Annotated in this window: 55 protein-coding genes, 1 tRNA gene and 3 pseudogenes (2 of these 59 running past the window's edge); 43 read left to right on the forward strand and 16 right to left on the reverse strand. The window is 66.5% G+C overall.

Going from position 1 to position 56,039, the window contains the following annotated elements:
• On the reverse strand, positions 1-108 hold the beginning of the coding sequence (locus AB0C34_RS25440) for a winged helix DNA-binding domain-containing protein (protein ID WP_357077830.1). Its footprint begins 1,071 nt before the window's first position; the window shows 108 of its 1,179 coding nt (coding positions 1-108); the start codon lies at positions 106-108; its stop codon lies off the left edge, out of view.
• Positions 109-234: 126 nt separating this feature from the next.
• Between AB0C34_RS25440 and AB0C34_RS25445 the strand changes: the two genes are divergently transcribed.
• From AB0C34_RS25445 to hisH, 8 genes are all read left to right on the forward strand, one after another.
• Complete coding sequence (locus AB0C34_RS25445) at positions 235-1,236, forward strand: prolyl oligopeptidase family serine peptidase (RefSeq protein ID WP_357077832.1); 1,002 nt, start codon at positions 235-237, stop codon at positions 1,234-1,236.
• Between the two features lie 65 nt (positions 1,237-1,301).
• Positions 1,302-2,168 (forward strand): arylamine N-acetyltransferase, encoded by an 867-nt coding sequence (locus tag AB0C34_RS25450; protein WP_357077835.1) that lies wholly within the window; start codon positions 1,302-1,304, stop codon positions 2,166-2,168.
• Between the two features lie 54 nt (positions 2,169-2,222).
• Positions 2,223-3,974 carry a penicillin-binding transpeptidase domain-containing protein gene (locus AB0C34_RS25455; RefSeq protein WP_357077837.1) on the forward strand — a complete coding sequence of 584 codons (1,752 nt, stop codon included), beginning with the start codon at positions 2,223-2,225 and terminating at the stop codon, positions 3,972-3,974.
• A 99-nt stretch (positions 3,975-4,073) separates the two neighbouring features.
• A complete protein-coding gene (locus tag AB0C34_RS25460) occupies positions 4,074-5,711 on the forward strand; it encodes a serine/threonine-protein kinase (protein ID WP_357077840.1) in 1,638 nt (545 codons plus the stop codon).
• Between the two features lie 263 nt (positions 5,712-5,974).
• Positions 5,975-7,312, forward strand: a complete 1,338-nt coding sequence (hisD, locus tag AB0C34_RS25465; protein WP_357077843.1) for a histidinol dehydrogenase — start codon at positions 5,975-5,977, stop codon at positions 7,310-7,312.
• Positions 7,309-8,442: a histidinol-phosphate transaminase gene (locus AB0C34_RS25470; RefSeq protein WP_357077846.1), complete on the forward strand. Its 1,134-nt coding sequence runs from the start codon at positions 7,309-7,311 to the stop codon at positions 8,440-8,442. Before hisD ends, AB0C34_RS25470 begins: the two co-directional genes overlap by 4 nt.
• A 45-nt stretch (positions 8,443-8,487) precedes the next feature.
• Entirely contained in the window at positions 8,488-9,102 is a 615-nt protein-coding gene (hisB, locus tag AB0C34_RS25475) for an imidazoleglycerol-phosphate dehydratase HisB (protein ID WP_357077849.1), read from the forward strand.
• Between the two features lie 67 nt (positions 9,103-9,169).
• The gene (gene hisH, locus AB0C34_RS25480) at positions 9,170-9,805 is read left to right on the forward strand and encodes an imidazole glycerol phosphate synthase subunit HisH (RefSeq protein ID WP_357077852.1); all 636 of its coding nucleotides are present in this window, start codon (positions 9,170-9,172) and stop codon (positions 9,803-9,805) included.
• A gap of 44 nt (positions 9,806-9,849) precedes the next feature.
• On the opposite strand, the gene AB0C34_RS25485 is transcribed toward hisH, so the two are convergent.
• Positions 9,850-10,311: a hypothetical protein gene (locus AB0C34_RS25485; RefSeq protein WP_357077855.1), complete on the reverse strand. Its 462-nt coding sequence runs from the start codon at positions 10,309-10,311 to the stop codon at positions 9,850-9,852.
• Between the two features lie 140 nt (positions 10,312-10,451).
• Here AB0C34_RS25485 and AB0C34_RS25490 point away from each other — a divergent pair, with 140 nt between their 5' ends.
• The 5 genes from AB0C34_RS25490 (at position 10,452) to hisI (ending at position 13,557) form a co-directional block, all read left to right on the forward strand.
• Complete coding sequence (locus AB0C34_RS25490; protein WP_357078001.1) at positions 10,452-10,733, forward strand: MarR family winged helix-turn-helix transcriptional regulator; 282 nt, start codon at positions 10,452-10,454, stop codon at positions 10,731-10,733.
• A gap of 63 nt (positions 10,734-10,796) precedes the next feature.
• On the forward strand, positions 10,797-11,528 hold the full coding sequence (gene priA, locus AB0C34_RS25495; protein WP_357077857.1) for a bifunctional 1-(5-phosphoribosyl)-5-((5-phosphoribosylamino)methylideneamino)imidazole-4-carboxamide isomerase/phosphoribosylanthranilate isomerase PriA: 732 nt from the start codon (positions 10,797-10,799) through the stop codon (positions 11,526-11,528).
• Positions 11,525-12,340, forward strand: coding sequence for an inositol monophosphatase (locus tag AB0C34_RS25500; protein WP_357077860.1), 816 nt, complete (start codon positions 11,525-11,527; stop codon positions 12,338-12,340). Before priA ends, AB0C34_RS25500 begins: the two co-directional genes overlap by 4 nt.
• Positions 12,341-12,344: 4 nt before the next feature.
• Positions 12,345-13,118, forward strand: a complete 774-nt coding sequence (gene hisF, locus AB0C34_RS25505; protein ID WP_357077863.1) for an imidazole glycerol phosphate synthase subunit HisF — start codon at positions 12,345-12,347, stop codon at positions 13,116-13,118.
• Positions 13,119-13,197: 79 nt separating this feature from the next.
• A complete protein-coding gene (hisI, locus tag AB0C34_RS25510) occupies positions 13,198-13,557 on the forward strand; it encodes a phosphoribosyl-AMP cyclohydrolase (RefSeq protein ID WP_357077866.1) in 360 nt (119 codons plus the stop codon).
• Here hisI and AB0C34_RS25515 read toward each other — a convergent pair.
• The 4 genes from AB0C34_RS25515 to AB0C34_RS25530 form a co-directional block, all read right to left on the reverse strand.
• Complete coding sequence (locus AB0C34_RS25515) at positions 13,552-14,067, reverse strand: MarR family transcriptional regulator (protein WP_357077869.1); 516 nt, start codon at positions 14,065-14,067, stop codon at positions 13,552-13,554. The genes hisI and AB0C34_RS25515 overlap by 6 nt on opposite strands.
• Positions 14,068-14,212: 145 nt before the next feature.
• Positions 14,213-14,791: a permease gene (locus tag AB0C34_RS25520; protein ID WP_357077872.1), complete on the reverse strand. Its 579-nt coding sequence runs from the start codon at positions 14,789-14,791 to the stop codon at positions 14,213-14,215.
• Positions 14,792-14,855: 64 nt separating this feature from the next.
• The gene (locus AB0C34_RS25525; protein ID WP_357077875.1) at positions 14,856-15,311 is read right to left on the reverse strand and encodes a peroxiredoxin; all 456 of its coding nucleotides are present in this window, start codon (positions 15,309-15,311) and stop codon (positions 14,856-14,858) included.
• A gap of 171 nt (positions 15,312-15,482) precedes the next feature.
• On the reverse strand, positions 15,483-15,716 hold the full coding sequence (locus AB0C34_RS25530) for a hypothetical protein (protein ID WP_357077878.1): 234 nt from the start codon (positions 15,714-15,716) through the stop codon (positions 15,483-15,485).
• A gap of 274 nt (positions 15,717-15,990) precedes the next feature.
• Here AB0C34_RS25530 and AB0C34_RS25535 point away from each other — a divergent pair, with 274 nt between their 5' ends.
• From AB0C34_RS25535 to AB0C34_RS25585, 11 genes are all read left to right on the forward strand, one after another.
• Positions 15,991-17,550 carry an anthranilate synthase component I gene (locus AB0C34_RS25535; protein WP_357077881.1) on the forward strand — a complete coding sequence of 520 codons (1,560 nt, stop codon included), beginning with the start codon at positions 15,991-15,993 and terminating at the stop codon, positions 17,548-17,550.
• Positions 17,547-18,362 (forward strand): TIGR02234 family membrane protein, encoded by an 816-nt coding sequence (locus tag AB0C34_RS25540; RefSeq protein WP_357077884.1) that lies wholly within the window; start codon positions 17,547-17,549, stop codon positions 18,360-18,362. Before AB0C34_RS25535 ends, AB0C34_RS25540 begins: the two co-directional genes overlap by 4 nt.
• A gap of 183 nt (positions 18,363-18,545) precedes the next feature.
• Entirely contained in the window at positions 18,546-19,364 is an 819-nt protein-coding gene (trpC, locus tag AB0C34_RS25545) for an indole-3-glycerol phosphate synthase TrpC (RefSeq protein WP_357077887.1), read from the forward strand.
• Positions 19,361-20,626 (forward strand): tryptophan synthase subunit beta, encoded by a 1,266-nt coding sequence (trpB, locus tag AB0C34_RS25550; protein WP_357078004.1) that lies wholly within the window; start codon positions 19,361-19,363, stop codon positions 20,624-20,626. The genes trpC and trpB overlap by 4 nt, the downstream gene beginning before the upstream one ends.
• Before the next feature lie 49 nt (positions 20,627-20,675).
• Positions 20,676-21,476 carry a tryptophan synthase subunit alpha gene (gene trpA, locus AB0C34_RS25555; protein WP_357077890.1) on the forward strand — a complete coding sequence of 267 codons (801 nt, stop codon included), beginning with the start codon at positions 20,676-20,678 and terminating at the stop codon, positions 21,474-21,476.
• Positions 21,477-21,732: 256 nt separating this feature from the next.
• Positions 21,733-23,025, forward strand: coding sequence for a prolipoprotein diacylglyceryl transferase (gene lgt / locus AB0C34_RS25560; RefSeq protein WP_357077891.1), 1,293 nt, complete (start codon positions 21,733-21,735; stop codon positions 23,023-23,025).
• 251 nt (positions 23,026-23,276) lie between these two features.
• Positions 23,277-23,879, forward strand: coding sequence for an NINE protein (locus AB0C34_RS25565; RefSeq protein ID WP_357077894.1), 603 nt, complete (start codon positions 23,277-23,279; stop codon positions 23,877-23,879).
• Between the two features lie 178 nt (positions 23,880-24,057).
• Positions 24,058-24,810 carry a transporter substrate-binding domain-containing protein gene (locus AB0C34_RS25570; RefSeq protein WP_357077897.1) on the forward strand — a complete coding sequence of 251 codons (753 nt, stop codon included), beginning with the start codon at positions 24,058-24,060 and terminating at the stop codon, positions 24,808-24,810.
• A gap of 11 nt (positions 24,811-24,821) precedes the next feature.
• Positions 24,822-25,490, forward strand: coding sequence for an amino acid ABC transporter permease (locus tag AB0C34_RS25575; protein ID WP_357077900.1), 669 nt, complete (start codon positions 24,822-24,824; stop codon positions 25,488-25,490).
• A gap of 104 nt (positions 25,491-25,594) precedes the next feature.
• A complete protein-coding gene (gene pyk / locus AB0C34_RS25580; RefSeq protein WP_357077903.1) occupies positions 25,595-27,013 on the forward strand; it encodes a pyruvate kinase in 1,419 nt (472 codons plus the stop codon).
• Positions 27,014-27,108: 95 nt separating this feature from the next.
• The gene (locus AB0C34_RS25585; protein ID WP_357078007.1) at positions 27,109-27,918 is read left to right on the forward strand and encodes an acyl-CoA thioesterase II; all 810 of its coding nucleotides are present in this window, start codon (positions 27,109-27,111) and stop codon (positions 27,916-27,918) included.
• A gap of 23 nt (positions 27,919-27,941) precedes the next feature.
• Here the strand turns inward: AB0C34_RS25585 and AB0C34_RS25590 are convergent, their stop codons facing one another.
• From AB0C34_RS25590 to AB0C34_RS25600, 3 genes are all read right to left on the reverse strand, one after another.
• Positions 27,942-28,361, reverse strand: a complete 420-nt coding sequence (locus AB0C34_RS25590; RefSeq protein WP_357077906.1) for a hypothetical protein — start codon at positions 28,359-28,361, stop codon at positions 27,942-27,944.
• 138 nt (positions 28,362-28,499) lie between these two features.
• Entirely contained in the window at positions 28,500-29,123 is a 624-nt protein-coding gene (locus AB0C34_RS25595) for a low molecular weight phosphatase family protein (RefSeq protein ID WP_357077909.1), read from the reverse strand.
• 184 nt (positions 29,124-29,307) lie between these two features.
• A complete protein-coding gene (locus AB0C34_RS25600; RefSeq protein ID WP_357077910.1) occupies positions 29,308-29,841 on the reverse strand; it encodes a DUF4188 domain-containing protein in 534 nt (177 codons plus the stop codon).
• A gap of 515 nt (positions 29,842-30,356) precedes the next feature.
• Here AB0C34_RS25600 and AB0C34_RS25605 point away from each other — a divergent pair.
• Positions 30,357-30,752 carry a VOC family protein gene (locus tag AB0C34_RS25605; RefSeq protein ID WP_357077913.1) on the forward strand — a complete coding sequence of 132 codons (396 nt, stop codon included), beginning with the start codon at positions 30,357-30,359 and terminating at the stop codon, positions 30,750-30,752.
• A gap of 311 nt (positions 30,753-31,063) precedes the next feature.
• Here the strand turns inward: AB0C34_RS25605 and AB0C34_RS25610 are convergent.
• Positions 31,064-31,150: transfer RNA gene (locus tag AB0C34_RS25610), tRNA-Leu, on the reverse strand.
• Positions 31,151-31,364: 214 nt separating this feature from the next.
• On the opposite strand from AB0C34_RS25610, the gene AB0C34_RS25615 reads away from it, so the two are divergent.
• The 9 genes and pseudogenes from AB0C34_RS25615 to AB0C34_RS25655 all read left to right on the forward strand — a co-directional run.
• Positions 31,365-31,982 (forward strand): ANTAR domain-containing response regulator, encoded by a 618-nt coding sequence (locus tag AB0C34_RS25615; protein WP_357077916.1) that lies wholly within the window; start codon positions 31,365-31,367, stop codon positions 31,980-31,982.
• A gap of 215 nt (positions 31,983-32,197) precedes the next feature.
• The gene (locus AB0C34_RS25620; RefSeq protein ID WP_357077919.1) at positions 32,198-33,409 is read left to right on the forward strand and encodes a branched-chain amino acid ABC transporter substrate-binding protein; all 1,212 of its coding nucleotides are present in this window, start codon (positions 32,198-32,200) and stop codon (positions 33,407-33,409) included.
• A 93-nt stretch (positions 33,410-33,502) separates the two neighbouring features.
• Positions 33,503-34,531: a branched-chain amino acid ABC transporter permease gene (locus tag AB0C34_RS25625; protein ID WP_357077921.1), complete on the forward strand. Its 1,029-nt coding sequence runs from the start codon at positions 33,503-33,505 to the stop codon at positions 34,529-34,531.
• Positions 34,528-35,946: a branched-chain amino acid ABC transporter permease gene (locus tag AB0C34_RS25630; RefSeq protein ID WP_357077924.1), complete on the forward strand. Its 1,419-nt coding sequence runs from the start codon at positions 34,528-34,530 to the stop codon at positions 35,944-35,946. The genes AB0C34_RS25625 and AB0C34_RS25630 overlap by 4 nt, the downstream gene beginning before the upstream one ends.
• Positions 35,943-36,887: pseudogene (locus tag AB0C34_RS25635) on the forward strand (ABC transporter ATP-binding protein); the annotation flags it as partial. The gene AB0C34_RS25630 and the pseudogene AB0C34_RS25635, both read left to right, overlap by 4 nt.
• 204 nt (positions 36,888-37,091) lie before the next feature.
• Entirely contained in the window at positions 37,092-37,787 is a 696-nt protein-coding gene (locus AB0C34_RS25640; RefSeq protein WP_357078010.1) for an ABC transporter ATP-binding protein, read from the forward strand.
• Positions 37,788-37,837: 50 nt separating this feature from the next.
• Positions 37,838-39,514, forward strand: a complete 1,677-nt coding sequence (locus AB0C34_RS25645; RefSeq protein ID WP_357077927.1) for a DUF885 domain-containing protein — start codon at positions 37,838-37,840, stop codon at positions 39,512-39,514.
• A 155-nt stretch (positions 39,515-39,669) separates the two neighbouring features.
• Positions 39,670-42,378 carry a DNA polymerase I gene (polA, locus tag AB0C34_RS25650; RefSeq protein WP_357078013.1) on the forward strand — a complete coding sequence of 903 codons (2,709 nt, stop codon included), beginning with the start codon at positions 39,670-39,672 and terminating at the stop codon, positions 42,376-42,378.
• A 212-nt stretch (positions 42,379-42,590) separates the two neighbouring features.
• Positions 42,591-42,776, forward strand: a pseudogene (locus AB0C34_RS25655) (carbonic anhydrase); the annotation flags it as partial.
• Between the two features lie 230 nt (positions 42,777-43,006).
• On the opposite strand, the gene AB0C34_RS25660 reads toward AB0C34_RS25655, so the two are convergent.
• Positions 43,007-43,369, reverse strand: coding sequence for an Imm8 family immunity protein (locus AB0C34_RS25660; RefSeq protein ID WP_357077930.1), 363 nt, complete (start codon positions 43,367-43,369; stop codon positions 43,007-43,009).
• Positions 43,366-43,806 (reverse strand): hypothetical protein, encoded by a 441-nt coding sequence (locus tag AB0C34_RS25665; RefSeq protein WP_357077933.1) that lies wholly within the window; start codon positions 43,804-43,806, stop codon positions 43,366-43,368. The genes AB0C34_RS25660 and AB0C34_RS25665 overlap by 4 nt, the downstream gene beginning before the upstream one ends.
• 1,093 nt (positions 43,807-44,899) lie before the next feature.
• Here AB0C34_RS25665 and AB0C34_RS25670 point away from each other — a divergent pair.
• Together AB0C34_RS25670 and AB0C34_RS25675 are read left to right on the forward strand one after the other, a co-directional pair.
• Positions 44,900-45,031, forward strand: a complete 132-nt coding sequence (locus tag AB0C34_RS25670) for a hypothetical protein (protein WP_357077936.1) — start codon at positions 44,900-44,902, stop codon at positions 45,029-45,031.
• 529 nt (positions 45,032-45,560) lie between these two features.
• The gene (locus tag AB0C34_RS25675; RefSeq protein ID WP_357077939.1) at positions 45,561-45,971 is read left to right on the forward strand and encodes an alpha-isopropylmalate synthase regulatory domain-containing protein; all 411 of its coding nucleotides are present in this window, start codon (positions 45,561-45,563) and stop codon (positions 45,969-45,971) included.
• A gap of 163 nt (positions 45,972-46,134) precedes the next feature.
• Here the strand turns inward: AB0C34_RS25675 and trxA are convergent, their stop codons facing one another.
• Positions 46,135-46,515, reverse strand: a complete 381-nt coding sequence (gene trxA / locus AB0C34_RS25680; RefSeq protein WP_357077942.1) for a thioredoxin — start codon at positions 46,513-46,515, stop codon at positions 46,135-46,137.
• Positions 46,516-46,563: 48 nt separating this feature from the next.
• Complete coding sequence (locus tag AB0C34_RS25685) at positions 46,564-47,094, reverse strand: 2'-5' RNA ligase family protein (protein WP_357077945.1); 531 nt, start codon at positions 47,092-47,094, stop codon at positions 46,564-46,566.
• A gap of 80 nt (positions 47,095-47,174) precedes the next feature.
• Here AB0C34_RS25685 and AB0C34_RS25690 point away from each other — a divergent pair.
• The 6 genes and pseudogenes from AB0C34_RS25690 (at position 47,175) to AB0C34_RS25715 (ending at position 51,840) form a co-directional block, all read left to right on the forward strand.
• A pseudogene (locus tag AB0C34_RS25690) lies at positions 47,175-47,814 on the forward strand (isocitrate/isopropylmalate family dehydrogenase).
• 139 nt (positions 47,815-47,953) lie between these two features.
• Entirely contained in the window at positions 47,954-48,874 is a 921-nt protein-coding gene (locus tag AB0C34_RS25695) for an ABC transporter substrate-binding protein (protein ID WP_357077948.1), read from the forward strand.
• Between the two features lie 3 nt (positions 48,875-48,877).
• Positions 48,878-49,837 carry an amino acid ABC transporter permease gene (locus tag AB0C34_RS25700; protein WP_357077951.1) on the forward strand — a complete coding sequence of 320 codons (960 nt, stop codon included), beginning with the start codon at positions 48,878-48,880 and terminating at the stop codon, positions 49,835-49,837.
• Between the two features lie 32 nt (positions 49,838-49,869).
• Positions 49,870-50,622, forward strand: a complete 753-nt coding sequence (locus AB0C34_RS25705) for an amino acid ABC transporter ATP-binding protein (protein ID WP_357078016.1) — start codon at positions 49,870-49,872, stop codon at positions 50,620-50,622.
• A 163-nt stretch (positions 50,623-50,785) separates the two neighbouring features.
• Positions 50,786-51,670: an SPFH domain-containing protein gene (locus AB0C34_RS25710; protein WP_357077954.1), complete on the forward strand. Its 885-nt coding sequence runs from the start codon at positions 50,786-50,788 to the stop codon at positions 51,668-51,670.
• Between the two features lie 11 nt (positions 51,671-51,681).
• Positions 51,682-51,840, forward strand: coding sequence for a hypothetical protein (locus AB0C34_RS25715; protein ID WP_357077957.1), 159 nt, complete (start codon positions 51,682-51,684; stop codon positions 51,838-51,840).
• 54 nt (positions 51,841-51,894) lie between these two features.
• Here AB0C34_RS25715 and AB0C34_RS25720 read toward each other — a convergent pair whose 3' ends face one another.
• On the reverse strand, positions 51,895-53,565 hold the full coding sequence (locus AB0C34_RS25720; protein ID WP_357077960.1) for a hypothetical protein: 1,671 nt from the start codon (positions 53,563-53,565) through the stop codon (positions 51,895-51,897).
• 271 nt (positions 53,566-53,836) lie between these two features.
• On the reverse strand, positions 53,837-54,682 hold the full coding sequence (locus AB0C34_RS25725; RefSeq protein WP_357077963.1) for a class I SAM-dependent methyltransferase: 846 nt from the start codon (positions 54,680-54,682) through the stop codon (positions 53,837-53,839).
• A 240-nt stretch (positions 54,683-54,922) separates the two neighbouring features.
• Between AB0C34_RS25725 and rpsA the strand changes: the two genes are divergently transcribed.
• Positions 54,923-56,039, forward strand: the 5' portion of a protein-coding gene (rpsA, locus tag AB0C34_RS25730) for a 30S ribosomal protein S1 (protein WP_357077966.1). It continues 353 nt past the right edge of the window; only the first 1,117 of its 1,470 coding nucleotides appear in the window; it begins with the start codon at positions 54,923-54,925; its stop codon lies beyond the right edge, outside the window.

A 56,039-nucleotide genomic window follows, 5' to 3' on the forward strand; every position in this document is an offset into this window, starting at 1 on the left:
CACCAGCGAGCCAGCTATCTCGGCGACCCGACCGGACCGCTCCGTCGGGGACAGCCGGTGCCGCACTGCCAGCCGAGCGCGGCGCTGGGCGGCGTCGATCGAACGCATAGGCGAATCCTATGCCTTGCCCTCGATGATCCGGATCCCGGCCAGGTCCTGGGTCGGTGACCAACCGCTGAAACGCCATGCCGAACGGCGGCCGCTCCAGACCGCCGCCCATGACATCATGCGCGCATGAGAAGCGGATATCCGGTACTCGCTGCGTGCTGTGCTGTTGTGTTCCTCGTCTTATCGATAAGCGTTGTCGCGCCGATGGTTTCGGCGCGGCAGGAGTGCGCGGTCCGGGTGGTGGTGCGCCCGGTGACGGTGCGAGTCGACGGCGAGGACGCGACCGGCCGGGTCTATGAGCCCTACCGCTGCGCCGAGGGCGACCTGACTCCGCAGGCGCTGGTGGTCGCCGTGCACGGGCACGACGGCTCGTCCGCGGATTTCGCCGACTACCTCACATCGATCTCGCGGCGGACCGGAACTGCGATCCTGGCGATGGACTTGCGTTCGACGACCAGTGTCTGGCGTACCGGCGAGTGGAACCTGACCGCGGGCTCGCGCGACGTCGTCGCGGCGACGCGGTGGTACAAGGACACCCACCGCGGCATCGCTCGCACGGTGTTGTGGGGCTGGAGCCAGGGCGGGATCACCAGCGGCCTCGCCGCGGCGCACGGCCCACGTGGCCTGTTCGACTATTGGGTCGACACCTACGGTCCCGCGGACGATTTCACGATGTGGCTGGGTGCCTCGATGGTCGATCCTGTGTTGCCCGGCCAGATCGAGCGCGACGCGGGTGGCTGCCCGCCCGCTGTCTGTCCGCAGGCTTACGCGGAACGCTCCCCGGTGCTGGTGGCGAACCGGATCGACGTGCGTCGCACCGTCCTCGTGCACGGCACCGGCGACGACGTGGTGCCGTATGCGACCAGCGTGCAGATGCGCGCCGGACTGGCCGCCGCGGGCAAGCCCACCTCGATGTACACCATTGTCACCGGTCGCGACCTGGACGGGCGTGTGGTTCCGGGCGATCACGGCATCGGCCCGGTCTTCTTCGAAGGCGGCTGCGTTGTCGAGCGTCTACTGCTCGGTACGGAACCGGTCGAGGGTCCGGACCGCGACTATGTCGTGGATGTCGCACATGGCGTGCTCACTGCTCCGTCCGCGCCACCCGAAGCCAAGTGCGCGGCCTGAACGGGAACATGACCGCGTCGTGACGCGGTTGCTCGAAGAGGGACCGGCAACGAAGTGAGGGGACGATGAGCAAGCCGACAGATCCGGCGTACCACTGGAACGGCACGGATCTCGACCTGGACGACTACCTGGCTCGGATCGGATTCGACGGCGACCGGGTACCCACCGTGGTTACCCTGCGGGCGTTGGTGCGTGCGCACACCACCTCGATCCCGTTCGAGAATCTGGAGATCATTCTCGGCCGGTCGATCGACCTGGACTTGGCGACGTTGCAGGACAAAATGGTTCGGCGCCGCCGTGGCGGCTACTGCTATGAGCACGTCGGACTGTTCGCGGCGGCGCTGGAGCGGCTCGGTTTCGGCGTCACCGGTCTCAGCGGCCGGGTGAGCATGGGCGCGGGCGCCGGGCTGCGTCCCGCCACGCACGCTTTGCTCCGGGTGACGACCGCCGCCGACGACCGGGTCTGGCTGTGCGACGTGGGGTTCGGCGCCGGCCCGTTGGAGCCGTACGAACTGTCCGCGACGACCGGCGAGTTCGCGGCCGGTGCGTGGAAGTTCCGATTGGACAACACGCTTGGCGAACTGGACACCGACCTGTGGGTGCTGCACCAGTTCGGTAGCGCGGGCTGGATCGACCGCTACACCTTCACCCTGAACCCGCAGTACCGCATCGACTACGCCGTCGGCAACCACTTCGTGTCCACGTCGCCGCGCTCACCGTTCACGACACGTCCCTACGCGCAGCGTTTCCGCCCGGATGTCCACTATGTGCTGGATGGCACCACACTCACCTCCGAACACCCGGACGGCACCACCGATTCACGCGAACTGGACCTGGCCGACCTGCCCCAGATCCTCACCGATGTTTTCGACATCGAAATCGCCCCGCCGGACGCGGCAGCATTGGTGGCGACGCCCTGGCCGCGGACCTGACACCGTGGCGCGACCTAACCGGGTCGGTCGTCGCGGCCGGATAGGGTCGACGGTGTGCGTACCTACCGGAAGTACCTCGTCCTGTTCGCCGCACCAACGCTCGTCCTGGCCGCCTGCTCGTCCCGACCGGAGCAGCCGGACACCGTGGCCGGGGAGTTCGTCGACGCGTTGAACCGCGACGATATCGCCGCGGCCGCCCAGCTCACCGACAATCCGCCCATGGCTGCCGAGACGCTCGGCAAGCTCTACGACGGGCTCGGCAAGGCTGTGCGTTTCGAGGTGAGTTCGGTCGACGAGCACGGTTTCGCACTGGCCGCGACCTGGAAATTGGGTACCAACGGCTGGTCGGAGTGGGCCTACACCACCCACGGCGCCGCCAGCGACACCAGCGCGGGGTGGAAGGTGAAATGGGATCCCGCCACCGTCGCCCCCGGGCTGGCCACGGGGGCGTTGAGCTACAGCCCGAATTATCCGAAACCGGCCCGTGTTCTCGATTCCGGCGGTGGTGAGTTGATGACCGAGCAGGTCGTCACACTGGTGAACGTCGCACCCGATGCGGACCTTGTCGCGGTGGTGAAGTTGCTCGGCCCGCTCGCCCCGGACATCACCGCGCGATCGGTGCAAGCGGAGTTGGCTGCCGCGCAGGGGCAGCCGATCACCGCGATCACCCTGCGCGACACCGACATCGCGCCGATCCGGGACCGGCTCGCCGCGGTACCCGGCGTCACTCTCGCCGCGCAGACCCGGCTGCTGGTCACGGACAAGGCGCTCACCTCGCCGACCCTGTCCGGGCTGGCCGAACTATGGCAGAAGTCCGCCGAGGCGAACGCGGGCTGGGCGGTGCGGGCCCAGACGCCGGAAGGCACTCAGCGCGTCGCGGGTATCGATCCCACGCCGACAGCCGACATCGCGACCACCCTCGACGTCGGCCTGCAACGCGCGGCGGAGGCCGCGCTCGCGCCGATCGCCCAGCCCGCCGCGATCGTTGCCCTGCGGCCGTCCACCGGTGGCGTGGTCGCGGTGGCGCAGAACACTGCCGCCGACGCGCAGGGCCCAATCGCGCTGACCGGCCTGTACCCGCCGGGATCGACCTTCAAAACGGTCACCGTTTCGGCCGCACTACAGGCGGACACGGTCACCCCCGATACCGTGCTGCCTTGTCCGGGGACCGCGAATATCGAGGGCCGCCGTATTCCCAACGACAACAATTTCGATCTGGGCGAGGTGCCCCTGCATACCGCCTTCGCCCGCTCCTGCAACACCACGATGGGCGCGCTCGCGGTGCGACTGCCCGCCGACGCGCTGACGAAAGCGGCGGCGCAGCTCGGGCTCGGGATCGACTACGTCACACCGGGCCTGACCACCGTCACTGGGAAGGTTCCGCCCGCCGACACGTCCGCCCTGCGGGTGGAATCCGCGATCGGTCAAGGGCAGGTGACAGCATCTCCGTTCGGGATGGCGTTGGTCGCCGCGGCCATCGCCCATGGTGCGGTGCCAGCGCCCACCCTCGTCACCGGTCAGCCCGGTACCCCGGACCGGACTCCGGCCGTGCTCCCGCCCACCGTCGCCGATCGGCTGAAATCCATGATGCGCGAGACGATTACGGGCGGCACCGCCACACAGTTGAGCGATATTCCCGGTCTGCTCGGCAAAACCGGAACCGCGGAATACATCGATGACACCCACGCGCACGGCTGGTTCGTCGGCATCGACGGTGACCTGGCATTTGCCGTGTTCGTCAGCGATGCGAGCGGTTCGGGTCCCGCGGTGGACGCGGCGGGCCAGATGCTGCGGGCCGCGCGATAGGTCCGTTCTGGGCGGATTCGTGCGCGGAACAAGCCCGGCTGGCGCGTGCGGTATTCCAGAGCCCGCTACACTCATTCCCGGACCGCGTGAGTAATCAATATGCGGGATGTCACGATTTCGAGAAGGTTCGGAGTAGGCGCCATCGATACCGGTCAGTTGATCGCGGAGCATTACCGCCTGGTCGAGCGGATTGGTAGCGGCGGCACGGGCGTGGTTTGGCGTGCCGTCGACGAACGCCTCCAACGCTCCGTTGCCGTCAAGCAGATCCATATCCAGCCGAGCCTGCCGGAGGCCGAGCGGGACGTGGTGCGCCAGCGCGCGATCCGGGAGGCACGCAACGCCGCCCGCTTCCAGCATCCGAACGCGATCGTCGTGTTCGACATCACCGAGCACGAAGGCGACCCGTGCCTGGTGATGGAGTACTTGAAGTCCAAGAGCCTCGCGGCGGTGATCGCGGCGCAGGGCACCCTGTCGTTGACTCAGGTGGCGCGCATCGGCGAGCAGGTCGCCTCGGCGCTGATCGTCGCGCACCAGGCCGGCATCGTGCACCGCGACGTGAAGCCGGGCAACATTCTGCTCGACGACCACGGCACCGTGAAGATCACCGACTTCGGCATCTCCCGCGCGACCGGCGACGTCACGCTCACCGAGACCGGACTGATCTGCGGCACCGCCGCCTATCTCGCCCCGGAGATGGCCCGTGGTTCCGATCCCAGCCCCGCGTCCGATGTGTTCGCGCTGGGCGCCACGCTGTTCCACGCGCTCGAGGGCGAACCGCCCTACGGCGCAGGGTCCAATCCGCTCGCCGTGCTCTACGCCGCCGCCAACGGTCAGTTGAGCGAGCCGCGCAATGCCGGTCCCGCAACGGATTTCCTGCTCGACCTCCTGAGTCCCGAGCCGTCCGAGCGCCCGAGCATGCGGGTGGCGCGTGAGCAGCTCGCCGCGTTCGCCGATGCCGGCCCGGCACCGGTGGCCGCCGGGTTCGTACCGGCCAGCGAAGCCTTCGCCCGGCCGAGGGCGGGTGAACCCGAATCGGCGACGCGCGCCCTGCGACCATCGGCGATGGCCTCAGCGGCGTATAACCCGACCGAGCGACAGCAGCGTCCGCGTCCGCGTCCCGCACCGGCCAGACCCGTCGCCCAGTCCGACACCGAGACGCATCCGCGCACCATGGCACATCCGCGCCCGGTGCCCGAGCACCGGTCGAGCGGTATGCGGCGTGGGGTGCTGATCGGTGTGCTGGTCGGCGCGGTCGCGGTGGGTGGGGTCATCGTGGTGGACATGATGAGTTCCTCCGGCTCGAGCAGCAATGCATCCCAGGGTGGTTCCTCGTCGGTGACCGCATCGGCGCACCCTGGCGGCAACACGCCGTCATCGGTCCCCTCGGCGGGGGAGACAAAGAGCGTGGGCCAGGCCGACCAGCGCCAGTCCATTGATCAAGTGGTGGACTTCTACAACAACCTCACCTATCTGAGACTCGTCTCCGCATGGAAACAGCTGACCCCGGCGGCACAGCAGGTCTATGGCAGCCAGCAAGCCTTCCAGGACTACTGGACGCAGAATCAGGTCACGGGCTTCAACACCGTCGATGCCTCCAGTGGGCCCACGGGCAACGCGGACGGTTCGGTGGACATCAACGTGGCCAGCGTGACTTCGGCGAACCAGAACAAGTCGGTGACGCTTCGGTTGATCAACCCCGGCAGCGGGTCTCCGCTGATCGACAGCGACACCCGTTGACACGAGTTCCGAAGCGACACTGCGTGCGTGACCGGGCGCGTATCCGAACACGGTCACCGCGATGGCCGATAGCCCGCTGTGAGCCGTACCGCACACTCTGCGCGACGTCGGAGCATAAATTCGTCCGATAACGTCTGACGTCAGCCGGCTCACCTGCGCTCGGTCGGCGCCGGCGGTGAAAGGACCGGGTCCGGCAGCGTCCATTAGGCTGGTAGCGGCAACTTTCCTGTTGCGGATCTTCTGGAGACAAGGATCGAATCCACATGACAACCCGCATCGAGCTCGCCCGCGTCGATCTGCGCGGTCGCACTCCCTCTGTTGCCGAGCTGCGCGCCGCGCTGCCGCGCGGGGGAGTCGATGTCGACTCGGTGCTGCATCAGGTGCGGCCGGTGGTCGAGGCGATCCGCGATCGAGGCGTGTCCGCGGCATTGGAGTTCAGCGAACGCTTCGACGGCGTGATCCCCGCGACTGTGCGGGTGCCCGCCGCCGAGTTGGCGACAGCGCTGGACCAGCTGGACCCCGCGGTTCGCGCGGCACTGGAGGAGTCCATCGCCAGGGCACGCACGGTGCACGCTGATCAGCGGCGCCCCGACAAGACTACGCAGGTGGTGCCGGGCGGGATCGTCACCGAACGGTGGCTGCCCGTCGAGCGGGTCGGCCTGTATGTGCCCGGCGGCAATGCCGTCTACCCGTCCAGCGTCGTGATGAACGTGGTGCCCGCGCAAACCGCGGGCGTCGGCTCATTGGTGGTGGCCTCGCCGCCGCAGGCGCAGTTCGGCGGACTGCCGCACCCCACCGTTCTCGCCGCGGCGCAACTGCTCGGCGTCGAGGAGGTGTGGGCGGTGGGCGGCGCCCAAGCTGTCGCGCTGCTGTCCTATGGCGGCCTCGACACCGATGGCGCCACGTTGGAACCGGTCGACCTGATCACCGGACCCGGCAACATCTTCGTCACCGCGGCCAAGCGGCTGTGCCGCGGCCTGGTCGGTATCGACGCCGAGGCGGGCCCGACCGAAATCGCGATTCTCGCCGACGCCACCGCGGACCCGGCGCACGTCGCCGCCGATCTGATCAGCCAAGCCGAGCACGACGTGCTGGCCGCCAGCGTCCTGGTCACCGACAGCGCGCAGTTGGCCGACGCGGTGGACGCAGCGCTCAATGCCCAGCTCACCGTGGTCAAGCACGCGCACCGGGTGAGTGAGGCGCTGCATGGCAAGCAGTCCGGGACGGTCCTCGTCGACGACATCGACCAGGGTCTGCGCGTCGTGAACGCGTACGCCGCCGAGCACCTGGAGATCCAGACCTCCGACGCGTCCGCCGTCGCCGCCCGCGTCCGCAGTGCGGGGGCGGTGTTCGTCGGCGCGTACGCGCCGGTCAGCCTCGGCGACTACTGTGCGGGCTCCAATCACGTCCTGCCCACGGCAGGCTGCGCACGCCACTCGTCGGGCCTGAGCGTGCAAACCTTCCTGCGCGGCATTCACGTGGTGGAATACACCGAGGCGGCATTGAAGGATGTCGCCGGTCACGTGGTCACGCTGGCGAACGCCGAGGACCTGCCCGCGCATGGTCAGGCCGTACGGGCGCGTTTCGAGGCGTTGTCATGACCCGTGCGGTGAGCGCACCCGGCGCGAACGTGAGCCTGGACGATTTACCGCTGCGGGAGAGTCTGCGCGGCAAGAAGCCTTATGGCGCACCACAATTGACTGTCCCCGTGCAGCTCAACACGAATGAGAACCCGCACCCGCCGAGCGCGGCGCTGATCGACGACGTGGCCGAGTCGATCCGCGTCGCGGCCGCCGATCTGCACCGCTACCCGGACCGGGACGCGGTGGGTCTGCGTTCGGACCTGGCCGAGTATCTGACCGGACAGACCGGCGTCGCGGTGGCCGCCGACAACGTCTGGGCGGCAAACGGATCCAACGAGATCCTGCAGCAGCTACTCCAGGCGTTCGGGGGAACCGGCCGCAGTGCACTGGGTTTCGTGCCCTCGTACTCGATGCACCCGATCATCTCGACGAGCATCGACACCGAGTGGATCGAAGCCCTGCGCAACGACGACTTCTCCCTCGATATCGACTACGCGCTGGCCGTGATCGCCGAACGTTCCCCGGACGTGGTGTTCGTCACCAGCCCGAACAATCCCACCGGGCACAGCATTCCGCAGGGGGACTTGGCCCGCGTCCTCGCCGCCGCACCCGGCATCGTGGTGGTCGACGAGGCGTACGGCGAGTTCTCGGCGGAACCGAGTGCCATCGGGCTGATCGACCGGTTCCCGACCAAGCTCGTTGTGACCAGAACGATGAGCAAGGCGTTCGCCTTCGCGGGCGGGCGCCTCGGCTACCTGGTCGCCGCGCCCGCGGTTATCGACGCGATGCTGCTGGTGCGGCTGCCCTACCATCTGTCGGTCGTCACCCAGGCCGCCGCGCGCGCGGCCTTGCGACACGCCGAGGAGACCCTCGGCAGCGTCGCCGAACTGGCCGCGCAGCGCGACCGGGTCGCGGCGGCGTTGCGGAACATGGGGTTCGACGTGATTCCCAGCACCGCCAACTTCCTGCTGTTCGGCCGCTTCGCCGACGCGGGCCGCACCTGGCAGCGGTATCTGGACCACGGCGTGCTGATCCGTGACGTCGGTATCCCCGGCTACCTGCGGACCACCATCGGCCTGGCCGCCGAGAACGATGAACTGCTGAAGGTCAGCGGCGCGTTGGTCGGCACCGACCTCGCGCCCCGATGACCCGGCTCCAGTACGCCTTCGGCGACAACGTGATTGGGAGTGAGCATGACTAGGACCGCACGGGTGGAGCGGGTCACCAAGGAATCCGGCATCGTCGTCGAGCTGGATCTGGACGGCACCGGCCGGACCGAGATCTCCACCGGCGTCCCGTTCTACGACCACATGCTGACGGCGCTCGGCGTGCACGCCGGCTTCGACCTGACCGTGCGCGCCGAGGGCGACATCGAGATCGAGGCGCACCACACGGTGGAGGACACCGCGATCGTATTCGGCCAGGCGCTGGGGCAGGCACTCGGCGACAAGGCGGGCATCCGCCGGTTCGGTGACGCGTACATCCCGATGGATGAGACGCTGGCGCACGCCGCGGTCGATCTGTCCGGTCGCCCGTACTGCGTGCACATCGGCGAGCCGGAGCATCTGCTGCATGCCGTGATCCCGGGGTCCGGACCCGGCGCACCATATTCCACCGTGTTGAACCGGCATGTGTTCGAGTCGATCGCACTGAACGCGCGCATCGCCCTGCATGTGCGCGTGCTCTACGGCCGCGACCAGCACCATGTCACCGAGGCCGAATTCAAGGCGGTCGCACGGGCATTGCGCGCCGCGGTGGAACTCGACGCGCGGGTCAGCGGAGTTCCGTCGACGAAGGGAACGCTGTGAACGAGCGAACCATCGACGCGGCCACCGGTGCGGTCGGGTCTGCGCGCAGCGTCGGAGAGGTGCGGGGATGAGTCCGAAATCCGTCGCCTTGCTCGACTACGGCTCCGGCAATCTGCACTCGGCCGAGCGGGCGCTGGCCCGTGCGGGCGCACGGGTCGAGGTGACGGCCGACCCGGAGGTCGCGCTGGCTGCCGACGGTCTGGTCGTGCCCGGCGTCGGCGCCTTCGCCGCCTGCATGGCAGGGCTGCGGGCGGTACGGGGCGAGCGCATGATCGGCCGACGACTGGCCGGTGGTCGTCCCGTGCTCGGTATCTGCGTCGGCATGCAGATCCTCTTCGAGCGCGGCGTCGAGTTCGGTGTGGAAACCGACGGGTGTGCCGAATGGCCGGGCACCGTCGAGCGCCTGTCCGCCCCGGTGCTGCCGCATATGGGCTGGAATACCGTCGCGGCCCCGGCCGACAGCGTCCTGTTCGCGGGCCTGGATATCGACACCCGTTTCTACTTCGTGCACTCCTACGCGGCCCAGACGTGGGAACTACCGCGCAGTGAGCATTTCGCTGCGCCGAAGCTGACCTGGGCCGAGCACGGTGTGCCGTTCCTCGCGGCGGTGGAGAACGGAGCGCTGTCGGCGACTCAGTTCCACCCGGAGAAGTCCGGCGATGCCGGCGCCCACCTGCTGCGCAACTGGGTGCGATCGCTGTAGCCCGGTGATCCCGCGCGCGTCCGGCGCGCGGGATCCCGGCGACCTCAGTGCGACTGCACCTTGCTGACCAGCCAGCGTCCGTCCACGTTGTCCACGGTGACGGTCATCGATACGCGGCCCGTCTCGGGCAGACCTTCGGTTTCGTCGCTCGTCACCGTCCGCACCACGTCGACGGTCACTTCGGCCCGGTTGTCGTCGCCGGACACGATGCGGCAGTCCGCCGAGTTCGCCTCGGCATGCGCGTGTGCGGCCTCGGCGCTTGTTTGGATATTGGTCCGGAAGTTCTGGAACTCGGCCCGGAAGTCGCCGGTGCTCAGCTCGAGCATTCTACGTGCGTGGTCATCGAACCGCGCGTAGTCGTATGTCGCTGCTGCGGTGCCGAATTCGCATCCGGCCAGGCGCGCCTCCTCGGGCGGAGCCGCGACGGCAGTCGGTGCGGTGGCGAGCGCTGCGGCGCAGGTTGCTGCCGAAATCATCAGTGTGGCAAAGAAAGTCGACCGTGACATGCACATCCTCAATGCGAGGTGGAGATGGCGACCGGGGGTGATCGCCGAGCCGAGACATTACCGGCCGGGCCACCCGCTGCGGTCGTGCATCCGCGATGCGGCATCCATCGGCCGGCGACGAATAGGACTGTCAGGCCGAGCTGGGCAGGCGCACCCACATCGACCGCAGCGATATCGTCGCCGCGGTGAACGACCTCGCCCACCGTGGTTTCGTCGAGCGCAGCCCCGACCCGGTCGACCGCCGCCGCAACATCGTCGCGCTCACTGCCGCGGGCACCCGCCATCTCGACGATCTGGACGCGCATCTGGCTGATGCCCAGGACGAGTTGCTGGCCGGATTCTCCAGCGCGGATCGCCGCACGCTGGTCACATTGCTGACCCGCATCATCGACACCCACAGCAGCGCACTGCCACACCCGTGATCGAGGTCCCATCAGCGGAAGCCCGAGGCTCGAACGCGGGTGGCCAACCACTAGGCTGCTCTCGTGAGTCTTGTGCTGCTACCGGCTGTCGATGTTGCCAATGGAGAGGCCGTGCGCCTCGTGCAAGGGGAGGCCGGTAGCGAAACCAGCTACGGCTCGCCCCGCGAGGCGGCGCTGGCCTGGCAGGAAGCAGGCGCCGAATGGGTGCATCTGGTCGATCTGGACGCGGCCTTCGGGCGCGGCTCGAATCGGGAACTGCTCGCCGACGTCGTGGGCGAGCTCGACGTCAAAGTGGAACTCTCCGGCGGTATCCGCGACGACGCGAGCCTGGCGGCGGCACTGGCCACCGGCTGTGCCCGGGTGAACCTCGGCACCGCCGCGCTGGAGGACCCGGTCTGGTGCGCCACGGCGATCGCACGCCACGGTGAGCGCATCGCCGTCGGCCTGGATGTCCGTGTGGTCGACGGCGAACACCGCTTGCGCGGTCGTGGCTGGGTCAGTGACGGCGGCGACCTGTGGGAGGTGCTCGAACGGCTCGAGCGGGACGGCTGCTCGCGCTACGTCGTCACCGACGTGACCAAGGACGGCACGCTCACCGGTCCCAATTTGGACTTGCTGCGCGAGGTCTGCGCGGTCACCGACGCCCCCGTGATCGCCTCCGGCGGCGTCTCCACCATCGACGACTTGGTCGCGATCGCCGGGTTGGTGCCGGAGGGTGTCGAGGGCTCGATCGTCGGCAAGGCGCTCTACGCGGGCAGGTTCACACTGCCCGAGGCGCTGGCCGCGGTGAGATGAGCCGCGATCTGTCGACACTGCTCGCCGTGGCGAGCGAGATCTTGGAATCGGTGAGCCCGCGATTCGTCGAGGGGGTCGGCGCGCCGAGCGCGGTCGTCAAGGGGCGCAACGACTTCGCTACCGAGTTCGACCTGGAGCTGGAGCGGACCGTATCCGGTGAACTGGAGCGACGCACCGGGATCGAGGTGCACGGCGAGGAGTTCGGCGGTCCGCAACTCGGCTCGGGCACCGCCTGGGTGCTCGACCCGATCGACGGCACGTTCAACTACTCGTCGGGACATCCGCTCTCGGGCATGTTGCTCGCGCTGGTACGCGACGGCGAGCCGGTGCTCGGCCTGACCTGGCTGCCGCTGCTCGGGCGCCGCTACGCCGCCATCGCCGGTGGCCCGGTGCTGGTGAACGGCGTGGCACAGCCACCGCTGCCCCGCGGCAAGCTAGCCGAGGCGATGATCGGTTTCGGTGCCTTCAACGTGGATTCGCACGGTCGCATCCCCGGGCAGTTCCGCTTCGATCTGCTCGGTCCGCTGAGCAGGTTGTCCTCGCGAGTGCGCATGCACGGCTCCACCGGTATCGATCTGGCGTTCACCGCCTCCGGCGTGCTCGGCGGTGCGATCGTCTTCGGGCACCATCCGTGGGACAACGCGGCCGGTGTCGCGTTGGTGCGCGCCGCGGGCGGCGTGGTCACCGACCTGGCGGGCGCGCCGTGGACCATCACCTCCGGGTCGGTGCTCGCGGCGGCGCCCGGAGTGCACGAAGAACTGCTCGACATGATCTGCACGGTCGCCGACCCGACGACCACGGAGGAAGGGTGAGGCAATGACGTTGGCGGTACGTGTGATTCCGTGTCTGGACGTCGACGCGGGCCGGGTGGTCAAGGGCGTGCAGTTCGACAACCTGCGTGACGCGGGTGATCCCGTCGAGCTGGCAGCTCGCTACGACGCGCAGGGCGCCGACGAGCTGACCTTCCTCGACGTCACCGCCTCCACCGGCGACCGCGGCACCATGATCGACGTGGTGACCCGCACCGCGGAACAGATATTCATTCCGCTCACCGTCGGCGGCGGTGTGCGGACCGTCGACGACGTGGACCGGTTGCTGCGCGCAGGCGCCGACAAGGTGTCGGTGAACACCGCCGCGATCGCGCGACCCGAGGTATTGCGCGAAATGTCCGAGCGATTCGGCTCCCAGTGCATCGTGCTGTCGGTGGACGCGCGTACCGTGCCGACCGGTCAGCCGAAGACTCCCTCCGGCTGGGAGGTGACCACGCACGGCGGCAAGCGCGGCACCGGGATCGATGCGGTCGAATGGGCAGTGCGCGGCGCCGAACTCGGCGTCGGCGAGATCCTGCTCAACTCGATGGACGCGGATGGCACCAAAGCTGGTTTCGACCTGCTGATGATCAGTGCGGTACGGGCGGTGGTCACGGTGCCGGTGATCGCCAGCGGGGGAGCGGGCGCGGTCGAGGACTTCGCTCCGGCCGTGCACGCCGGCGCCGATGCGGTGCTCGCTGCCAGCGTGTTCCATTTCGGCGACCTGACCATCGGTCAGGTCAAGGAGTCGATGCGGGCGGAGCAGATTGTGGTGCGGTAGCGGCGAGTTTCAGCGGTCTGACACGATCTGAGCGAGACTCTGCGTGGGTGCTGCGTCGCGTGCCTGTTATAACGGTCTCATGAGTCTCGACCCCGCCATCGCGTCCCGCCTGAAACGCAACGATGCCGGGTTGGTGTCCGCCGTCGCGCAGGAACGCGCCACCGGTGACGTCCTGATGGTCGCGTGGATGGACGACGAAGCGCTGGCACGGACGCTGCGAACGCGCAAGGCGACCTACTATTCGCGCTCGCGCCGGCAGTACTGGGTCAAAGGCGAGACCTCCGGTCACACTCAGCATGTGCACGAAGTGCGGCTCGACTGTGATGGCGACACGATCCTGCTCGTCGTCGATCAGCAGGGCGCTGCCTGCCACACCGGCACGCACACGTGCTTCGACGCGGATGTGCTGCTCGCCGCCCAGCCCGGAACGGGCCTATGAGCCGGGTGTGTGGTCGTCGGCTGGCGTCGACGCGGCGAACTCGCCGGATTCGGATCGGCTCAATGCGTCGGTGAGGTGCTCTGCCAGCCGTTCGCCGAGCTCGGCCAACTGGGCCTTTTGTCCGTCGTCCACGCCGTCGAACACGAACTGTCGAACCGTGTTCAGGTATCCCGGCGCGGCCTCGACCACTTTCCGGTAGCCGCTGTCGGTGAGCACGGCCTGGACGCCGCGTCGACCGGCGGTCGCCGACCGTTGCGCCCAGCCCATGCGTTCCAGCTTGGACACCACATGGGACAGCCGCGATAGCGATGCGTTTGCCTTGTGTGCGAGATCACTCATCTGCAGCCGGTGTCCCGGTTCTTCGGACAGCAGGGTCAGCACCCAGTACTCGAAGTGCGTCACTCCGGAATCGCGCTGCAGCTGGGTGTCCAGAGCTCCGGGTAGGCGGGTGATCAGCGCGACGATTGCGCGCCAAGCTCGCTGTTCGACGGGGTCGAGCCACTTCGTCACTGTGTGCCTTCTTTCAAGCCAAGTGACGCGTCGGTAGTGGGAAGCCTAGTGATTATTGAAAAGTATGTTCACAGTCACTCGCATCATCGAGTTTGCCATGTCTTCGCTCGGGTCGTCATAAAGATGGCGAGGGACGTGAGTTCGTTCACAGGCCGTCGGGGTGGATCGAGGTGGGGCTTGTCGCGGGACCCGGCTGATCGGCTGACTTCTTCGGGTGCGTGCGCCGCCACCTGCGCAGCATCATCAGGGCGGCGACCGCGGCGAAGGCCAGTATCGCCGCGATCGCGCCGACCAGGCAGGCGCCCCGGAACGCGGGCGCGTCGACGTCCAGGATCCGCTCGCCGGCGTGGGCGGCATTGCCGTTGCCCAGCACGATGGTCAAGGTCATCAGGTTGGGGATCGCGACAAGGATCGCGATGACAGCGGCGGCGCCCGCCAAGAATCTGCCCGCTCTGCGGCGCCAGACCAGCACGGCGAACAGCAGGAGGAAAAGCGGTACGGCGGTACACAACACGCCGTAGGTCAGCCCCAAACCGATGCCCTTGGCGAAGCTGCCGCCCACCATCTGGGCGATCCGCTGCGCCCACCAGCGCGGGATGAAGGCGGACAGGATGAAATAGGCGATGACGAGGACCGCGAGAACTGCTAGTCCAGCGATGATCCGCGTGCGCCATACGGCCACCGTGGATTTCTGTCCGCCCGGCTGAACCTCGGTCGAAGTCATGAACTCAGCGTAAGCCGGGTGACCGGCGCGACCTTGACTTCGTGAACGCGGCGAGTCGTACGGCCTACCTGGCGCGCAGGAACTTCAGGGCTTCGTCGGCGTGTACGGCGGCGCGCAGCTCGCCGCTGATGATCGTGCGGATCGTGCGGTCGGTGTCGATGACGAACGTCTTCCGCTTCACCGGCGCCAGTGTGCCGAGCAGTCCGCGTTTGACGCCGAACTGCGCCGCGACCGCGCCGTCGGCATCGGCGAGCAGTGGGTAGCCGAGCCGCTGCTTGCCGGCGAACCCGGCCTGGGTGTCGACGCTGTCGGTGCTGATGCCAACGCACGTGGCGCCGACAGCGGCGAATTCGGCGGCCAGGTCGCGGAAGTGGCACGCTTCGGCCGTGCACACGGGGCTATTGGCCGCTGGATAGAAGAACAGAACCAGTACGCCGTCGGCGAGCAGTGCGTCGAGCGAGCGGGTGGTGCCGGATTGATCGGGAAGCTCGAAGTCGGGTGCGAGCTGTCCTGGCTGCATGAAGGGGACATTACCGGGCAGGTGCGCATCGCGGTATTCGCCTCGGCCGCGCCGGTCTGGACCGTATCGATTCCTATTGCTCGTGCCCGCCGACCTGTCGCGTGCGATGCGATCGCCCGCGTCGGTGGCAGGGCACGAGCCGAGGGGTGCGCAGCGCGAGCGCTGCGGCGGCTATGCGCCGATCAGTGCGGCCACCTCGGGGTTCTTGATCGCCATCACGTCGAGGATGCCGTGCGCGCGCAGGAACGGCTTCAGTTGCTTGATGCGGTCGCTATACGTGGCGTACTCGTCCGGAAAACGGTTCTTGTCCAGGGACTCGAGTGCTTTGACATAGGTGACGAAGGACGCGAGGGCGTTGATCGAACCGGTGCCGTGCTGATGGCCGGTCGGATTCGGACGTGCCATCTGCCGAGCGTGGGTCGGCGGAGCGCCGTGACCCGGGACGTGCCGAGTGCCCCCGGGCGCTGCCGGTTGCGAGGGGTACATCAGTAGTTTCCTCTCGGGGGTGGATACCGCGTGCGACGTGGAACGCAGCGAGTGTAGTGACGGTGGCCACAGATCATGCAGCCGCGTAGGAACCGGTCGGTCGACTCGCTGATTTGTCGTGCGTACCAACCGTTCTGTCGCGGTCGCCGACACCGCCGGCCGACGTGTCGACCCGGCCTGGGATGATGAGGACATGCCAGGCGCGTCCACCCCCACCACCACGACCCGCGAACAGTTCCATCAGCTGGCCGCGGAGCACCGGGTAGTCCCGGTGACCCGAAAGGTACTGGCGGACTCCGAAACCCCGCTGTCGACCTACCGCAAGCTGGCCGACGACCGGGCCGGAACCTTCCTGTTCGAGTCCGCGGAGAACGGACGGTCCTGGTCGCGCTGGTCGTTCATCGGGGCGGGCAGTCCGTCGGCGCTGACCGTCGTCGACGGCGAGGCGGCCTGGCTCGGCGCCATCCCGGTCGACGCGCCCTCCGGTGGCGATCCACTGCTCGCGTTGCGCGAGACGCTGGAGCTGCTGCGGACCGAGCGGCTACCCGGACTGCCTCCGCTGACCGGCGGGATGGTCGGATACCTCGGCTACGACGCGGTGCGCCGGATGGAACGTCTGCCCAACCTGGCGGTGGACGACCTGCACCTACCGGAGATGGTGCTGCTGCTGGCCACCGACTTGGCCGCATTCGACCACCACGAGGGTGCCATCACGCTGATCGCCAACGCGGTGAACTGGAACGGCACCGCCGAGCGGGTCGACGAGGCCTACGACGACGCGGTGGCCCGGCTGGACCGGATGACGGCGGCGCTGGGCGCGCCGGCCGATTCCACGGTGTCGGTGTTCGACCAGCCCGAGCCGCAGTACCGGCGCCGACGGACCACCGAGGAGTTCGGCGCCGGGGTGCGTCGCCTGGTCAAGGAGATCGAGGCGGGCGAGGCGTTCCAGGTGGTGCTGTCGCAGCGCTTCGAGATGGACTACGACGGCGCGCCGGTGGACCTGTACCGGATGTTGCGCGCGTCGAACCCGAGCCCGTATATGTACCTGCTGCACGTCCCGGATGGTGACGGCGGCACCGCGTTCTCCATCGTCGGCTCCAGCCCGGAATCGCTGGTGACGGTGAAAGACGGTGTCGCGACGACCCATCCGATCGCGGGCACCCGCTGGCGCGGCGTCACCGAGGAGGACGACCTGCTGCTGGAGAAGGGGTTGCTCGCGGACGAGAAAGAAAACGCCGAGCATCTCATGCTGGTCGATCTCGGCCGCAACGATCTGGGCCGGGTATGCCGGCCGGGCACCGTGCGGGTCACCGAGTATCGGCACATCGAGCGCTACAGTCACGTGATGCACCTGGTGTCGACCGTATCGGGCGAGCTGGCACCCGGCCGGATCGCGTTGGACGCGGTGCGGGCCTGCTTTCCGGCGGGCACGCTATCCGGCGCGCCCAAGGTGCGGGCGATGGAACTGATCGAGGAGCTGGAACCGACTCGGCGCGGTGTCTACGGTGGTGTCGTCGGCTACCTGGACTTCGCCGGCGACGCGGATACCGCGATCGCCATCCGTACCGCGCTGCTGAAGGAAGGCACGGCCTACGTCCAGGCGGGCGCGGGCATCGTCGCTGATTCGGACCCGAACTACGAAGACGTCGAATCGCGGAACAAGGCGATGGCGGTGTTGAAAGCGATCGCGGCGGCCGAGACGGTCCGGGCCTACGGCGCAGAACCCCGTGCGGCGAACGGCGGATCTCGATGACAGCTGAATCCACCGACGAGTCGGGTCCGGTTCGGGCGCGGGCGACCGAGGCGATCGGCGAGGCCGGGCGGGCATCCGTCCAGTCGTCGGCGGACGATTCCCGAGCAGCAACGGTCGACCCGGGCGCACGCTCGCACCGTAAATACCCGGTCGGTCTCGTCGTATTGCTCGCCCTCTCGGCTGCCGCCCTCTGGGGTTCGGCTCGGATGACCTGGGTGACGGTCACCTCCTCCGACGGCCTCACCCAACCGCGCACCGACCACGTGACCGGCGGCGTGTGGTTCGGCGCGTTGACTCCGTTGGCGCTGGTGCTGCTTGCCTCGATCGCGGCCGTGCTGGCCAGCAAGGGGTGGCTACGCCGAGCGGTCGGCGTACTCATCGCCTTGGTCGCCGCGGTGGCCGCGGTGCCGGCGTTCGCGCTGCTGACCCACTCCGGCGCGATCGCAACCCGGGCCGCGAAACTCGCCGAACTCCCGGCCAGGGCACAGGTCGGTGCGGCGACCACGTCGGCGTTCCCGGCTGTCCTCGCGTTGCTCGGCGCGGTTGCCGCCTTCGCGGCGGGCGTGATGTCGGCGCGCATGCCCGCCGAAGCGGCGCGGCTGTCCGGCAAGTACGACAACCCGGTGTTCCGGCGCGCCGCCGCTACCGCGCAGGTCAGGCAGCGCCGTGCGCCGAGTGTGGGCGACGAGTCGTCACCACAGCTGTCCGAGCGTGTGCTGTGGGACGCGCTGGACGCGGGTACCGATCCGACCGAGGAGTCGGCGCGTCCGGGCGATCCGGATCGTGGTGAGGTCGGCCGATATGGCGGCTGAACGGTCCTCGCACGGCGGCTGTGGCGGGTATTACCTTGTGCCGGGTCGGTCCGCGTGGTCCAAGACAAACCCCGGCGCAAACGCGGCCGGTACGTCCATTTATTCTTTGACAGCATCGGTGAGACAGCGCCTGGGGGGATTCTCAGGTAGCAAGTCCGTCTCCCCAGAAAGGATTCGAGCCAGATGACGGTACTCGACTCGATTCTCGACGGGGTCCGCGCGGATGTGGCCGCTCGGGAAACCCTTCTCGACTTCCAGGCGGTCAAGGCCGCCGCCGCGGCGGCGGTCGCGCCGCTGGACGCCCGCGCCGCGCTCCTCGAAGACGGCATCGGCGTGATCGCCGAAGTCAAGCGGGCCAGTCCGTCCAAGGGCGATCTCGCGGACATCCCGGACCCGGCGAGCCTGGCCAAGGCCTACGAGGACGGCGGAGCCCGGATCATCAGTGTGCTCACCGAAGGCCGCCGCTTCAATGGATCGCTCGATGATCTGGACGCGGTCCGCGCGACGGTGAACATTCCGATCCTGCGCAAGGATTTCGTCGTCGGCCCGTACCAGATCCACGAGGCGCGTGCGCACGGCGCGGATGTCATCCTGTTGATCGTCGCGGCACTGGAGCAGGATGTGTTGTCCTCGCTGATCGACCGCACCGAGTCGCTGGGCATGACCGCGCTGGTCGAGGTGCACACCGAGGAGGAGGCCGATCGCGCGCTCGAGGCGGGTGCCTCGGTGATCGGCGTGAACGCCCGCAACCTCAAGACGCTCGAGGTCGACCGGGACGTGTTCGCTCGCATCGCGCCCGGGCTGCCCACCGAAGTCATCCGGATCGCGGAATCCGGCATTCGCGGCACCGCCGACCTGCTCGCTTACGCGGGTGCGGGTGCGGACGCTGTCCTCGTCGGCGAGGGCTTGGTGACCAGCGGCGATCCACGCGCGGCGGTATCCGAGCTGGTGACCGCGGGCACCCATCCTTCGTGCCCGAAACCGGCGCGGCGGGGCCGGTGAAGGCTGTGGCCACCCTTCCCCGAGCGAGCGAGGGCGTTGCTCAGCGCAGCGGCCATGAGCCGGATGCGGGCGGGCACTTCGGCGTCTACGGCGGCAGGCACGTCCCCGAGGCGCTGATGGCGGTGATCGAGGAGGTCACCGCCGAGTACGAGAAGTCCCGCCTCGACGACTCCTTCCTCAACGAACTCGACCGGCTGCAGCGCGACTACACCGGCCGTCCCTCGCCGGTGTTCGAGTGCCGACGCCTTGCCGAATACGCGGGTGGCGCGCGCATCCTGCTCAAGCGCGAGGACTTGAACCACACCGGTTCGCACAAGATCAACAATGTGCTCGGGCAAGCCCTGCTCGCCAAACGAATGCGTAAGACTCGGGTGATCGCCGAGACCGGTGCGGGCCAGCACGGCGTGGCCACGGCGACCGCCTGCGCGTTGCTGGGCTTGGACTGTGTCGTCTACATGGGCGCCGTCGACACCGCACGCCAGGCGCTGAACGTCGCGCGCATGCGGCTGCTCGGTGCCGAGGTGATCTCGGTGACCACCGGCTCGCAGACCCTCAAGGACGCCATCAACGAGGCATTGCGTGACTGGGTGACCAACGCCGACAACACCTACTACTGTTTCGGCACCGCCGCGGGTCCGCACCCGTTCCCCATGCTGGTGCGTGATTTCCAGCGGATCGTCGGCATGGAGGCCAGGGCCCAGGTGCTCGCATCGACCGGGCGGCTACCCGACGCGGTCACCGCCTGTGTCGGCGGCGGTTCCAACGCCATCGGTATCTTCCACGCCTTCCTCGACGACCCTCAGGTCCGTCTGATCGGCTACGAGGCCGCCGGTGACGGCGTCGACACCGGTCGGCACGCCGCCACCTTCACCGGTGGCACGCCGGGCGCGTTCCAGGGCGCGTACTCCTACCTGCTGCAGGACGAGGACGGCCAGACCATCGAGTCGCACTCGATCTCGGCGGGCCTGGACTACCCGGGTGTGGGCCCCGAGCACGCTTACCTCAAGGACATCGGCCGCGCCGAGTACCGGCCGATCACCGACACCGAGGCGATGGACGCGCTGCTGTTGCTCAGCCGCAGCGAGGGCATCATCCCGGCGATCGAATCGGCGCACGCGGTGGCTGGCGCGTTGCGGCTCGGCAAGGAACTCGGCCCCGGCGCGATCATCCTAGTGAACCTGTCCGGCCGAGGCGACAAGGACATGGACACAGCAGCACGATGGTTCGGGCTGTTCGAAGAAACCGAGCCGGAGGAAGCATAGTGAGCAAGCGAACCACGCTGACGGCGCCGAGCGCGGGCAAGGCCGAATCGTGAGTCAGCAGTCGCGTCTGGCCGACACCTTCGCGTCCTGCCGCGCCGACGGACGCGCCGCGCTGATCGGCTATCTGCCCGCGGGCTTCCCTGACCTGGCCGGCTCGATCGAGGTCGTGCGTGCGATGGTCGAATCCGGTTGCGACATCGTCGAAGTCGGCGTCGCCTACTCCGACCCCGTGATGGATGGCCCGACCATCCAGGCCGCCGCCGAGCAGGCATTGCGCGGTGGCGTCCGGGTACGCGACGTATTTTCCGTGGTCGAGGCCATCAACGGCGCCGGAGGCAAGGCCGTGGTGATGAGCTACTGGAACCCGGTGCTCCAGTACGGCGTGGATCGCTTCGCCCGGGATCTGGCTGCCGCGGGCGGCGCGGGAGTCATCACCCCGAACCTGATCCCGGAGGAGGCCGACGACTGGTTCGTCGCCTCGGCCACCCACAATCTGGACCGCATCTTCCTGGTCGCGCCGTCGTCCACGGAGGAACGACTGGTGAAGACGCTCGAAGCCAGCAGCGGCTTCGTGTACGCGGCTTCGACGATGGGTGTGACCGGTGCCCGCGACGCGGTGTCCTCGGCCGCGCCCGCCCTGTGCGCGCGTATCCGAGCCCACTCCGACATCCCGATCGGTGTCGGGCTCGGCGTGCGATCGGGGGCGCAGGCCGCCGAGATCGCTTCGTACGCGGATGGGGTCATCGTCGGTTCGGCGCTGGTGAGCGCCGTGGGCGAGGGGATGGAGGCGGTCCGCGCGCTCACTGCGGAATTGGCCCAGGGCGTGCGCTCGGCAACCGTCGCACCGTAGTCGGCGCGGGAGGCGATGAACCATATCGCCACCGCCGTCGTATGACCGGTTGTGCCTCGAGCAGCAGCATGAGAAGCTCCCGCCGCGACCGTCGTCCTATTCTTCGCCGTGGCGTCAGTGGTAGCCCTCGACACCAGCGATCAGCCGGTCGCCCCGGCCCTGCTCTGCGCGCTCGGTGTCGTAGTGCTGAGCCTTGCCTCGACAACCGTGGTGCGGTGGTCGCAGCGCGTTTGCGGATCTCCGCTACGGTGGCCCCGTGACCTTACGAGTCCTGGCAGACAGTGTCCTGGCCGACGGTAGCGTAAGCGGCGCCGTACTGGCCTACATCCCCAGCCCCTCGCAGGGTGTCTGGCATCTCGGGCCGTTCCCGTTGCGGGCCTACGCCCTCTGCATCATCGTCGGCATCATCATCGCGATCTGGTGGGGCGAGCGGCGCTGGCGTGAACGCGGCGGGAACCCTGGCGCGATCCTGGACGTCGCGATGTTCGCGGTGCCGTTCGGCCTTGTCGGCGGCCGGCTTTACCACGTGGCCACGGACTGGCAGAAGTACTTCGGCGCGACCGGGCATCCGATCGACGCGCTGAAGATCTATCAGGGTGGACTCGGCATCTGGGGCGCGGTGCTGCTCGGTGGCGTCGGCGCGTGGATCGGCTGTCGAATGTACCGAATCCCGTTGCCCGCGTTGGGCGATGCGGTCGCGCCGCCGATCCTGCTCGCCCAGGCCATCGGCAGGCTCGGCAACTACTTCAACCAGGAGTTGTACGGCCGCGAAACCGACCTGCCGTGGGGGCTGCAGATCTTCCGCAGGGTCGATGCCGACGGCCGACTCGACCTGATGAACGGCGTCTCGACCGGCGTAGTCGACAAGATCGTGCACCCCACCTTCCTCTACGAACTGGTCTGGAATCTGCTCGTGGTCGCGGCACTGGTGTTCGTGGACAAGCGCTTCCAGATCGGGCACGGCCGTCTGTTCGCGCTGTACGTCGCCGGCTACTGCTTCGGGCGCTTCTTCGTCGAGTTGATGCGTGACGACGAGGCGACCAAGATCGTCGGTATCCGGATCAATTCGTTCACCTCCGCGTTGGTGTTCCTGGCCGCCATCGCCTATTTCGTTTTCGCGACAAAGGGTCGGGAGACCGCCGAGCAGTTGCAGCCGAGCGTGGGCCCGCGCCCGTGGCCATGGCAGATCGGTGCGCTGCGGGTCGCCGGCGCCGAGGTCCCGTCGGAGCAGCCACCTTCGGGCGCCGGCGGCGCGGACGAGGACGTGGATGCCGCCGCGGGCGAGGACGAGAGCGAATCCGAGGCCGGGACTGCCACGGCCGAGTCGGGTGAGCAGACCGATGGCGCGTCGACGGCGAGCAAGCCTGCCGAGGCCGGGGCGGTCCGGTCCGGAGACGTCACCGACTCCGGGAAGTCCGTCGAATCCGTTGCAGGCAAGGCGGAGTCCGGAGCGGCCGAGTCCGGCAAGAGCGAGTTCGACAAAGCCGAGTCCGACCGAGACAAGTCCGGAAATGCGGAGTCCGGCAACGCGAATACCGGCAACGGCTGATCTCGTGCGGTGCGAGCCGCACTTCGGTGGGAAACCAGCTGACGCGTGGACTCGGCACCGCCGATGCCGAGATCTCGCCTGTGGCAACGAACCTGCGATCTGTCGCGATTACCCTTCGTGGCGGGTCGGCCGGGTGCGACAAACCGGTCGACCCGGCAACAATGACTCGTGATCCGTCGCGAGCAGCAATTCGGCGGTTCATCAAGACCGGGGGCCGAGAACAGGGTGCCCGCACTATGAGGAGGACATGAGTGACCGACCCTTACCAGCAGAACCCAGGAGCAGGTGGGCCACAATACGGCACACCCGGTACGGGTCCGGATCTGAGCAAACCGCAGGATACGCCGAGCCAGCCGCAGTACACACCGCCGTCCGGCCCTGATGGCCCGCCGCAGTACAGCCCTGCGCCGGGTGCCTACGACCAACCGCAGCACACTCCGCCGCCAAGCCCCTATGGCCAGCCGCAGTACGGTCCGCCGACCGGCCCTTACGGCCAGCCGCAATACGGCCAGCCCGCTGGCCCATACGGTCAGCAGCCGGGTGGCTACCCGCCGGCGCCGTACTACGGTGGTCCGCAAGGCTACAACCCGAACGACCCGGAAGCGCCATGGGGCCGCGATCCCTACGGTGTGCCACTGTCGGACAAGCAGAAGTTGATCGCGGGTCTGCTGCAAATCTTCCTCGGTGGTTTCGGCGTCGGCCGCTTCTACCTCGGCTACAACGGTCTCGGGGTCGCCCAGCTGTTGGTCACCATCGTGACCTGTGGTCTAGGCAGCATCTGGGGCCTGATCGACGGCATCATGATCCTCGTGGGCAAGGTGCCCGACAGCAACGGGCTACCGCTGCGCGACTGATCACGATGGCGGCGAGATGAACCGGAGGGCGGGCGCGCGATGCGCCCGCCCTTCCTGGTGCCAGCCGTGGGATGATCCTGTGCGCACGATGAGAACCCTGTCCACTCCAAAGATGCGGGCGTAGCATGAGCCGGATTTGCTTTGTGTGGAGTTCCACGCACCGAAGATAGGAATCGCTATGCGCCGCAAGCTGTTCGTCGTCGCAATGCTCGCCGTGGTCGCCGCCGGCGGACTCACCGCTTGCGCGGGTAGCGACCCGAACGTGCTCAAGGTCGGCACCGAGGGTGTATATGCACCCTTCACCTTCCAGGGCGCCGACGGCAAGCTCAGCGGCTACGACGTCGACGTGGCCCAGGCGGTCGGGGACCGGCTCGGCAAGAAGGTCGAGTTCGTGCAGACGCCGTGGGAAGCCATCTTCGCCGGTCTGGAGTCCAAGCGTTTCGACCTGGTCGCCAACCAGGTGACGGTGAACGAGGAGCGCGCGGCCAAGTACGCGCTGTCCATGCCGTACACCACTTCGACGGGCGTGATCGTCACTCGCGCCGACAACACCGCCATCTCCACCCTCGCCGATCTCAAAGGCAAAACCTGCGCGCAGGTGGCCGTCAGCAACTGGACGACGGTCTCCGCCGAAGCGGGCGCGAGGATCGAGGCCGTGGAGGGCTTCGTGCAGGCCATCCAGCTGCTCAAGGCCGGCCGCGTCGACGCCACCGTCAACGACAGTCTCGTCGTCGCCGAATACATGAAGAAGACCGGCGACACCAGCGTGCAGGTCGCGGGTAGGCCCGGAGCCGTGACCAGGCAGGCGTTCGTGGCTCGGAAGGGCGATGCGGTGGTCACCGAGGTGGACATGGCTTTGGACAAGTTGCGTGCCGACGGCACCCTGGCGAAGATCTCCGAGAAGTATTTCGGTACCGACGTCAGCCAGTAGCGGATACTGAGATGCACCCCGCCACCAGAGACCTCATCTGGGACAACCTCTGGCCGATGCTGCAGGCCACCATCACCAAGACGATTCCGCTGACGGCGATCAGTTTCGCCATCGGCGTGGCGATCGCGCTGTTCGTCGCGCTGGCCAGAATGTCCCCGGTGTGGCCGTTGTCGGCGGCTGCCCGGTTCTATATCTCGATCATTCGCGGCACGCCGCTGCTGGTCCAGCTGTTCATCGTGTTCTATGCGTTGCCGCAATTCCACATTGTGATCGACCCGTTCCCCGCGGCGGTGATCGCGTTCAGCCTCAATGTCGGCGGCTACGCCGCCGAGGTGGTGCGGGCCGCCATTCTCAGCGTCGCGCGCGGGCAATGGGAAGCGGCCAAGGCGCTCGGCATGTCGTATCCGATGATGATGCGGTTGATCATCCTGCCGCAGGCATCGCGGATCGCGGTGCCGCCGCTGTCCAACACGCTGATCTCTTTGGTGAAAGAGACCTCATTGGCCTCGACCATCTTGGTGACCGAGTTGTTGCGGGTCGCGCAGTTGGCGGCGGCGCCGACGTTCGATTTCTTCGCGCTCTACGGGGTCGCGGCGCTGTACTACTGGGTGATCTGCCTGATCCTCGGATTCGGACAGACCCGGCTGGAAACGCGCCTGGCGCGCCACGTCGCGCGTTGAGTGCCGGTTGCTGGCGTCTGCGCAGCGCTCGGTACATAGATTTCATCGAGGTTTCACCCAGGCCAGGGCAGGACCCGGGCACCGGGCGGGACTAGGCTCTACCCGTGATGCGACGGACGAAGATTGTGTGCACGCTCGGCCCGGCTACTGCCACCGAGGACCGTATCCGCGAACTCGTCGAGAGCGGCATGGACGTGGCTCGGCTGAACTTCAGCCACGGCGAACACGCGGATCACGCTGAAAACTACAAAAAGGTGCGGCAGGCCTCCGATCACCTCGGCAGAGCGGTCGGCATTCTGGCCGACCTTCAGGGTCCGAAGATCCGCCTCGGCCGCTTCCTGGAGGGCAAGACCGTCTGGGCGACGGGTGAAGAGGTCCGCATCACCGTCGACGACGTCGACGGGACCCACGACCGGGTGTCCACCACGTACAAGGAACTGGCCGCCGACGCCAAGTCCGGTGACCGCCTACTGGTCGACGACGGCAAGGTCGGGCTGACCGTGATCCGTGTCGACGGCAACGACGTCGTCTGCCGGGTGACCGAAGGCGGTCCGGTCTCCAACAACAAGGGCGTCTCGCTGCCCGGCATGGATGTGTCGGTGCCCGCGCTGTCGGAGAAGGACATCGAGGATTTGGAATTCGCGCTGAACCTCGGCGTCGATTTCATCGCGCTGTCATTCGTGCGGTCCCCGTCCGACGTCGAGTTGGTCCACGACGTGATGGACCGGCTGGGCCGCCGAGTGCCGGTCATCGGCAAGTTGGAGAAGCCGGAGGCGATCGACAACCTGGAGGCCATCGTGCTGGCCTTCGACGCGGTCATGGTCGCCCGTGGCGACCTCGGCGTCGAGCTGCCGCTGGAGCAGGTGCCGATCGTGCAGAAGCGCGCCATCCAAATGGCTCGGGAGAATGCCAAGCCGGTCATCGTGGCGACCCAGATGCTGGAGTCGATGATCGAGAACTCCCGCCCGACCCGCGCCGAGGCGTCGGACGTGGCGAACGCGGTGCTCGACGGCGCGGACGCGGTGATGCTGTCGGGAGAGACGTCGGTAGGCAAGTACCCGATCGAGACGGTGCGCACGATGGCGCGCATCGTGCACGCGGTGGAGACCGAGTCGACCAGGGTCCCGCCGCTGACCCATGTGCCGCGGACCAAGCGCGGCGTGATCTCCTACGCCGCCCGCGACATCGGGGAGCGGCTGAACGCCAAGGCCCTGGTAGCGTTCACCCAGTCCGGTGACACGGTGCGCCGTTTGGCGCGGTTGCACACCCCGCTGCCGCTGCTGGCGTTCACGCCGCTGCCGGATGTGCGCAGTCAGCTCGCCTTGACCTGGGGCACGGAGACCTTCATCGTGCCCACCGTGGACAGCACCGATGCGATGATCCACCAGGTCGATGTAGCACTTCTGTCGATGGAGCGATACCAGAAGGGTGACCTCGTGGTCATCGTGGCCGGGTCGCCGCCGGGTACCGTCGGCTCCACCAACCTGATCCACGTGCACCGAATCGGTGAGGAGGACCATTAGTGAGTGCTTCCCTGAGCAGTCCCGTCGGCATCCAGGAGCCGCCCGCACAGCGCTCCGACCTGGACGTGCTGCTCGGCTTGCTGGATCTGGAGCAGATGGACGAGGACGTGTTCGTCGGTCAGCACCCGGAGAAGGTGTGGAGCCGGACGTTCGGCGGTCAGCTCGTCTCGCAGGCGATCATCGCGGCGGGCCGGACGGTCGGTGACCGTCCGGTGCATGCGGTGAACGCGCATTTCGTCCGCGGCGGCGATGTGAAGAAGCCGATCGAGTACCGGGTGGACCGGCATCGGGACGGCCGCGCGTTCGCCAACCGCACGGTGACCGCCAGCCAGGACGGCCAGGAGCTGTTCGTGATGCTCGCCGCGTTCCAGGACTGGGGTAAGGGACTGGAGCACGCGCACGCGCGGCCCGAGGTGCCCGATCCGGAGTCGCTGCTGCGGGTGGAGGAGAGCTTCGAAGGCTTGGAGGACAAGCTGGAGATGTTTATCAAGGCGCCGCATCCGATCGACATGCGCTACACCAACGACCCGGCCTGGATTTTGAAGGGCACGGGGGAGCGGCTCAACCACAACCGGGTGTGGATGCGCGCGGATGGCAGGCTGCCCGACGATCCGCTGATTCACGTGGCGACGCTTGGCTATTCCTCCGACACCACCGTGCTGGACTCGATCATCACCACACACGGGCTTTCGTGGGGGCTGGATCGGATCGTGGCGGCGACGGTCAATCACTCGATTTGGTTCCACCGTCCCTTCCGCTTCGACGAGTGGGTGCTGTATGCCACCGAGTCCCCGGTGGCGGCTGGTTCCCGCGGCTTGGCCACCGGACGGTTCTACTCCCGCTGTGGCGAACTGCTCGCTACCACGGTGCAGGAGGGGCTGATCCGCCACTTCCCTTCGCGTTAGCGGAGTTCGGGGAGCGGGAGTCGCTACAGCAGTTCGAGATTGATGTCGAGGTCGACGTCGGTGCGTTGCGAGGCACGGATCGAGACCGGGATTTCCTGGCCCGGTTCGGTCTGTGCGACGGCGTAGATCCCTTGCAGCAGTTGCCGTTCCAGTGTGGCCATGTCGTCGTCGGTCAGCTGATCCGGTGCGCCGACCAGGCTGAGCGCGATCTCGTAGGTGACCCAGTTCTGTGCTGCTCGGCCGAGATGTTCTGTGCGCCAGCGGGTTTCGAGGGTGATGTGTGCCGGGTCGTCGGGGTCGACCGGCAGGGTGAAGCGCCAGGCGAACACGTCGCGGTCGGCGAGGTGTTCGTCCACCACCTCGCGCACCGTCTCGACGACGCGTTCGAGGGAATCCGGTCGCACATAAACATGGAGCGAAACATCCGAAATTCGTTTCGGCATGTCTGATTCCTGTCGTGTGTCGAAGCATCAACGGTGGAAGTTGCTGTCCGCGGGAGTGTAAACCCTTCGGACTCGAATTAAACACAATCTCGTGGTGACGTGGATGGCACCCGATGAATTCGACAATGTCGAAGCGGGTCAGTGCGTGCGTTGCGCGGCAAGGAAGACTGCCAGCGGCGCGGGTCCCGCGCCGGGGCGGATCGCCAGCCCGGCCCGGTCATCGTCCTCGTGCGTTCGCGGTTGCTCATGGGCGGCGAGCGCCAAGAGTAGTGGGATGAGCGCCTCGGCGATGCGGTCTCCGACCTCGCAGAACGCTGGGGCCGACAATCCGACGGGATCAGCGATATTCTCCCGCCCGACCAGCGTCAGATTGTTGCGCGCCCGGTGTAGTTCGCCGACCGTCCTGGCGTCGGTGACGTGTGCGATCCGGTGCGCTTCCACCAGCGTGAACGTGCGCCGCCGCGCATCGAAGCCCAGGTCGATCGTGTGGTCGCGGATCTTCTCGGTCATCGTGAGGATCAGGTCGGCATCGTCGATCATCGCGGGCGTCAGGCGGCGGGCTCGGAAATCACCGGGGTCGGCGCCGAGCCCGATGATGGCCTGCGCGGCGAGCGGCTCGACCGGGAAGCCCACCAGCGCGCGGGTGCCCGCGCTCTCGGCGGTGAGGTGGGGCAGACCGTGTTCGACCGCGAGGGCGCGCGTGAGACGCTCGGCAATCACCGAACGGCAGACGTTGCCGTTGCAGACGAACAGGACGTGCATACCGGACACGATAAACGGCGCGGACCATATCAGAACCTCTTGAAGCACCTGATCCCAGTAGTGGGAATGCATATTCATCTGCTGGTTGCCCGCCGTACACTAGCCGTCCTACTTTCGGCCCGCGGCCTGCGACGTCGGTCACTGTGGGATGTCGGTGTTCGAATGCCCAGATGGCGAATTCGTATTATTCCGCCTGGGTGGGCTCCGACTCGGATTCGATGCCGTACAACGCGGATTCGGCTACCACGGGTGCGAGGGTGGCCGGTTTGTTCTCGACGCGTCCCCGGGTGGAGAACATCCGCCCGCGGGAGCCGATTACGGGCGCGAACCTCGCGAGCCCGGTCGAGGCGTCCATGTCGTCGTACATGGCGTCGATTCCGCCGCGCGCGAAGTATGCCTCATGCCAGAATCCGGTGCCGCCGGAGTCGTGCAGGAACCGTTGCCACCAGTCCCGGTGCGGTGCGGAGCGGGTCCACGCCTCGAGGCTGTCGAGGTCGCGCCAATACTGACGCGCCCCCCAGTGCGGTGGGAGCAAAGCCCAGATGATGTCTTCGTGCAGGAGCAGCCCATCCGGTCGATCCTGGTGCGAGCGATAGAGTTTGGGTCCGAGCCCCAGCAACCGCAGCACACCCCGGGGCCGTCTGACTCGCATTCCCAGGTAGATGACAACCAGGTCTGGATAGCCGGACAAATCGACGGTAGTCCGGTTCACTCGCATCGTAAACCTCCGCTGAACGTGCATCTACCGCCCACTCTACGCAGGACAACGATCCAGCGGCCGAATTGGTTCGGTAGGAATAACTTTCGCTCGAACCCGACCCCCAGACCGACGTGTCCCGCACGCAAGCGCCCGGCCGAGCCTCGCCGGCCCGAACATGGCAGTTCCGCACGTGTCGTTCGGCTCGGCCTGGCCCGCTCCGAACTCGATAGTCACGCGCATTCATATTCAGCCGGACGCGCCAAACAAACATTTTCGCCGATCGTTGCCAGTACCACGTCGCGAGACGCTGGATATTCAACAGCGGCGCTAAGCCAACCTGACTCACCCGTACGTGATGAGGGTATGCCGAGATGAGGCGACAAGTTATCGGAAGAATTCCGCACCACGGACTGTTGATTCATCGAGAGGTCGCCGATGGCGAAGCCGTGACAAAGATCGATCATCAGCTGCCAGCTGATCGCATCCGGCCCGCGCGTGCGCGGCCGACGGAAATTCAAGGAGGTGTAGGACCGATGATTTTTCCGGGACTCAATCATGTAGCGGTCACGGTTCGCGATATCGACGTCAGTGGCCCCTGGTACCGCACTGTGCTGGGCTCCGAGCCCGCGGTGGACGAGCATACGGATGCCGGTTTCCGGCATCTCGTCTGGATGCTGGACAGTGGCACGATATTCGGCATCCACCAGCATGACCATCCTGCCCCCGACGAGAAGTTCAGCGAGTTCCGCGTCGGCCTCGACCATGTCGGCTTCGGCTGTGCGAACCGCGCCGATCTGGACAAGTGGGCCACGCGGCTCGATGAGCTGGGCATCGAGCACGAGGGCATCGTGGACGCGCGCTACGGCTCGGCGCTGAGCTTCCGCGACCCGGACGGCATCGCACTCGAGTTCTTCGCGCCGCCGCAGTGACGTCGGACGCGCCGAGAATCGCTGCGATCCGCAGACCGCTCAGGTACGTGACGCGGGACTCTCGTCAGCCCAAGATCAGAACACCGGCACCGCGGGGCCATACCACTGCGTCGCCGATGATCAATGCGGGGGCGAAACATCGAGGTCGTTCAGCGGCTGCCCGGACACAAGACCTCGACGTCGGACCTTTGCGGACATGTGTTCAGAAGCTTGCGACACCGTGGCCGACGCTATGAATGCCGGAGTCGTCGCAGCTGTGGACCACGTGACCGGATGAGTGGAGTGGCGATCGCGGAAGCTGCGTTTCACCGTGGTGCCGAGTGTGGGACTCGAACCCACACGTCCTTTCGGACAACGGTTTTTGAGACCGTCGCGTCTGCCAGTTCCGCCAACTCGGCGCACCGGTTGGAAACTATAGCGGGTACTGCGGGTCGGAAGCGAATGGGCTGTTCTTCGCGGCGTGAGCGCGCGGTTTGCGCAGGGTATATGCGGTCCATGCCCGAGTGAAAGGTACTCTTTACATCACTCGACAGCCCCGGACGGTTGGCCGTGCTGGCATCGCCGCCGCCTTACGGTGGGTCGGGACAGGCATCGAACCAGAGGGGTCTATCTATGAGCACAGCAGCCGGGGGCGCCGGCACGAAGCGAGACGCCGGTACGAAGCGGGTCGTCGTCGCCGAGGATGAAGCGCTCATCCGTATGGATCTGGTCGAGATGCTGACCGAAGAGGGTTATCAGGTGGTCGGCGAGGCGGGCGATGGCCAGCAGGCGGTCGATCTCGCGGTGGAGCACCGGCCGGATCTGGTCATCATGGATGTGAAGATGCCGCGCCGGGACGGTATCGACGCGGCGGCGGAGATCGCGTCGAAACGTGTTGCGCCTGTAGTCATTTTGACCGCGTTCAGTCAGCGTGATCTGGTGGAGCGGGCGCGTGACGCGGGGGCGATGGCTTATTTGGTGAAACCGTTCACGAAGTCGGATCTGGTGCCCGCCATCGAATTGGCGGCGAGCCGATTCCATGAGATCACCGCGTTGGAAAGCGAGGTGGCGAATCTTGCCGAGCGGCTGGAGACGCGCAAGCTGGTGGAGCGCGCCAAAGGTGTGCTGATGCAGACGCAGGGTTTGACGGAGCCACAGGCTTTCAAGTGGATTCAGCGCACGGCAATGGATCGGCGGACCACGATGAAAGCGGTCGCGGAGGTCGTGCTGGAGAACTTGGCTCCGCAGTGACATTGGCTTCGGCCGACCCGGATTTAACATCCACGAAACATGAACTTAAAGAAGAATTCGCCGTGATGTCACATCCATGATCCGGATGTGATGCGGAAATAACGCACCAACGCTATGTTCTGACCGGGCTGACGTGGTCGGCCTCCTCGGTGATCCCGGGGGAGCACAGAACGTAGAGGTGAAACGTGCGTAGTTCGACATGCCGGAGTCGTACGATGCGAGGTTTTCTGGTCGTCGGCGCTGCCGCCGCACTGGTGCTGACAGGTTGTAGTGACAAATCAACGAGCAGCGGTTCGGAGTCGTTGGGGACCAGCGGCGCGGGTGGTCTGTCCATCCAGCCGGTTTTGCAGGTCGACCAGCAGGGCCAGGGGGTGCCGAAGGCCGATGCGGCCAAGGCGGCAGATCCCGCCGGCGACGGCAAGGCGGCCTGCGCCCCTGGCGCCGCCATCGCCATGGCGGGTGCACTGACCGGCCCGGACGCCGCACTGGGCATCAACATCGTGAACGGTGTCAAGCTCGCGCTGGACCAGCACAACAAGGCCAACCCTGGCTGCAAGATCGAGCTCAGGCAGTTCGACACCGAGGGCGACCCGCAGAAGGCCACCCAGGTGATTCCGCAGATCGTGAACGACAAGTCGATCATCGGCCTGGTCGGCCCCGCGTTCTCTGGGGAGACGAAGGCGACCGGCAAGATCCTCAGCGACGCGGGTCTGGTGGCGGTGACCTCGTCGGCAACCAATGCGACGCTGACCCAGAACGGCTGGAACACTTTCTTCCGCGGTCTGGCCAATGACGACGTGCAGGGCCCGTCGGTGGCGAAGTACCTGGTCAACACGGCAGGCTACAAGAAGGTCTGCGTCATCCAGGACAACACCGATTACGGCACCGGTCTGGCGAAGTCGATCACCGACGGACTGGGTTCTGCCGCCGACCCGGCGTGCGCCGCCAGCATCAAGAAGGGTGACAAGGACTTCTCCGCGACGGTGACCAAGGTGGCGGCCGCGAATCCGGACGCTATCTTCTATTCCGGGTACTACTCCGAGGCAGCTCCGCTGGCCCAGCAGTTGAAGTCCGGCGGTGTGAAGGCGGTCTTCGTCTCCGCCGACGGCACCAACGACCCTCAGTTCGTCGCTCAGGCCGGTAGCGCCGCCAAGGGCGCGAAGCTGTCGTGCCCGTGTGGTCCGGCGCCGGAGAAATTCGCCAAGGATTACCAGGCGCTCAATGGTCAGGCGCCGGGCGTCTACTCGGTCGAGGCATACGACCTGGCCACGGTACTGGCCAAGGGCATCGACGGTGGCAACGCGACCCGCCCCGAGCTGCTCGAATTCGTGCGGACGTACGACGGTGCCGGCCTCGCGCGTCAGTACAAGTGGGACCCCAACGGCGAACTGTCGAACGCGCTGATCTGGGTGTACGAGGTCAAGTAGCCCGGATTCCGGACCGCAGCACGTACCGAGTGAATTCCGGTACGTGCTGCGGTCCGGTGGGCGATCGGATGAGGGCTGAACAAAATGAAAACAATGGCATCGGCCGGCGTGATACAACTCGCCGGCGGCTCGATCGACTTCAACTACCACGGGTTGATCGATAGTTTCTGGCGACTGACCGTCGACGGAGCGACCTATGGCGCGATCTATGCCTTGGTCGCCGTGGGTTATACCTTGGTCTACGGCGTATTGCGGCTGATCAATTTCGCCCATTCGGAGATATTCATGCTCGGCTTGTTCGGGCAACTGATCGGCTTGATGATCTTCGGATTCGTCGCGAGCCCCGATGTCTACACCCAGGGCGTCGTGTTGACGGTCGTCTATCTCGGGCTGGCGATGGTCGTGGGCATGGTGGTATCGGGTGGCGCGGCCGTCGGATTGGAACGGGTGGCCTATCGCCCGTTGCGCAGGCGTGGCGCCAAACCGCTGAGCTTTTTGATCACCGCGATCGGCATGTCGTTCGTGTTGCAGGAGCTTCTGCACTTCGTCTTGCCGAAGGTCCGCCCCGATCTCGGTGGCACCAACGCGCAGCAAGCGATTCGTCTGGTCGAGCCCACCGTGCAATTCAGCTTCGGCGGGGCGGACGTCACCAACATCATGCTGCTCATCGTGATCGCCGCGGTGGTGCTGGCGATCGTCACCGAGATCCTGATCAACCGGACCAAGTTCGGCCGCGGCATCCGTGCGGTGGCCCAGGACCCCGACACCGCGACGCTGATGGGCGTGTCGCGGGAGCGGGTCATCATGCTGACCTTCCTGATCGGCGGCGTGCTCGCGGGCGCGGCGGCGATGCTCTACACGCTCAAGATCCCGAACGGGATCATCTACTCCGGCGGGTTCATCCTCGGCATCAAGGCGTTCAGCGCCGCGGTGCTCGGCGGAATCGGCAACCTGCGGGGCGCACTGCTCGGTGGCTTGATACTCGGCGTCGTCGAGCAGTACGGCCAGATCCTGTTCGGCACCGAGTGGCGTGACGTGGTCGCGTTCGCGGTGCTCGTCCTGGTGCTGATGGTTCGCCCGACCGGCATCCTCGGCGAAAGTCTCGGAAGGGCACGCGCATGACCGCAACGACTACGAAGGCCTCCGCGCCGGAAACCGCGCGCCGCGGCCTCGGTGACGCGCTGCGCACCTGGTGGGAAGGCCTGAGCAGGCCCGCGCAGTGGGGCGTCGGCGTCCCGTTCCTGCTCCTGCTCGCGCTATTGCCGGTGTTCCCCCCACCGCTGTTGAACACCCCGTCCTACAACTTCGGCCTGGTGATGGCGCAGGTGGCGATGTACGCGCTGCTGGCCATCGGTCTCAATGTGGTGGTCGGGCAGGCAGGTTTGCTCGACCTCGGCTATGTCGGTTTCTACGCGGTCGGCGCCTACACCGTCGGCTTGCTCACCAGCCCCAACAGTCCGTGGAACCAGACCGACGGCGGCTGGCTGGATTCGAAGTGGGCCTGGCTGGCGTGCCTGCCGATCGCGGTGGTGGTAACCGCCGTTTCCGGTCTGGTCCTCGGTTCGCCAACGCTACGGCTGCGTGGGGACTATCTGGCGATCGTGACGCTCGGCTTCGGTGAGATCGTCCGATTGCTCGCCGAAAATCTCACCGACCTCACCAACGGCAGCCTCGGCTTGTCCGGCGTTGCCTATCCGCACATCGGCGCGTCGGAGAGCAGGCCGGAAGGTGTGTTCTCCGGTGGCAACAGCGGAAACCCGGACAGCGCGAACATTCTGGAGCGCGCCAGCTACGGCACGTACTGGTTCTGGTTCGGCATGGTGCTGGTGATCATCGTGCTGGTACTGGTCGGCAACCTGGAACGCAGCCGGGTCGGCCGCGCGTGGGTCGCCATCCGCGAGGACGAGGACGCGGCCGAGATCATGGGGGTGCCGACGTTCAAGTTCAAACTGTGGGCCTTCACGATCGGCGCAGCGGTCGGTGGCATGTCCGGTGCGATCTACGCGGGACAGGTGCAGTTCATCAATCCGACCGGCTTCAACATCATCAACTCGATGTTGTTCCTGTGCGCGGTGGTCATCGGCGGCCAGGGCAACAAACTCGGGGTAATTTTCGGCGCGTTCGTCGTCGCCTATCTGCCAGCGCGGTTGCAGTCGGTGAACCTGGTGAGTAACGAGTCGACCGGATACGTCCTGCTGGCGCTCGACGTCGTGCTGTTCGTCGTGCTGATCGTCGGATGGAAACTGTGTGGTGACCGGCTCGGCGGGTGGCCGCGACGCGGGGTGATCACCGGCATGGTGGTCACCGGTGTACTGGGGCTGCTGCTGCTCGGCAGTGTGCTGCTGTTCCGCAAGGGCGGCGCGCAAACGCTGGGCGACCTCAAGTACCTGTATTTCGGTATCGCGTTGGTGGTGATGATGATTCTGCGTCCACAGGGTCTGTTCCCGGTGCGGCAGAAGCTGCTCACCTATGGCAGGCAGGTATATCAGGCGGTGCGCAGACCGGCCGCGAGCGAGCCGATCGGAGCGGGACGATGACCGGGCCAGGCGCGGGTGACGCGCTTTTCGACAACGAGGACATGGCGGCGGGTTACGCGCCCGAGCCCGAGGTCCAGAGCGCGGGCACGGTCGACGTGACCGCGGTAATTCCAGACCTCGCCGATGCCGAGACGGTCGCGGAAGTCGTCGCACCGCATCGTGAGATCGACACGGCCGTAGGCTCTCCGCTACTGCGGACCGAGGGCCTCACCGTGAAGTTCGGCGGCCTCACCGCGCTCGACGACGTGAGTTTCGAGATCCGCCGCGGCGAGATCCTCGGCTTGATCGGTCCCAACGGCGCGGGAAAGACCACCTGCTTCAACGCGATCACCGGCGTCTACCAGCCAGCGGCGGGGCTGGTGTATTTCGACGGGAAGCCGCTGACCAAGACCAAGCGCAACGCGATCACCCGGCTCGGGATCGCGCGCACGTTCCAGAATGTGCGGCTCTTCGGCGAGATGACGGCGCTGGAGAACGTTGTGGTCGGCACCGACGCCAGGCACAAGACGTCGGTGCCCGGCGCGGTGTTGCGCACCCCGCGTCATCGCCGCGAGGAACGCGACGCGATCGAGCGGGGCATGGCGTTGCTGGAGTTCGTCGGCATCGCGCCGCGGGCGGTGGAGAAGGCGCGCAATCTGTCTTACGGCGACCAGCGCAGGCTGGAGATCGCTCGCGCACTGGCCACCGAGCCGAAGCTGCTGTGCCTCGACGAGCCGGCGGCGGGGTTCAACCCGAGCGAGAAGTCCGCGCTCATGGACCTGATCCGCAAGATCCGGGACGACGGGTTCACCGTGCTGCTGATCGAGCACGACATGCGGTTGGTCATGGGCGTGACCGATCGGATCGTGGTGCTGGAGTTCGGCCGAAAGATCGCCGACGGGTTGCCCGCGGACATTCGCGACGACCCGGCCGTGATCGCGGCCTACCTCGGTGTGCCGGATAGCGAGGCGACCGGATCCACAGGTGATTCGACCGCGCGCGAGGCGGCCGAGGACGGCGCGGGATCCGGTTCTGCCGAGCACCGGTCGCGGCGGAGTGCCTCCGCTCGGCCGGGGTCGGCGCAACCACGCTCGCGGGCCGATCGGCTACGCACACCGGATCAGCGCGCTGCCGGTGCGGCCGACGCGCTGCTCGAGGTTGAGGACATGGTCGTCAACTACGGCAGAATCCAGGCGCTGCACGGAATCTCGCTGCGGGTGGCGGAGGGCGAACTGGTGACGCTGCTCGGCGCCAACGGTGCGGGCAAGACCACGACCATGCGCGCGATGTCCGGGCTGCTGCCGCTGACCCGCGGGCGAATCCTGTTCGAGGGCCGCGATATCACCCAGATGAAAGCGCACGAACGCGTGACCCACGGATTGATCCAGGCGCCGGAGGGTCGCGGGGTCTTCCCCGGCATGACGGTCCAGGAGAACCTCGATATGGGGTGCTACGGAAGGGGCTTCAAGCAGAAGGCGGAGTACGACCGGACGTTGGAGTGGGTGTTCGAGCTGTTCCCCCGGCTGCTGGAGCGACGTAAACAGGTCGGCGGCACGCTCTCCGGAGGTGAGCAGCAGATGCTGGCCATCGGCCGCGCGTTGATGGCCCAGCCGCGGCTGCTGCTGCTCGACGAGCCGTCGATGGGTTTGGCGCCCATGGTGATCCAGCAGATCTTCCGGATCATCAGCGAGATCAACCAGCAGGGCACCACCGTGCTGCTGGTCGAGCAGAACGCCCAGCAGGCGCTCGCCCGCAGCCATCGTGCCTACATTATGGAGACCGGTGCGGTCACCAAATCCGGCGGCGGCGGCGAACTGCTCACCGATCCCGCGGTGAAATCGGCCTATCTCGGCGTCGGATAGGGCCGATGGTCGCGGTGCCGCGCGGCCGGGCTCGAGGCATGATCGTGATCATGAATGGTCACGACGAGCTGATGAGCCTGGCCGAGCGGTATTGGGACAGCGTGCTTGCCGCGGCGCCGAGCGAGGCGACCCTGCTCGGCGACCGCCGATTCGACGACCGGATCGAGGATCTGTCCGTCGACGCGGAGCAGCAACTGCTGTCGACTTGGCGCGATCTGCTGCGCGCGGTCGACGCGCTCGGCTCCGACCGGCTGAACCCGACCGACCGCGTCACCCGCAGTCTGCTGCGCACCGAGTTGAGCGACGCCGTCGAGCACCTGGAATGGCGGCCGGTGGAAATGGCCTCCGACCAGATGAACGGTGTGCATTCCGCGGTGCTGATGGTGGCGCCGCAGATCAACGCGCCGCAGCCGGAGAACGCGCTGGCGCTGGTGCGACGCTATCGGCAATTCGGCGACATGCTCGGCCAGGCGGTCGAACGGTTCCGGTCGGGTCTGGCGGCGGGACGCTCGCCCGCGCGGATCACCATCGAACGCTCGCTCAACCAGCTCGACGGCTACCTGGCCTCCGACCACACCGCCGACCCGTTCGTCACCTTCGCCGGACCGGACGGCTGGGATGGTGAGGCGGCCTGGCGCGTCGAATTGGCCGAAGTGGCACGGGATGTCATTCGGCCGGCGTTCCAGGTCTATCGGGACGTGCTGCGCGACGAACTGCTGCCGGTGAGCCGGTCCGACGACAAGCCCGGCCTGTGTTGGCTCGGCGCCGACGGCGAGGACATCTACCGCCGGCTACTGCGCCATCACACAACGCTGCCCGATCTCGGCGCCGAGGAGATCCACGAACTCGGCCTCAGCGAGCTGGCGAAGCTGCGCGAGGAGTACGCCACCGTGGGTGCGCGGCTGTTCGGTACCGAGGACCTCGCCGAGGTGTTCGGCAGGCTGCGCGACGATCCCACACTGCGCTACGACGACGCCGAGCAGATCATGTTCGACGCGCGCCGGGCGCTGTCGCTGGCCGAGGCCGAGATGGGGAACTGGTTCGGGCGGCTGCCGAAGGAATCCTGCGACATCGTGCCGGTCCCGGAGTTCCTCGCCGCGGATGCGCCCGCGGCGTACTATTTCTCGCCCGCCGCCGACGGGTCGCGGCCGGGCGCCTATTTCGTCAACCAGCATCATCCCACCGGTCGCGGTCGCTTCGAGACCGCTTCGGTGGCCTACCACGAGGCGATTCCCGGCCACCACCTACAGCTCACCATCGCCAACGAGCTCGACCACCTCCCCCGATTCCAGCGGCAGTCCTTCGCCAACACCGCGTTCGTCGAAGGCTGGGCGCTCTACACCGAGCGGTTGGCCGACGAGATGGGTTTGTACGAGGACGATCTCGGCCGCCTGGGCATGCTGGCGGGCGACTCTTGGCGCTCCTGCCGTCTGGTCGTCGACACCGGGGTGCACGCGAAGGGCTGGAGCAGGCAGCAGGCGGTGGACTTCATGGTGGCCAACGCGCCGGTCGGGCTGGCCGCGATCACGGTGGAGGTGGACCGTTACATCGCGATGCCGGGTCAGGCGGTCGGCTATAAGGTCGGCCAGCTGGAGATCCGGCGTCAGCGGGTGGCGGCGACCGAGCGGCTCGGTGCGGACTTCGACATCAAGGCCTTCCACGATGTGGTGCTCGGTTCGGGTTCGGTCAGCCTGCCGGTCCTGCGCGAGCTGGTAGCGACGCTGTGAGCGCGGTGGCGTGCTGATCGCTCGCGGCGCGCGAGGACGCGGCAGCGTCCGCGCCGCGAGCGTGGGCGTGCCGGGTGTGGCGTATCGCCTTGTCGGTGGCGGTCCCTAGACTCTGGGGCGTGAGCTCACCCACGACCTCCCCGCGTCCCGCCACCGTGTCCGGCTCCAGCGATCCCGAGTCGGGAGATCGGCCGACGCTGCTGTTGCTGGATGGGCATTCGATCGCCTACCGCGCGTTCTTCGCGCTACCCGCGGAGAACTTCAAAACGGTCACTGGGCAGACCACGAACGCGGTATACGGCTTCACCGCGATGCTGATCAACCTGCTGCGCGATGAGAAGCCGACACACGTCGCCGCGGCGTTCGACGTGTCCCGCCAGACTTTCCGCACCGAGGCATACCCCGAGTACAAGGCCAACCGCAGCGCCACGCCGGATGAGTTCCGCGGGCAGGTCGAGCTCACCAAGGATGTGCTCGGCGCACTGGGTATTCCGGTGATGTCGATCGACGGCTTCGAAGCCGACGACATCATCGCCACGCTCACCACCCGGGCGGTGGCCGAGGGTTTTCGCGTGCTGATCGTCACCGGTGATCGGGACTCCATTCAGCTGGTGAACGACAGCGTCACCGTGCTGTACCCGCGCAAGGGCGTTTCCGACCTGACCAGGTTCACCCCGGCGGAGGTACTGGCCAAATACGGCCTCACCCCGAGCCAGTATCCGGACTATGCGGCGCTGCGCGGCGACCCGAGCGACAACCTGCCCGGCATTCCCGGTGTGGGCGAGAAGACCGCCGCCAAGTGGATCCGCGAGTACGGCGACTTGAACACCCTGGTCGACAAGGTCGACGAGGTCAAGGGCAAGGTCGGCGACGCGCTGCGGGCCAATCTGAGCAGCGTGGTACTCAACCGGCAGCTCACCGAGATGGTGCGTGATGTGACGTTGCCCTACACGCCCGACCAGTTGGCGCAGGCGCCATGGGATCGCGACAAGATCCATCAGCTGTTCGACGATCTCGAGTTTCGCGTGCTGCGTGATCGTCTGTTCGAGACGCTGGCTCCGCCGGAGCCCGAAGCCGAGGCGGGCTTCGAGATCAGCGGTGGTGCGCTGGAGATCGGCGCGGTCACGGACTGGCTCGCCGAGCACGCGAAAGGCGGTGTTCGCCAAGGCCTTTCGGTCGTCGGTACGGGGACCCCAGCGCACGGCGACGTGCGGGCGCTGGCGATCGCGGCGGGGGATGGCGAGAGCGGCTACATCGATGTCACCGTGCTCACCCCGCAGGACGAGGCCGCGCTGGGCGCTTGGCTGGCCGACCCGGCCGTACCGAAGGCACTGCACGAAGCCAAGGCCGCCGTGCACGCGCTGCGCGGGCGCGGCTGGACCCTCGGCGGGATGAGTACCGACACGGCGTTGGCCGCCTACCTGGTACGGCCCGGACAGCGCACCTTCAACCTCGACGACCTTTCGCTGCGCTATCTGCATCGGGAGCTGCGCGCCGAAACCGATGAGACTCCGCAGTTGTCGCTGCTCGACGACGAGGACACCGTTGATGCGGAGTTGGCGCGGTCGCAGATGCTGCGTGCCCGCGCGGTCGCCGATCTCGCCGACGCGCTCGACGCGGAACTGCGCGCGATCGAATCCACCCCGCTGCTCGCCGAGATGGAACTGCCGCTGCTCGGTGTGCTGTCCACGCTGGAGGACGCGGGCATCGCGGTGGACACCGACCAGCTTCAGGCGTTGCAGCGCCAGTTCGCCGATCGGGTCAATGCGGCGGCCGACGCGGCCTATGCGGTGATCGGCAAGCAGATCAACCTCGGCTCACCCAAGCAGTTGCAGGTGGTGTTGTTCGACGAGCTGGACATGCCGAAGACCAAGCGCACCAAGACCGGGTACACCACGGACGCGGACGCGCTGGAGTCGCTGTTCGAGAAAACCGAGCACCCCTTCCTGGAACACTTGCTCGCGCACCGCGACGCCACCCGGCTGAAGGTCACGGTCGACGGCCTACTCAAGTGTGTCGCCGACGACGGCCGTATCCACACCACGTTCAACCAGACGATCGCCGCCACCGGTCGGCTGTCGTCCACTGAGCCGAATTTGCAGAACATTCCGATCCGCACCGACACCGGCAGGCAGATCCGCGACACCTTCGTGGTCGGCTCCGGCTACCAGTCGCTGATGACCGCCGACTACAGCCAGATCGAGATGCGCATCATGGCGCACCTGTCGGGTGACGAAGGCCTGATCGAGGCGTTCAACTCGGGCGAGGACCTGCACAGTTTCGTCGCGTCGAAGGCGTTCGACATCCCGATCAGCGAGGTGACATCCGAGGTGCGTCGCCGGATCAAGGCGATGTCCTACGGCCTTGCCTACGGTCTGAGCTCCTATGGCCTCTCGGCACAGCTGAAGATCAGCACCACCGAGGCGAAAGAGCAGATGGAGGTCTATTTCGATCGTTTCGGACGGATCCGCGACTACCTGTACGAGGTGGTCGAGCAGGCACGCAAGGTCGGCTATACCGAGACGTTGTTCGGCCGTCGCCGTTATCTGCCGGACCTGGACTCCAGCAACCGGCAGCGCCGCGAGGCGGCCGAGCGGATGGCGCTCAACGCTCCGATCCAGGGCACCGCGGCCGACATCATCAAGGTCGCGATGATCAACGTGCACAACGCGATCCGGGCGACCGACCTGCGGTCCAGGATGCTGTTGCAGATCCACGACGAGTTGTTGTTCGAGGTCGCCGATGGGGAGCGAGACACCCTGGAGACGCTGGCGCGCGAGCAGATGTCTTCGGCGATCAGCTTGTCGGTGCCGCTCGAGGTCTCCGTCGGCGTCGGCCGCAGCTGGGACGCGGCGGCGCACTGAACGCGCCGAATGACGACAGGCAGGCCGGCTCAGTGTCGGTCGCCGGTCTGCCGGTCGTCGATCGAACACCCGCACAACACGCCACACCAGTAAACGAATCACGGTGAATGGAAGCCGTGTCCCGCTACGTTCGGCAACCTACTGTGAGGCACACGGCACAAGGGATGCACGCATATCGAGCGTAGGGGATCACCCATGACGACTTCACAGCGACCATCCACCAGGAGACCGGGATCAAGCCGGAATGGTCGGCTGAGGCGTTTTCGGATCTGGACACCGATGTGCGCCAGTCGATCGCGCGCATCGTCGCCAGCCCATTCGTGCCGCACAAGGACTCGATCCGCGGCTTCGTTTTCGATGTCGCCACGGGCACGTTGAACGAAGTGGTCACCAGCTGATCGACCGAACGTCACATTGCGACAGTGGGATCCGGGCGTCTGTCCCCGGATCTCACTGCTGTGTACGACATTTCGCCAGGACAGGTGCCGTGCCGTACCACGTGTGCAGGATCGGAGATTGAGCGGGATCCCCCTCGTCGCGGATGTCGGCGCACTGTAGGACTTTGCGGTGGTACGTGAGGACTTTGCGGTGGTACGTGGCGGTGTTTCGCTCTTCACCTGGTCGGCGCCTACTCGCTCTCATCGGGATAACTACGGTAATCGTGGAATTCCCACTTGCCGATACGGCTGATTTCCGTGGCCAATTCTTCCCAGGTAGGTCGTTCGAGATCCCGAAGGAAGTCATTGATGTATCGGCGAACCAAGGCAATATCGATATGGTCGACGACTAGTGTGTGTTCGTCCGGCGCGCGCGAGTCTTCGGCCTGCGCGCGCCCTTCGGGAGTGCAGACGATGACATCGAACGACTCTTCTCCCGGTGCGTTCTCCGGTCCGATCATCAACTGCACCAACAGGGTACCGGTCGAGAGTTCGGCACTGCTGTCGGTGAGATCGGCATCCGGGCTATAGATTCCTTTGAGTTCGGCCTTCATCGCCGCTCCTCGATCACCAAATGCGCATTGCTTTCCCAGTGTCTGTTCGAATCGGATCGCCACTCGTAGTTGGCTTCCACTCCTCGGCCGGACGGTTTCTGCTGGGGCGGACGATATTGCCACAATCCGTCGTTGCTGACCAACCGATAGGTATCCGCGTACGGCATTGTTTGTGCATCGATACCGACCCAGGCCAGGCCGGCAGCATCCGCTTCGGCTCGGTCGGCGTGGCCGATGCCGAAGTTTCCGGTACGCGCGCGAGCGCTGCGCACTATCTGCACGACCTTCTGTCGATCGGGAAAAATCGGGCGCTTCCCCTCTGGCAATTGTGGCGTCAACGCATCCGTGCCGGTATCCCGATTCGCCACGGCTGCGTTATCGCGGGCGGCGCTGTTCTCATCTCGCACGGCGTCGCGAATCTGCTCGCCGCCCGCCACGTCGCCCTCCGACAACTTCCGTGGCGTTACTCGTAACCCGGAATCGATCAGATGTCCGGCCTCGGCGCGGACTTCCTGAACGTACCTCTGGAGGTGCACGGACAAACGACCGGCTATTGCGACGAACTGGGCTGTAACATCCGACACCGGTGTCCTCTGAGTGTTCGTGCTGTGTGATAGGTCGCGCGGTTTTCGGCCGCGCCCATCATCTGCTTATCGAGGGGAATGGACAGCGAAATGCCGAGGTAGCAGACCATCGTGCCGAGCGGCGCGGCGGACCGACGGAACGCCACGGCAGGGCCGACGCCGACTCACCGCTCACAGGTTCGCTGACATCGCTCGCTGACGTATGGCCGTTGTCGTCGAGGTCGGCTCTCGGAGGTGTGATGCACGCCCGAAGTCGCTGTTTTCGTCGCCTTTGCTGTACGCACTGTGCGGGGGAGACAGGCTGGCCGGCCCGATGTAGACCCGGCGGTCCATAGTCGACTCCTTTGCGATCTCGGCGCCTCCGTAGGTGGATTCCACGATCGTTCACTGGTACCGGCTGCGTTTGACAGCCGAGTGTAGTAAACACCTGGTTATTGAGAAAATTCGGACAAGTGTGCAGTTACCCACATAAGAGATGAAGCTCTTATAATCACACATCAGAAGCATTTCCCAAAACGCTAGTGGCCCTCCGGTGCAAGCGGCATCTCACCGGTGCGGGGTATTGGCCGATGGTGGTGCAGTGTTGGCTTTTGTCCTGCCGCGCGTCGCTCGGCCGCAGGACCGTTTCATGCGGTTGTCGGCTGTGGCGCAGATATCGCCGAGGCGGTTGGCCAAGAGATCGACGAGTAAAGCGTAATTACGTCGGATCGGCGTATCCAGTTCGCTCGGGAGGAATTCGATCAGGCCGTAGGGTAGGTCGACGCCGTAATCAGCGCGCCGTCGCAGCGGCAGAAATCGAGATGTGGGTCGCAGTACTGACCTTCGATGGGTTCAACGAGCTGGACAGCTTCATTTCGCCGCGATCATCAATCGCTGCCGTCGCGATGGGCCGACGGCCTACATCACCACGCCGACGCCCGTTGTCACCTCGATGAACGGTGTCGAGGTGACTGGCCAGCGATCTTTCGACTTCCTGCGCGAGGCCGCCGTGCTGGTCGGTAGCGGGATCAGGACCAGGGACGTCGTTGCCGATGACCGTCTGGTTGTGTCGATCCCGTCCGACCCGACCTGCGACTGATCGGCGCGCGGTGTTCCTTCGCACTGGTTCCGGCGCGCCAGGGCTTGCTCATATCGATTCGGGCGATCCGTGGCCGCCGAGGGAGGTGTCATCGGCGGTGCATCCGCCCGTAGCGGCCTGAACTGGGCTGATGATACTCACCGGTAGACAAATCGGGCATGAAATATGTTTGCTATTGCAGCGCGATGTCCTTATCCTCGATCGCGTGCCGAAACCCGCCGACCGCCGCGCAGCGCTCCACGTCGCAGACCGCGACAGTGCTGGGTCGATGGCGTCGTTAATCGGGCCCACCGTGGTTACGCCGGCTACCGCCTGCGGACCTGAGGGTCGCGTCGGGTCGGTTCCGCTTACCGCGATGGTGGCGCAGCGGCGGCCGCTCGTAGTAGCCCGCCGTAGCGGGGTCTGATCCGGGCCGGCCCCCTCGCTGCGGGCTGTTCGACTTGTTAGTGCTGGTCCCCTCTGTCAACTGAGCCGCGACATTCTTCGGGAAGACCTACTTTCAATGACCATCCTCACGCTTGATACCGACATGTTCCATACCATCGCGCCCAAGGGCCTGCGCGCCGAAAGCGCGGACCTGACGGCGGCGGAGTTCCGTAGCCGCTACTGCGAGCACAGCGGCCCGATCCGACTGGACGACTGGTCGCCCGCGGGCAGTCGCACCGCCGAGTTCACCGCGACCGTGGAATTCGCCGACCACATCCGGACCGTCATCGCCGAAGGTAGTCCGGTCGCGGCGATGACGTCGGCCCTCTACGAAGAGGGCTACCCGGTGGAAATTCTGCAGTTCCACCAGCGGCGTACCCCCGATGGCACCGTCACCTTCGTGCAGTGCGAATGCGACGGCAGGCGCGGCTGGGGTGCGGGGCTTGCCGACGACGGCGCCGAATCGACAGTCCGTGCCATGATCGCGGGCGTCAACCTGCTCGGCGCTTTGTGACACCGGGCGCGATCGAGTGCGCACGCGCGCCCTCGATCGCGCCACGCGTCCGAGTGCGGACATGAGTCGGGCCCGGAAACGGAGTACGCCGGTAGTACGGCATCCGGTTCCGGGCCCGAGTCGGGTTCGGTTGCGGCGCGGGACGTTACCCGCCGCCGGGACGTTACTTCTCGGCCTCCTGCTCGGCCTGTTGCTCCGCGAGCTGCTTACGTACGTCGTCCATGTCCAGTGCCTTGACCTGGGTGACGAGGTCCTCGAGCGCCGCGGGCGGCAGCGCGCCGGGCTGTGCGAACACCAGCACACCCTCCCGGAACGCCATGATGGTCGGAATGGAGCGGATGTTGGCCGCGGCCGCGAGACCCTGCTCGGACTCGGTGTCGACCTTTCCGTGCACCACGTCGGGGTGCTTGTCGGCGGATGCCTCGAAGGTCGGGGCGAAGCTCTTGCACGGACCGCACCACTCGGCCCAGAAATCGACGAGTACCACGTCGTTTCCGGTGACGATGTCATCGAAGTTCTGCTGGGTCAGCGTCTGGGTGGCCATGACGTCCTCTCGTGTTCGGTATGCCAGCTGTAACGCGGGCTGGTTTCGTTATCTTCCATAACGGTCCCGGCCGACCCGCCACTCACGCCGCTGATCGCCGTCCCACCGACGGATACCCAGCACGGTCGCCGGAAAATCGCGGTCGCGTGCGACCGCGTGGATCGCCTCGCCGATCTGGTGCGCGGGAACCCGCCTGGCCAGCGTGATATGCGGGGTCCACGCGTCTGGATGGACGTTGGCCGGAATGCCGGGGCAGGGCGAGATCGCGTGGAAGATCCGACGGTGCAGCGCGAGCAGCGTTTCGGACGGCACCACCAGCCGCACCAGGATCGGGTGTCGCGCGCCGAACACCACCAGTGCGCCGAGCCGGACTGGGATCGGGGCAACGGACTGCTCGTCCAGCGCTCGCTCGATGCGCGGCCAGATCTGATTGGCCACGGCGGCGGTGATGTGCGGGCGGTTCGATTCCGCGGTCCGCGCGGCGAGACTCGGCACGCCGGCGTCCGCGAGCAACTGCCATTGCCGGCGGATCTCCGCGTCGGCGGCCTCGTCGAGGAGTAGTTCGACCGACTGCACCATGGTCTCCAGAAGGTAGCCGTATCCGGCGTGTCCGCGGGCCGATTCGGGCGCGATGGGCGCCGCGGCAGGAGGATATGGTGATGAGCGACGCGGACAGACGGCGAGCACCCCGCCCGCTGCGGCTCGGCCTGATCGACGGTGACGGCATCGGTCCCGAGGTGGTAGGGCCGCGCGGCGGGTGGTCGACGAGGCGATGTCCGCCGTGGGGGCGCAGCCGGTCGAATGGGTGCCACTGTCGATGGGGCACCAGGCCATCGCCGAGTTCGGCGACCCGCTGCCGGAGCAGACGCTCGACGCGCTCGCCGCGATGGATGCGTGGATTCTCGGCCCGCACGACAACGCCTCCTATCCGCCCGAAACCGTGCGGGGGTCCCGCCCGGCGGCGCCATCCGCAAGGGCGAGCTGAGTGGTTCACTCGGCGCGGCCGCCTCGCTGAACTGCTCGGCGACCAGGGCCATGGCGCAGGCCGTGCACGGCGCCGCACCGTCGTTGGCGGGCCGCAATCGCGCCAACCCGGTCGCATTGCAGCTGTCGGCGGCGATGCTGTTGCGATGGTTGGCAACCCGTGACGCGGAGCCGTTGTTGGTACGGGCGAGTGCGCGGATCGAGCAGGCCGTCGCGGGGACTTTCGAGGCGGGAATCGCCACGGCCGACCTCGGTGGACTGGCTTCTACCAGTGAATTCGCCGAGCAGGTTGGTGCGAGGGTGCGCCGCCGGTAGTTGGAGTGACGGCATGGATCGAATAAATCTGCGTAACCTGTCCAGCGCGAAATGTCTGGGTCGGCTAATCTCCAGCACTAAGTGTCTGGGTCGGCTAGATTGCCAACTGCCGGTAAAGCCCAGGTTGCGTCTGTCGGAAATGTGGAGGACTGCTGTGTCTGATCGATCGTTGCGTGGCAGGCACGCCCTACGTGTGCTGGGTGTGCTTGCCACGGGTGCACTCGTGTTGACGGGCTGTACGACCAACAGCGAGGAGTCGGGGCCCGCGGTCCCCAAGGTGCAGGTGGACAAGGTCGCCGAGATCGCGGCGCAGCTTCCCGACAAGATCAAGCAGTCCGGCAAACTCGTGGTCGGCGTGAACCTCCCCTACCAACCCAATGAGTACAAGGACGCCGGCGGACGGATCGTCGGATTCGACGTCGACGTGATGGACGCCGTTGCCGCCGTGCTCGGCGTCAAGGCCGAATATGTCGAGTCGGCGTTCGAGAAGATCATCCCGGCGATCCAGGCGGGCACCTACGACGTCGGAATGTCGTCGATCACCGATTCGAAGGAACGCGAACAGCAGGTCGACTTCACCACCTACTTCAACGCGGGTGTCCAGTGGGCTCAGCAGAAGGGCAAGCCGGTCGATCCGGACAATGCCTGCGGTAAGACGGTCGCCGTGCAGGCCACCACCGTGGAGCACACCGACGAGGTGCCCGCCAAGAGCGCCAAGTGTGTCGCGGACGGCAAGCCCGCCATCGACATCAAGCCGTTCGATGAACAGAGCGCCGCGACCAACGCGCTGGTGCTCGGCCAGGTCGACGCGATGTCGGCCGACTCGCCGGTGACCGCCTACGCGATCAAGCAGAGCGAAGGCAAGATCGAGGACGCGGGCCCGGTATTCGATTCCGCCCCCTATGGCTGGGCGGTTGCCAAGAGCGCGCCGTTGGCTCCGGTGCTACAGAAAGCGGTCCAGCATCTGATGGACAACGGCCGTTACCTCGAGATCACGAAGAACTGGGGTGTCCAGGAAGGCGCGATCACGCGGTCCGTTGTCAACGGTGCCGTGAGCTGATCGATGCCAACGAAAGACAATCGGCGGGCGTCCGGTGATCCCGGGCCCGTCGGGGCGGATCCGACGCGGGAGCCGGAGCCGATCACAGCGGTTCCGTTGCGCAGGCCGGGTCGCTGGATAGCGGCGGCGGTCGTCCTGGTCCTGGTCGGGCTATTCGGCTACGGCGCGGCGACGAACCCGGCCTACCGCTGGGATACCTACGGGAAATACCTGTTCGATAGCCGGATCACCGCCGGCGCGATCATCACGTTGGAACTGACGGTCCTCGCGATGGCCATCGCGGTCGCGCTCGGCACGGTGCTCGCCGTGATGCGCCTTTCGCCGAACCCGGTGCTGCGGTCCTCGGCCTGGGTCTACCTCTGGATCTTCCGCGGTACACCGGTTTTCGTGCAGTTGGTGTTCTGGGGATTGTTTCCCTCGCTGTATCGCCAAATCGACCTCGGTGTTCCGTTCGGGCCGCAGTTCTTCCACCTGGACGTGCAGGGATTGCAGGCCGCGTTCATCTTCGCCGTCATCGGACTCGGCCTCAACGAGGCCGCCTACATGGCCGAAATCGTCCGTGCCGGAATCAACTCCGTCGGTGAGGGACAGCGTGAAGCATCCATCGCGCTCGGCATGTCCTGGGGCCAAACCATGCGCAGGACCGTGTTGCCGCAGGCCATGCGCGTGATCATTCCGCCGACCGGCAACGAGCTCATCGGTATGCTGAAGACCACCTCGCTGGTCACCGCGATCCCGCTGTCCACCGACCTCTACGGCCGGGCGCGCGACATCTACGGCGTCAATTTCCAGCCCATTCCGTTGCTGCTGGTGACCGCCACCTGGTATCTGGCGATCACCAGCGTGCTGATGGTCGGGCAGTTCTACCTGGAGCGTTACTACTCGCGGGGGGTCTCGCGGCAGCTGACCGGCAAGCAGTTGAAGCGGCTCGCCGATGCCCAGCAGATTGTGAAGGCGAAATGAACGTCGAGGCGGAGAAAACCACCCGCCCAGCGATGATCGTCGCGGACCGGGTGTGCAAGAACTTCGGGGCGCTGCAGGTGCTCAAGGGCGTCTCACTCGAGGTGGGCCGCGGCGAAGTGCTGTGTGTGATCGGGCCTTCCGGTTCCGGCAAGTCCACTTTCCTGCGCTGTGTCAACCATCTGGAACAGGTGAACGCCGGCCGGTTGTATGTCGACGGCGAGATCGTCGGATACCGGGAGAAGAACGGCAAACTCTTCGAACTGCACCCGCGTGATGCCGCCAAGCAGCGCCGCGAGATCGGCATGGTGTTCCAGCACTTCAACCTGTTCCCACACCGGACCGCACTGGAAAACCTGATCGAGGCGCCGACCCAGGTCAAGAAGATCCGCAAAGCGGACGCGGTGGCCAGGGCGCGGGATTTGCTGGACCGAGTCGGCTTGGCGGAGAAGGCGAATGCCTATCCGGCGCAGCTGTCCGGCGGCCAGCAACAACGCGTGGCCATCGCCCGCGCGCTGGCCATGGACCCCAAGCTGATGCTCTTCGACGAACCCACCTCCGCGCTGGACCCCGAGTTGGTCGGCGAGGTGCTCACCGTCATGCGCGAACTCGCGCAATCAGGAATGACGATGGTCGTGGTCACCCACGAGATGGGATTCGCCCGCGAGGTCGCCGACCAGCTGGTGTTCATGGACGGCGGCGTGGTGGTCGAGTCGGGCCCACCGCGCGACCTGCTGAGCGACCCCCGGCACGCCCGCACCAAGGCGTTTCTGTCCCGCCTGTTGTGACCGTAGCCGAGTTCAGCGGGATGGTGGTGGCCGCAGCGTGAATGGCCGCCATTCGACTACCCGAGTGTCAAGCGTTGGCGTGCATGCGAATTCGGAACCGGCGCCGCGCAGACCCGCGCCGGCTGCTATCTTTGTGATATCACTTTGATATTCGGAGGATGTCATGCAGTTTCGATCCGCTTTCCACGTCAACGGCTTCGTGGTGCTGTTGGGGTGGTTCGTGCTCACCCTCTTGTTCGGCGGTGGCGCTGTGCTCGGCTTCCGCGCCGGTGCACGCAACGACAGCGTGCCCGCCGTGCTCGGTGCTGTCGTCGCGACGGTCGTCGTGGTCGTACTACTGCTGCTCGCGACCGGCCTCACCGTGGTGAACCCGAACGAGGCCAAGGTGGTTCAGTTCTTCGGCCGCTACATCGGTTCGGTGAGCGAGCCGGGCTTCTTCTCGGTGGTTCCGTTGACCGACCGCAAGAGCATCTCGCTGCGCGTGCGAAACTTCGAGACCCAGAAGTTGAAGGTCAACGATGCTGACGGCAACCCGGTCGAGATCGCGGCCGTGGTGGTCTACCGAGTGGTGGACAGCTTCAAGGCCGCGTTCGCCGTCGACGACTACGAGGAGTACGTCGAGACCCAGTCCGAGGCGGCCGTGCGTCACCTGGCCACCACGCATCCATACGACGCGCACGACAACGACCGCACCAGCCTGCGCGACGGCGCCGAGGTCGCCGAGGAACTCACCGTGGAGTTGCGCGAACGCACCGAGATGGCGGGCATCGAGGTACTGGAGGCCCGGATCACCCACCTCGCCTACGCGCCCGAGATCGCCCAGGCCATGCTGGTTCGCCAGCAGGCCGCTCAGGTGGTCGCCGCCCGGACCCAGATCGTCGAGGGCGCGGTCGGGATGGTCGGTCTCGCGCTGGAGCGGCTCGCCCAGCAGGGCATGGTGGAGTTGGACGAGGAGCGCAAGGCATCGATGGTGTCGAACCTGCTCGTCGTCCTGTGTGGCGATCGGCCGACGACACCGGTTGTCAACACCGGCTCGCTCTACTCCTGAGGTAGCAGCCCATGGCCGAGCGGAAGAAACTGCTGCTACGCCTGGACCCGGTCGTCCACGACGCTATCGCGAAGTGGGCGGCCGACGACCTGCGCAGCATCAACGCGCAAATCGAGTTCGCGCTGCGGCTGGCGCTGGAACAGACCGGGCGCAAGCCGCAGCAGAAGTAGGCCGCCGCCGACCGGCGCACAACCGGACCGTTCGGCTGCGGGAGTGCGATGGTGCTAACCGCTGGCGATGGTGGCGCGGAAGGGGCCACCGATGCTGTTGAACAGCAGATCGCCGTTGGGGAAGGCTTCGATGATGGCGTAGGCGCCGTTGCCGAGGTTCGAGTGGCCGAAGATGGTGCGGTGCACGGTTTCTCCGGTCTTCCAGTCCAGGCCGGTGACCTCCCACCCGTCGGCTTCGCTGTAGCCGTTCACGAGCACTATGCCCGACTTGCTGGATACCGCGGGAACCATCGAAGTCGAGACGATGTCGCCGCGGGCCCACGCCGAGGTCCAGCGGTGGCTGGTGGGGTCCCATTCGAAGCGCTGCATGCCATGTGGGGGCTCGGAGACCGGACCGTTGGCGAGGACATCGACGAGCCGGTCCGGGGTGCCTCCGGATCCGATGTTCTGGACGACGAACGCGCCGTACCCGTGCACGACGACCGACTGCTCGCTCTGCACGAATTCCGGCAGCGGATCAGGTAGCCCGGCGGTCACCGGGATCTGATCGGCGATCCGGTTGGACCTGGTGTTCGGCCGCTGCTGGAACCCGTCGGGAATCTTATTGCGCCAGAACGCGACCAGTTTCATGTGGTCGGCGCCGTCGGTGATCACCACCAACTCGTCGCTGCCTGCGCCGAATCCCATCAGGGTGGGGGTCGACCCGGTGCCGATGCCGATTTTCACCGCAGGCGGTTGGCGGCCGAAATCGTAGGCCGCGGACCAAGCGCCGTCGGCTTCGTCGGTGGAAAGCCTGCTGCCGTTCCACACGACTTTGCGCATCACCTTGTCGGAGGCGGCGTAGATGCCGCCGTGTTCGTCGATGGCCATGGAATTGGAGACTGTTTCGTCGGCACCGAAGCGGATTTGTTGCGGCGTCCCTTCGAGATCGCGGTCGATGACGGCCAGTGCCCGCGACGACAGCACTGCCAGGTGGCCGTCGTAGGTGAGGTTGACACCGACGATGCTCTCCGGGATGCCGAGCGAGGTGGTTGCGGCGCCGAGGAACGGTGTGAAGTCGAATTGCTCGATGATCTCGATGCCGTCTTCGGGTCTGTTGTCGTTTTTCAGCCCGAACTCGATGATCTGGGAGTTCTGCGTGACGTAGTAGACGTGGTTGTCCTTGTCGACCAGTCCGTAGGTGCCGTTGAAGAGTCGTTGCCAGGTCGCGCCGCCCCAGTCGTCGTGGATGGCCGCTTCGATCTGGCCGACATCGGTGAAGTTCTGATCCAGGACGGCATCGAGCGCCGGTGGCGAGATCACCGGCACCCCGGGTGTGTCCCTCGCCGCGAGCAAGCGGAAGCCGCCGTCGGCGACATCGACATAGCGGACCCCGGCCGAGGAAGAGATCCAGCGGTGGTTCTCCGAGGTGGCGGCCATAGTGATGATGTTGACCGGACCGCTCGGCACGCGCGGCATCTGCCCGGGATCGATGTGGAAGGTGCCACGGGGCACCGGGTCCGGGAAGCTGTCGGACTGCCCGGAGTCCAGATGGGTGACCGCGTACTTGTCGGCGGCGAGATACGGATTGGGCGGCGGCTCGTGCCCGGCCGATCCGGACGAGCGAGACGACGTTGTCGACTCCGGCGAGGAGTCGCTGGTGCACCCTGGCAGCGCGCTGACCGCGACCACGACCACGACCATTGTGACCACCGCGGTGCCGGCGAGGATTTGTCGGCGCGTCATCACAACAGTGCTCCGTTCTCGCGATCGGTATTGGGCTCGAACCCGACTTGGCTACGCACGAATACGAACCTGCTGACGAGACCGCGCCGACGGCGACCGCTGGAACAAAACTGAACCCGCACACTCAACTCGGCCAACATAACACCCGCCACCGAGCCGGATCAGTACTCGGCGTTTTCGGGGGCCCTACCTCGATCGCCGTCCGCTCGGCACGATGGCGGATTCGGCCTGATCGACATCGACCCGGCCGATCAACACCGAGCAGCGGTGCTCACGGTTTTGTGGTGACGAAAATGGCGGTGCCAGGAAACAGCTCGCCTCGCAATGGACTCCACTGCCCCCATTCGCGATCGAGCCACTCGGGCCAGTCCGGTTCGACGATGTCCTCGAGTGTCAGACCCGCCGCGACGATCTCGCGGACCCGATCGCCGATGGTCCGGTGGTGCTCGACATAGGTGGGCAGATCGTCGCTGTCGACCTCTACGTAGGGCGTCCGGTCGAAGTAGGGGATCTTCGCGGTCAGACCCGCGGGCCCGGGATCGTCCGGGAAGATCCAGCGCATCGGGTGATTCACCGAGAACACCCAGCGCCCGCCCGGCCGCAACACTCGGGCGACCTCCCGCATCACCAGCGCCGAGTCGGCGACGAACGGGATGGCGCCGAACGCCGAGCAGGCCAGGTCGAAGGACGCGTCTGCGAAGGGGAGGGCCTCGGCGCCCGCCTGCACCAGCGGCACCTGTGGCCCGCCTCGGGTCATCGCGGCCGACCCGCGTTCCAGCATCGCTCGGGAGAGGTCGAGTCCGACCGGCCGCGCACCTTGTCCGGCGAGCCAGCGTGCGCACGGCGCGGAACCGCAGCCGATCTCCAGGATCACCTTGCCCGCGATATCGCCGAGCAGACGCATATCGCCCTCGTGCAAGCCCTCCGGGCACCAGATGAACTCGCCCGCCGGGGAGTCGACGCCGAGGAAATCCGCGTGCGTCTGGTGGTATTGCTCGGCATCGGCATCCCACCAGCGTCGGCTGGCCAGCTGGCTGGCCTCCGACCCGATCCGGGTCCGGGCCGTCCCCGCCGTTCCGAGCAGTGCATTTGCTTGCGCATGACGATCTTCCGACACGCCGGTCAGACTATCGGCGTGGCGGCGGACCGGTTTGCTCGGCCGGACTACGGTCGCGTACGCTGAACGCGCGAGTGCCTTCTGTACATCCGTACCGAAGCGTAACCCGTGCTGCGTTTCACACGCGTCGCGTGCGGTATGTTCCTCAGTGTCCGTCTTCACACCTCGCGGTGAGTTCGCAGCGTACCGAAAGTTCCAATGTCCGCAACCGACCACAATCCGTCCGGAGCAAACCGACATATGCCCACCACCGTCACCTCGCCGCAGGTAGCCGTCAACGACATCGGCTCCGCCGAGGATTTCCTCGCCGCCATCGACGCCACGATCAAGTACTTCAACGACGGCGACATCGTCGAAGGAACCATCGTCAAGGTCGATCGCGACGAGGTCCTGCTCGACATCGGTTACAAGACCGAAGGCGTCATCCCCTCTCGTGAGCTCTCCATCAAACACGACGTCGACCCGAACGAGGTCGTTTCCGTGGGCGATGAGGTCGAGGCGCTTGTTCTCACCAAAGAGGACAAGGAAGGCCGCCTGATCCTGTCGAAGAAGCGGGCGCAATATGAGCGTGCGTGGGGCACCATCGAGGAGCTCAAGGAGAAGGACGAGGCCGTCAAGGGCACCGTCATCGAGGTCGTCAAGGGCGGCCTGATCCTCGACATCGGCCTGCGTGGCTTCCTGCCCGCTTCGCTCGTGGAGATGCGTCGGGTCCGCGACCTCCAGCCGTACGTCGGCAAGGAGATCGAAGCCAAGATCATCGAGCTGGACAAGAACCGGAACAACGTCGTGCTGTCGCGCCGCGCCTGGCTGGAGCAGACCCAGTCCGAGGTGCGCAGCGAGTTCCTGCACCAGCTGCAGAAGGGCCAGGTCCGCAAGGGTGTGGTCTCCTCGATCGTCAACTTCGGCGCCTTCGTGGACCTGGGTGGCGTCGACGGTCTGGTGCACGTCTCCGAGCTGTCCTGGAAGCACATCGACCACCCGTCCGAGGTTGTCGAGGTCGGCAACGAGGTCACCGTCGAGGTGCTCGACGTCGATCTGGACCGCGAGCGGGTTTCGCTGTCGCTCAAGGCGACCCAGGAAGACCCGTGGCGTCAGTTCGCCCGGACCCACGCGATCGGGCAGATCGTGCCGGGCAAGGTCACCAAGCTCGTTCCGTTCGGTGCGTTCGTGCGGGTCGAAGAGGGCATCGAGGGCCTGGTGCACATCTCCGAGCTGGCCGAGCGCCACGTCGAGGTCCCGGACCAGGTTGTCGCCGTCGGCGACGACGCGATGGTCAAGGTCATCGACATCGACCTGGAGCGTCGCCGGATCTCGCTGAGCCTCAAGCAGGCCAACGAGGACTACCACGCCGAGTTCG

This window comes from Nocardia sp. NPDC049220 (assembly GCF_040647855.1).
Taxonomy (GTDB): Bacteria; Actinomycetota; Actinomycetes; order Mycobacteriales; family Mycobacteriaceae; genus Nocardia.

What these genes read in the sequence shown, in the direction of transcription:
- AB0C34_RS25445 (WP_357077832.1), top strand. Translation starts at nt 235, where the DNA reads ATGAGAAGCGGATATCCGGTACTCGCTGCGTGCTGTGCTGTTGTGTTC.
- AB0C34_RS25450 (WP_357077835.1), top strand. Translation starts at nt 1,302, where the DNA reads ATGAGCAAGCCGACAGATCCGGCGTACCACTGGAACGGCACGGATCTC.
- AB0C34_RS25460 (WP_357077840.1), top strand. Translation starts at nt 4,074, where the DNA reads ATGCGGGATGTCACGATTTCGAGAAGGTTCGGAGTAGGCGCCATCGAT.
- hisD (WP_357077843.1), top strand. Translation starts at nt 5,975, where the DNA reads ATGACAACCCGCATCGAGCTCGCCCGCGTCGATCTGCGCGGTCGCACT.
- AB0C34_RS25470 (WP_357077846.1), top strand. Translation starts at nt 7,309, where the DNA reads ATGACCCGTGCGGTGAGCGCACCCGGCGCGAACGTGAGCCTGGACGAT.
- hisB (WP_357077849.1), top strand. Translation starts at nt 8,488, where the DNA reads ATGACTAGGACCGCACGGGTGGAGCGGGTCACCAAGGAATCCGGCATC.
- hisH (WP_357077852.1), top strand. Translation starts at nt 9,170, where the DNA reads ATGAGTCCGAAATCCGTCGCCTTGCTCGACTACGGCTCCGGCAATCTG.
- AB0C34_RS25485 (WP_357077855.1), bottom strand. Translation starts at nt 10,311, where the DNA reads ATGTCACGGTCGACTTTCTTTGCCACACTGATGATTTCGGCAGCAACC.
- AB0C34_RS25500 (WP_357077860.1), top strand. Translation starts at nt 11,525, where the DNA reads ATGAGCCGCGATCTGTCGACACTGCTCGCCGTGGCGAGCGAGATCTTG.
- hisF (WP_357077863.1), top strand. Translation starts at nt 12,345, where the DNA reads ATGACGTTGGCGGTACGTGTGATTCCGTGTCTGGACGTCGACGCGGGC.
- hisI (WP_357077866.1), top strand. Translation starts at nt 13,198, where the DNA reads ATGAGTCTCGACCCCGCCATCGCGTCCCGCCTGAAACGCAACGATGCC.
- AB0C34_RS25520 (WP_357077872.1), bottom strand. Translation starts at nt 14,791, where the DNA reads ATGACTTCGACCGAGGTTCAGCCGGGCGGACAGAAATCCACGGTGGCC.
- AB0C34_RS25525 (WP_357077875.1), bottom strand. Translation starts at nt 15,311, where the DNA reads ATGCAGCCAGGACAGCTCGCACCCGACTTCGAGCTTCCCGATCAATCC.
- AB0C34_RS25530 (WP_357077878.1), bottom strand. Translation starts at nt 15,716, where the DNA reads ATGGCACGTCCGAATCCGACCGGCCATCAGCACGGCACCGGTTCGATC.
- AB0C34_RS25535 (WP_357077881.1), top strand. Translation starts at nt 15,991, where the DNA reads ATGCCAGGCGCGTCCACCCCCACCACCACGACCCGCGAACAGTTCCAT.
- AB0C34_RS25540 (WP_357077884.1), top strand. Translation starts at nt 17,547, where the DNA reads ATGACAGCTGAATCCACCGACGAGTCGGGTCCGGTTCGGGCGCGGGCG.
- trpC (WP_357077887.1), top strand. Translation starts at nt 18,546, where the DNA reads ATGACGGTACTCGACTCGATTCTCGACGGGGTCCGCGCGGATGTGGCC.
- AB0C34_RS25570 (WP_357077897.1), top strand. Translation starts at nt 24,058, where the DNA reads ATGCGCCGCAAGCTGTTCGTCGTCGCAATGCTCGCCGTGGTCGCCGCC.
- AB0C34_RS25575 (WP_357077900.1), top strand. Translation starts at nt 24,822, where the DNA reads ATGCACCCCGCCACCAGAGACCTCATCTGGGACAACCTCTGGCCGATG.
- AB0C34_RS25585 (WP_357078007.1), top strand. Translation starts at nt 27,109, where the DNA reads ATGGACGAGGACGTGTTCGTCGGTCAGCACCCGGAGAAGGTGTGGAGC.
- AB0C34_RS25590 (WP_357077906.1), bottom strand. Translation starts at nt 28,361, where the DNA reads ATGCCGAAACGAATTTCGGATGTTTCGCTCCATGTTTATGTGCGACCG.
- AB0C34_RS25595 (WP_357077909.1), bottom strand. Translation starts at nt 29,123, where the DNA reads ATGCACGTCCTGTTCGTCTGCAACGGCAACGTCTGCCGTTCGGTGATT.
- AB0C34_RS25600 (WP_357077910.1), bottom strand. Translation starts at nt 29,841, where the DNA reads ATGCGAGTGAACCGGACTACCGTCGATTTGTCCGGCTATCCAGACCTG.
- AB0C34_RS25605 (WP_357077913.1), top strand. Translation starts at nt 30,357, where the DNA reads ATGATTTTTCCGGGACTCAATCATGTAGCGGTCACGGTTCGCGATATC.
- AB0C34_RS25615 (WP_357077916.1), top strand. Translation starts at nt 31,365, where the DNA reads ATGAGCACAGCAGCCGGGGGCGCCGGCACGAAGCGAGACGCCGGTACG.
- AB0C34_RS25620 (WP_357077919.1), top strand. Translation starts at nt 32,198, where the DNA reads ATGCGAGGTTTTCTGGTCGTCGGCGCTGCCGCCGCACTGGTGCTGACA.
- AB0C34_RS25625 (WP_357077921.1), top strand. Translation starts at nt 33,503, where the DNA reads ATGGCATCGGCCGGCGTGATACAACTCGCCGGCGGCTCGATCGACTTC.
- AB0C34_RS25630 (WP_357077924.1), top strand. Translation starts at nt 34,528, where the DNA reads ATGACCGCAACGACTACGAAGGCCTCCGCGCCGGAAACCGCGCGCCGC.
- AB0C34_RS25640 (WP_357078010.1), top strand. Translation starts at nt 37,092, where the DNA reads ATGGTCGTCAACTACGGCAGAATCCAGGCGCTGCACGGAATCTCGCTG.
- AB0C34_RS25645 (WP_357077927.1), top strand. Translation starts at nt 37,838, where the DNA reads ATGAATGGTCACGACGAGCTGATGAGCCTGGCCGAGCGGTATTGGGAC.
- AB0C34_RS25660 (WP_357077930.1), bottom strand. Translation starts at nt 43,369, where the DNA reads ATGAAGGCCGAACTCAAAGGAATCTATAGCCCGGATGCCGATCTCACC.
- AB0C34_RS25675 (WP_357077939.1), top strand. Translation starts at nt 45,561, where the DNA reads ATGTTCCATACCATCGCGCCCAAGGGCCTGCGCGCCGAAAGCGCGGAC.
- trxA (WP_357077942.1), bottom strand. Translation starts at nt 46,515, where the DNA reads ATGGCCACCCAGACGCTGACCCAGCAGAACTTCGATGACATCGTCACC.
- AB0C34_RS25685 (WP_357077945.1), bottom strand. Translation starts at nt 47,094, where the DNA reads ATGGTGCAGTCGGTCGAACTACTCCTCGACGAGGCCGCCGACGCGGAG.
- AB0C34_RS25695 (WP_357077948.1), top strand. Translation starts at nt 47,954, where the DNA reads ATGTGGAGGACTGCTGTGTCTGATCGATCGTTGCGTGGCAGGCACGCC.
- AB0C34_RS25700 (WP_357077951.1), top strand. Translation starts at nt 48,878, where the DNA reads ATGCCAACGAAAGACAATCGGCGGGCGTCCGGTGATCCCGGGCCCGTC.
- AB0C34_RS25705 (WP_357078016.1), top strand. Translation starts at nt 49,870, where the DNA reads ATGATCGTCGCGGACCGGGTGTGCAAGAACTTCGGGGCGCTGCAGGTG.
- AB0C34_RS25710 (WP_357077954.1), top strand. Translation starts at nt 50,786, where the DNA reads ATGCAGTTTCGATCCGCTTTCCACGTCAACGGCTTCGTGGTGCTGTTG.
- AB0C34_RS25715 (WP_357077957.1), top strand. Translation starts at nt 51,682, where the DNA reads ATGGCCGAGCGGAAGAAACTGCTGCTACGCCTGGACCCGGTCGTCCAC.
- AB0C34_RS25720 (WP_357077960.1), bottom strand. Translation starts at nt 53,565, where the DNA reads ATGACGCGCCGACAAATCCTCGCCGGCACCGCGGTGGTCACAATGGTC.